Origin of the sequence: Brevundimonas sp. LPMIX5 (assembly GCF_003576505.1) — a bacterium.
In the GTDB taxonomy this organism is placed as follows: Bacteria; Pseudomonadota; Alphaproteobacteria; order Caulobacterales; family Caulobacteraceae; genus Brevundimonas; species Brevundimonas naejangsanensis.
On sequence record NZ_QWTZ01000011.1, the window covers coordinates 56116 to 97157 of the forward strand.

Sequence of the window (41042 nt, forward strand, 5' to 3'; positions counted from 1 at the left end):
GTCGCGGCTGCAGCCGTTCTGGTTCCCGTGGCGGTCTGGCTGCTGGCCCGCTCCGGCGCTCAGGACGCGGCTTCGCCTGCACCCGCTGCGCCAGCGCCGGTGATCGAAACCCCCGCCGCTCCGCTCGAAACGCCCGCGCCCGCGCCGAGCGTCGCCGAGGCGCCCGCCGCCCTTGCGCCCGCGCCCTCGCGCAACGCCAGCCCCGCGCCCGTGCGTCCGGCGCCGGTCCCGGTTCGCCCGACGACAAGAGCGCCTGCGCCCTCTGCTCCGTCGTCCGCCATCCCTGCGCCCACGGCTCAGCCGCCCGCCGCCACGCCTGCGCCGATCGTGGTGACGCCGCCTGCCGCGCCAGCGCCGTCTGCCGCGCCTGCGCCGTCTGCGGTCCAGCCGGACGCTCCGGTGCAGGCCGAGGGCCCGCCCCCGACCCAGGCCCGCCCGGCCCAGACCGACCCCAACGCTCCGATCGTCACCCGGCCCCAGAAGCTGGACTGAAAAAGAAGCTGGACTGATCAGCGCGACAGCGGCGGCGCCGTCTGTTCGGCCAGCGGCGGCACACGAGTGTCGCGGCGGACGCTGTCGGGCATGAAGTCGGGATCAAAGGCGCCGCGCGTCGTCTCGGCGCCCATCTGGATGTACTGAGTTCCGTAAATCTGTGGTCGCCCCGCGCCCTGCAGATAGCGGTCCAGGCTGGCCGCCGCGATCCAGGCGGCGTCCTGGTATCCCTGGGCCAGGGCGGCGGTCGCCAACACATGGGCCTTCAGGATGTCGTCCGTCTCACGGCTGTGGTGGAAAATAAAAGCCGCGTGGAAGTAGTCGGCACCGGATCGGATCTCGCCGCGCTCCAGCATGGCTCGGGTCTCGGCCAGACGTTCGGCGTCGGCCATGCCCTCCAGCAGGTCGAGACGATGGTCCTGACGCGCCTTCTGATCGGCGTTGAACAGGGCGGTCAGCGCCGGATTGTCGGCCTGAGTGGCTGGCGCGGCGTCAGCGCGACCCTGAGAACCGCAACCGGACAGAAGCAGCGCCGCCGCTGCCAGGGGGATCAGACGTTTCATACCCCTCGATAAGGGGAACGGTCACGCTTGGCGCAAGAGAAGATACCCGCGTTCCACCATCCGGCGCAGGCCGTCATAGGCCTCGCTCAGTTCGTCATAGGCGGTGCGGGCGGCGGTCAGGCGGGCGACCTGATCGGGCGTCGCCGGGGCGCCGGATTCGGCCAGACGCACGGCCTCGGCGCCCCATCGCGCCCGCGCCTGCGCCGTCAGCACGGCCAGCTTCTGGAAGGCGGCGACGTCGACCTGGCTCAGCGCATGACCGATCAGTTCGCGGTTGGCGACATAGGCGGCGTAGTCGATCTGATCCAGCAGGCCGCGCAGGCGGCGTTGCTCCTGCGGCTCCATGTCCTCGGGCATGAAGTGGTCGCTGGAGCGGCGGCGGGACTGGGTCAGCATGGTCGACATGACGGCCTCGGACGAAACAGCGATCCGCAGCCTGACCCTGTTCTGGTTAACCGGTCGTTTGCACGCCCCGTTGCGCGTCCTGCTGAACGCCCTTCGGCGCCAGCTTCAGCCGCTCGCGATCCGGCGCGCCCAGACCGCGCGGGCAGCGCATCGGCCGATAGTCCTTGGAGTAGCAGAGCCGCGCCTCGCGGAACCAGCCGTCGGTGGTGGCGATGAACACGCCCTCGCGCGGGAAGCCCGGATTGGCCGCGACGAAGGCGTCGCGGATGGCCCCGGCGGTCAGGCGCTGGGCCGGAATGGCCTCCAGGTCCGGCTTGTTCAGACCGTCCCACATCTTCGCGGCCTGCGCGAAATAGGCCTCGGGACTGTCCCAGCCGCAGGTGCCATGCGCCGCCCATTCGTGCTGTTGCAGGCTAGGCGAGGGGATCATGCAGAAATGCTGGCGCACCGTTTCGACCGGAATGGCCGGGCCGGGCGCGGCGCAATAGCGCGGGTGTCTGTTGTCCGCGCCGTTGGGCCACAGCCCGTGCAGGGTTAGGCCGAACTGATTGGCCGCGCACTGATAGCGGGCGTCGGGATAGTCCTTGCCGCTGCGGCACGCCTGCGGCGACCAACTGACCGCCAGCATGTTGAAGGCCACGGCCACGTCGGCGGCGACCTCGTCCTGCGGGATGCGATAGGGGCGGGCCGGGCGCAAATCGTCCGGCACGTCGCAGACGGCGCCCGCGACCTGGGTCGGCCCAGGCTCGGCGCCGGTCGAGACGGTGCACGCGCCCAGCAGGAGCGTCAGGGCGGCGAGGGCGAAGGGAATGCGCATGGCCTACCCGTAAACCCTGCGTGATCACCGGCCAAGGCGGAACCCGCGCACGGCCCCGGCCATTGATAAGCGTAAGCATAAGAGGATGAGGCCCATGCCCGATCAAGACGCCTTTGAAGCCGCTCTGGAAGAGGCCATCGCCCTGTTTGAACAAGGCGAAAACATGAATCAGGCGCGGTTCGACGAACTGATCGCCGAACTGGAATCGCGCCGCCCGGCCCTTCACGCCGTGGCCGAGAGCGACCCGCGCGCCGAACGCGCCCGCGAGTTGGAGCGCCGCGCCGCAGAGCTCGAGCATCGCGCCGCCCAGGGCCACGGCCAGATGGACGAGGTCAACAGCCTGCTGTCGCCCCTGATGGGCAAGAAGTCGGAGACCTGATCCCTATCGACAGGCGACGACGCAGGCCTGCGCCAGCACCTCGGCGGAATCGATCAGGGGAGCTTTGATGTCCGCCTGATCCAGCAGCAGCGGCACCTCGGTGCAACCGCCGATCACCGCCTCGGCGCCTGCCGCGATCAGGGCCTGCGCCAGATCGCGCATGGCCGCCCGCTGTCTGGGGCCGACGTCGCCCGCCTTTACCGCGAACACGACCTGCATGAACCGCTCCTGTTCGGCGGGGGAGGGGGCGACCATCGCCAGCCCCTCGGCGCCCAGTCCTTCGGCGTCCAGAGCCCCGGCGTAAAGCCGCATCCCGCCCGGCGTGGCCAGCACCCCGACCCGCCGCGCCCCGGTCCCGGCCGCCGCCCTGGCCGTTTCCGCCACCATGTCGATGAAGGGCAGGCCCGCCGCGCGGATGGCGTCGGCATGGGCGTGGGCCGTATTGCACGGCATGGCCAGCACCTGCGCCCCTGCCGTCTTCAGCGCCTGCGCCATCTGTCCCAGCGCCTGTCCCGCCGCCTCGGGCTGGGTATGGCGATTGGGCACCTGAGGATTGATGTCGGCGATGACCCGCACATGGTCCTCGTCGCCCGCTGCCGGGGTCAGGGCCTGCACCCGCGCCAGAAAGGCCACGCTCGCCGCCGGTCCCATCCCGCCCAGAACGCCCAGAATACGGCTCATCTCGATCTCCCGGCGGCGCGTCCGCTTCAGGCGGCTCTCATGCGGCCGGAAGGCGTTGGAGGTAAAGCCCGCCTGCGCAAACTAAAGCTTCAAAACCTATGGTTCGCAGTTTTACTCATCTTTGATTTTAGTGTTCCACCCCGTCAGCTTAACGGCAGTATCAGCGGGCGGCGCTGTGCTGCACCTGCAGCGCCGTCGTCGCATCGCCTGATCCGCAGGGGCGCAGGTCGAAAAAGACGCCTGTTCGATAAAGATGGCTAACGCCGTGCGCTGGACGGAACCAACCAGCGGCTTGTTGGTTCTCACAGTCGGACCCGTCGGACGCCCCCCCAATCCCGACGAAGTCTGCGGCGGCCCGGCCTTAACGCCCCCCGACTGAGAAGCCGGGCCGCCCCCTCTCCCTCCTGAAGCCGTCGCGCTTGACCTGCCGCACAGACGGGCTAGGGTCGCGCCGTTCTCCGGGGGGTCGCAATCGAGCGGCTGAGATTGAGGTTTCTCCTCTGACCCGTCGAACCTGATCCGGGTCATGCCGGCGAAGGGACGAGTTCACTGCTTTCGACGCCCGAAGTCCGGCGCTTGAGGGCTCTCAAACCGCGCCGGCGGACCTCTTCTCGCAGGAGGCCGCCAAATGAATATCCACGTTTCCAACGAACAGCCGCACGAGCCGCAGGTCGACGTCGCCCTGGCCGACGCCCGCAAGCAGGTCGCCGTCGAGCACGGCACGATTCCTACCGGCCCCCGCACCGGCAGCGAGAAGGTCTATGTGGCGGGCGAGCTCTTCCCCGACATCCGCGTCCCCTTCCGCGAGGTCGCCGTCCACCCGTCCGCCAATGAGCCGCCGGTGACGATGTACGACTCCTCCGGTCCCTACACCGACCCGTCCGTCACCATCGACATCAAGAAGGGCCTGCCGCGCGTCAAATCCAGCTGGCAGCTGGACCGCGGCGACATCGCCCCCGTCCTGAACCCGCGCGAGGTCAAGCCCGAGGACAACGGCCACGCCAGCGGCAAGCACCTGGCCCCCCGCTTCGACGTCTCCAACCACCGCGTGTTCAAGGGCGTCGAGGGCCGCCCCGTCACCCAGTACGAATACGCCAAGGCCGGCATCATCACGCCCGAGATGGAATACGTCGCCATCCGCGAGAATCTGCGCCGCGAACAGACCGCGCCCTGCATCCGCGACGGCGAGGACTTCGGCGCCGCGATCCCCGACTTCGTCACGCCCGAGTTCGTGCGTCAGGAGATCGCCCGCGGCCGCGCCATCATCCCGCACAACATCAACCACCCCGAAGTCGAGCCGATGATCATCGGCCGCAACTTCCTGGTGAAGATCAACGCCAACATCGGCAACTCGGCCGTCCTCTCCAGCGTCGACGACGAGGTCGACAAGCTGGTCTGGGCCACCCGCTGGGGCGCCGACAACGTCATGGACCTGTCGACCGGCCGCAACATCCACAACATCCGCGACTGGATCATCCGCAACTCGTCCGTGCCCATCGGCACCGTGCCCATCTATCAGGCGCTGGAGAAGGTGAACGGCATAGCCGAGGACCTGACCTGGGAAGTCTTCCGCGACACCCTGATCGAGCAGGCGGAACAGGGCGTGGACTACTTCACCATCCACGCGGGCGTGCGCCTGCCCTTCGTGCCGCTGACGGCCAAGCGGGTGACGGGCATCGTCTCGCGCGGCGGCTCCATCATGGCCAAGTGGTGCCTGTCCCACCACAAGGAGAGCTTCCTCTACGAGCATTTCGAGGACATCTGCGACATCATGCGCGCCTATGATGTCTCATTCAGCCTCGGAGACGGCCTGCGCCCCGGTTCCATCGCCGACGCCAATGACGAGGCCCAGTTCGCCGAGCTGCGCACCCTCGGCGAACTGACCAGGATCGCCTGGGCCAAGGGCTGCCAGGTCATGATCGAAGGCCCCGGCCACGTGCCGATGCACAAGATCAAGGCCAACATGGACGAGCAGCTCAAGCACTGCCACGAGGCGCCCTTCTATACGCTCGGGCCCCTGACCACCGACATCGCCCCCGGCTATGACCACATCACGTCCGCAATCGGCGCGGCCATGATCGGCTGGTTCGGCACGGCCATGCTCTGCTACGTCACGCCCAAGGAGCATCTGGGCCTGCCCGACCGTCAGGACGTCAAGGACGGCGTCATCACCTACAAGATCGCCGCCCACGCCGCCGACCTGGCCAAGGGCCACCCCGCCGCCCGCGCCCACGACGACGCCCTCTCCAGAGCCCGCTTCGAGTTCCGCTGGGAGGACCAGTTCAACCTCTCCCTGGACCCCGAGACCGCCCGCAAATTCCACGACGAGACCCTGCCGAAGGAGGCGCACAAGACCGCCCACTTCTGCTCCATGTGCGGCCCCAAGTTCTGCAGCATGAAGATCAGCCAGGACATCCGGGATGCGGCCAAGGCGCAGAACGACGCGGGCGCCAGCCTCACGGACGCCGAGGCGGGCATGGCCGAAATGAGCGCGAAGTTCAGGGCCGGGGGCGGGGAGATCGAGGTGAAGGTTTAAGCGCAGACGCCGGGATCAGGGCTATGGACGCGAGGCGGATTCAGACTGGCCTCGCGGCCAATCCCCAGCGCGGAGCGCTACATCGAGGCAGGCGAAAACTTACCCGGGCTCGTCCCCTTCGGGAAACAGGTCAAAGCTCTCGCCCCTCTTGGGCGGAGACTTCTTTTCACTTCTTTTTTCGTCTTTCGGCCGACGAGAGCGAATCTCCGCCGCCAATTTTTGAGCTTCGACATACGTCAGCAAAAATGACGTAAGTTCATCCTCGCTCACCGAAGGAATATCAGCCTCTCCGAATACCTTAGCGATAACCGTGCCGTCGGAATCCTTTTCGGATAAATCCACGATTTCGATCAGCGCATCGACCCAGTCGCCATGGCAGAATGCTCGCCGTGCAAGGGCGTTGTAGAAACCTAGTTTCTTCGGAACCAGTGAGGAAAGACGCGGTTGAAGAACCGGGATGATTGGCTGATCGCCTCTCATGTACCAACATGAGGCCTTCGCCAAAATTGTGACATCGGGCCCCAAGCGCAGCCCCTGCACCTCCTTAAGACCCGCGTCGGGATGGTCCTTAAACTTGAACGTTTCGACCGGTCTACGCTCACCAAGCTCACAGAGAGCGGAGATCGACGCTGCTACCCGAGGATGGGCGCTTCCAAGTTGGCGGAGTACAGCTTCAGCGCTGAACTTGCCCTGTAGCGCAAAAGGCATAGACGCCCAGGTTCGCTCGTGGCTGAACCCAACGCGTATACCGTCGAATTTGGTTATCTCCGCAGCCGTTAGCGGAACATCTCCTTGATGCGTCACTGCAACGACAGAGAGTGCTTGCGGGTAGTTCGATCTCGACATTTCACCGATCGCTTGAATCACGCGCTAGCACATAACGTGAACGCTGACGCTTCGGTTGTCCAGCCTACGCAGATGCAAGCTTGTGGGCAGATCGAATGAGTTCGTTGGAGATGCTGCGATTAATATTCTGATGCGCGTTGAATTTCTTGAGCGCTTGGTCCCATGGCCCATCCGGGCGATGCGACAGCGCCGATAAAAGCCCAGCATCAACACCGATGTACAACCCAAATATGCCTCTTAAAATACTCTCATCTTCAGGGCATAAAAGTAAAACTGGAATCGTCTTCGATCGCGTTTTAGGGTTAAATATCGAAGCTTTTGAAGTTATTTTTTCTCGAGAGAAAATCTTAAACTCTTCATATATGCTAGGTATTACAGGGCCATAAGACCACGCCTCAAAGGTTTCTTTAACCAATGGCAATTTGGTGCGTATTAGGTAGTCGGCATGCACAAAATATAACAGTTTTTGCATTTTAAGAGGCGTAATGTCCGTGCGCATTTGCTCCGCCCAATCCAATAGAAGATTGGCCACAGCTTTTGCCGGATAGGGAGGCGCGGATGGGTGCGATGCCTCCATTTTTATCCCTCCCTCATATCAATGTTCACTATATGTTCCAATCAAGACATACGCAAATTGGTACACCTCACCCCGCTCTCTTGCTCCTAGATTGAGACGAAATCCAGATTCATGAGGTCTCTTACCTCGTTCCGCATAACATGCGCCCGCGTCCGATCTTGACGCACCCGTCCTCCATCCTCCGCCTTTCAGGCAGGAGGCGGCGCGATGGACGATCAGGCTTCGGGCGGGCGGGAGCAGGACTGGCCCGAGAAAGACTGGCATGAGGAGGCGCCGCGCATCGTCGCCTCCGGCCGGTGGGAGCAGGACGAGTACGGCGACACGACCTACATCCCCGACCATGTGCGGCCCTCGACCGCCGAGCGGGCCGAGGCGCCCCCTCCAAACCATGATGACGCCCCGCGCGGCTGTTATTACGAAGACCCGGCGCCGCCGGACGGCTATCGGGTCCGCTCCGAGGCGGTCTGGGCGGCGGCGCGGCGCGACTATCTGGCCGGGGATACGGCCGAGGCCGTCTGCGACCGCTATGGGCTGAAGCTGGGGACGCTGCGGTCCCGCGCCGCGCGCGAGGGCTGGCGCCGCTGCGACGCGGGCGACCCGGACCCCTGGCCTGACGAGGACGATCCGGTCGAGGATGCGGCGGCGGACGCCCCCGATCTGGCGGCGATGGCGGCTCAGGCCCTGATGCGGCTGAACCGGGCTGTGCGGCGCGGCCGGGCGGCCGAGGCGGCGTCGTGGCTGCGCACCTGGCGGGCGCTGACTGATCCGGCCCTGCTGGCCGCCGCCGAGCCTGAAAGCCCGCCGCCTGCGCCTGAACCTGACCCGCTCGACACGCTGGAAGCCGACATGAAGGCGGTCGCCGCCGTCGCCCGCGACGCCGCCCGTCTGGCCCCCGACGACCTGCTGGGCCGCCGCGCCGTCGAGGCCCGCATCGCCGTCCTCAGCGCCCGCCTCGCGCCGGAAGCAGAGGTGGCGATTTCAGACGATTCAGACGAATTGGACTCTGTTTTTTCCGCCGAGGCCGCGCCGCCCTGATCTTCTTCCGTCATCCCACGCTTTGGCGAGTGTCGCCGGAGGATGACGGAAGGGGTCAGCGTTTGCCCGCGATCTCGCGCAGGGCGTTGACGAACACCTGCGTCGGCTGGCCGCCGGAGATCAGATATTTGTCCTCCACCACCACGGCGGGGACGGAGGTGATGCCCCGCGCGCGCCACAGGGCCTGGGCTGTGCGCACCTCCTGCATATAGCGGCCGGAGGCCAACACCTCGGCCGCCTCGGCGCGGTCCAGCCCGGCGGCTTCGGCGGCCTCGGTCAGGACGCCCGCGTCCGAGACGTCGCGGCCGTTCGTGAAGTGGGCGCCCAGCAGGGCGTGCTTCAGCGCCGCCTGTTTGTCCGGCGCTGTCTCGCCGGCCCAGTGCAGCAGGCGGTGGGCGTCGAAGGTGTTCCACATGCGGCTGTCGTCGCGGAAGTTGATCTCGAACCCGACCTCGGCGGCGCGGGCGGTGATGGCGGCGCGGTTGGCGGCCGACTGTTCGGGGGTGGAGCCGTATTTGCGGGCCAGGTGCTCGCCCATGTTCTCGCCGTCCGGCGCCATGTCGGGGTTCAACTCGAACGGCTGAAACGTGATGTCAGCGGCGATCCCTTCGCCCTGCAGCCGCTCCAGCGCCTGCTCCAGCCCGCCCAGCCCCACGGCGCACCACGGGCACATGACGTCGGAGACGAAGTCGATCTTCAGCGGCTTGGGGGCGGGCGCGGTCATGGCGGCGGCTTTCGGAAACAGAAGGTATCGCCGGGGATATGGGCGCGGCGAAGAAGGAGGCAAGCGCGCTTCTCGCGCCGGGGCAGAAGGATTACACAGCGCCCATGAGCGAACTCACCCCTCCCGTCGTCGTCCTCGACAAGTCCCAGATGGCCGACAATATCGGCGCGGTCGCCCGCGTCATGGCCAACTTCGGCCTGTCCGAGCTGCGGCTGGTCAGCCCGCGCGACGGCTGGCCCCAGGACCGGGCCTGGGCCACGGCCTCCGGCGCCGACTGGGTGCTGGACGCGGTGAAGGTGTTCGACAGCGTGGCCGAGGCCATCGCCGATCTGCACACCGTCTTCGCCACCACCGCCCGCCCGCGCGAGACGCGCCAGCCGGTGCGCACCCCGCGTGAGAGCGCCCGCATCCTGTATGACGACACGGCCTCGGGCCTGAAGACCGGCCTGCTGTTCGGCGGCGAGCGCGCTGGGCTGGAGACGGGCGACATCGCCCTGTGCGCCGGGATCACCACCATCCCGATCGACCCCAAGCACCACTCGCTGAACCTGGCGCAGGCCGTGGCGATCAACGCCTATGAGTGGCGCACCCTGATCCTGGACGCCCCGCCGCCGCGCTTCCGCGAGGGCGAGCCGCCCGCGGCGAACGACCTGCTGCTGGGCATGTACGAACATCTGGAGGCGGAACTGGACAACGGCGGCTTCTTCTATCCGCCCGAGAAGAAGCGTTCGATGAGCCAGAACCTGCGTGTCATGCTGGGCCGGGCCGCCTTCACCGAGCAGGAGGTCGCCACCATGCGCGGCGCCATCCACGCCCTTTCGAAGGGGCGGGGGCGGGTGCTGGCCAAGCTGGCGGCGGAACGAGCCGAGGCGGCGAAGAAGGACAAGTGAAACTCGCCCTCGTCTATTCCCTGGCGGCGCTGGCCGAAATCGGCGGCTGTTTCGCCTTCTGGGCATGGCTGAAGCTGGATCGCTCGCCGTGGTGGCTGGCCCCGGGCGTGCTCAGTTTGATCGCTTTTGCGTGGCTGTTGACCCTGGTTCCGGCCGAGGCGGCGGGGCGGGCCTTCGCCGCCTACGGCGGGGTCTATATCGTGGCGTCGCTGGCGTGGATGGCGCTGGTCGAGAAGACGACGCCGGACCGCTGGGACGTCATCGGCGGCGCGGTCTGCCTGATCGGCGCGGCGATCGTCCTGTTCGGGCCGAGGGGTTAGAGGGCGCCGAAGAAGGCGGGCACGGTCTCGCTGGCGGGGCCATAGACGCCCTCGTCGAACAGGTTCGCGCCCTGCGTCGGTTCCAGATTGATCTCCACCGTCCGTGCTCCAGCCATGCGCGCCAGCTGGACGAAGCCCGCCGCCGGATAGACCGCGCCCGAGGTGCCGATGGAGACGAACAGGTCGCACTGCGCCAGCGCCGCCTCGATCCGCTCCATCTCCAGCGGGATTTCCCCGAACCAGACGATGTGCGGGCGTAGGGTTCCATGCGGGTGGTGGGGCGAAACGTGGGCCGCCTCTAGATCTTCATGCCAGTCGCAGACGACGCCCGAGGCGGTGCAGCGCGCCTTCTTCAGTTCGCCGTGCATGTGGATCAGCTCGAAGCCCGAGGCGGGCGGCGTCTCCACTTGCGCCCGGTCGTGCAGGTCGTCGACGTTCTGGGTGACCAGCAGGAAGTCGCCCGCCCACCGCGCCGCCAGATCGGCCAGGGCCCGGTGCGCGGCGTTGGGGTGCACGCTGGCCAGTTGCCGGCGGCGCTGGTTGTAGAAGTCCTGCACAAGGGCGGGGTCAGCGGCGAAGCCCTCGGGCGTGGCGACGGCTTCGACGCGATGCCCCTCCCACAGGCCGTCGGAGGCGCGGAAGGTGGGAACGCCGCTCTCGGCCGAGACGCCGGCGCCGGTCAGGATGACGAGGTTCATGCAGGGCTCCTTGGCGCGGACAGGCGGTCGTGAAGCCAGTCGATCATGGCGCGGACCTTGGGCGGGACATGGCGGGGATGGGGGTGGACGGCCCAGACGCCTTCATCGGGCGGGCGTTGGTCATCGAGCAAGGAGACGAGGGCGCCCGACGCCAAAGCCTCGGCCACATAGAAGTCAGGCAACTGGCACAGGCCGAGGCCTTGCAACACCGCATCCAGCACCGCCGCGCCGGAGTTGCAGCGCCAGCGGCCGGTGGGGCGAAGGCTGACCTCGCGCCCCGCCTCGGTGAAGCGCCAGTGCTCGGCTGAGCCGATCAGGCCGTCGTGGCTGGCGACCTCGGAAAGGTCGCGCGGGGCGCCGCGACGGGCCAGATAGTCGGGGCTGGCGCACAGGATCAGTCGCCGCGAGGCCAGCCGCCGCGCCATCAGGCGGGAGTCGGTCAAGTGGCCGAAGCGCACCGCCAGATCATAGCCGTCGCCGACCAGGTCGCGCAGGCGGTTGTCGAGGTCCAGTTCGATGCGCAGTTCGGGGTTCAGCTTCGCGAAGGCGTTGACGGCGGGGGCGATGAACCGCTCGCCATAGGAGACGGAGCAGGTCATGCGCAGCAGGCCGCGCGGGGCCTGATCGTCCGGCTGGACGGCGGCCAGGGCCTCGTCGCGTTCGTCGATCAGGCGGCGGCAGCGGGCCAGGAAGTCGCGGCCCGCGTCGGTCAGCTCGACCCGGCGGGTGGTGCGGTGGAGCAGGCGCGTTTGAAGGCGGTCCTCCAGCCGGGCGATCTCGCGACTGACGGCCGAGGTCGACAGGCCCAGACGCCGGGCGGCGGCCGAGAAGCTGGCCTGTTCGGCGACAGCGGTGAATTCGTCGATTCCGTCCCAACGGCTCATGGGGACGTTGGATCAGGATTGTTGCTCAACGGCAATAATGTTTTGCGGTTGTCGCCGTTTCGACCCAGCCGTAACGGGCGTAGTAAGGTCATCAATCATCACCTCTCCCGCCTTAGTCCCTGAAGCAGCGAGCGACCGCGTCGCAAGCGATAGGGACGTCCGAAGGACCAAGACATGAAAACCCGCGCCGCCGTTGCGTTCGAAGCCAAACGTCCGCTCGAGATCGTCGAGGTTGATCTGGAAGGCCCGCGCGCGGGCGAGGTGCTGATCGAGATCAAGGCGACGGGGGTCTGCCACACCGACGCCTATACGCTGGACGGTCTGGACAGCGAGGGTCTCTTCCCCTCCATTCTGGGCCACGAAGGCGCGGGCGTGGTGGTGGAAGTCGGACCGGGCGTGACCAGCCTCGCTGTCGGCGATCACGTCATCCCGCTGTACACGCCGGAATGCCGCCAGTGTAAGTCGTGCCTGAGCCGCAAGACCAACCTGTGCACCTCGATCCGGGGCACGCAGGGCAAGGGCCTGATGCCGGACGGCACCTCGCGCTTTTCCTACAAGGGCCAGACCATTCACCATTACATGGGCTGCTCGACCTTCTCGAACTACACGGTCCTGCCCGAGATCGCGGTGGCCAAGATCCGCAAGGACGCGCCCTTCGACAAGGCCTGCTACGTCGGCTGCGGCGTGACGACGGGCGTCGGCGCGGTGGTCAACACGGCCAAGGTCGAGTCGGGCGCCAACGCCGTGGTCTTCGGCCTCGGCGGCATCGGCCTGAACGTCATTCAGGGGCTGAAGATGGTCGGGGCCGACATGATCATCGGCGTCGACATCAACGGCGACAAGGAGGAGTGGGGCCGTCGCTTCGGCATGACCCACTTCGTCAATCCGAAGGACGTCTCGGACGTGGTGGCCCATCTGGTCGAGCTGACCGGGGGCGGCGCCGACTACACCTTCGACTGCACCGGCAACACCGTGGTCATGCGTCAGGCGCTGGAAGCCTGCCATCGCGGCTGGGGCGAGAGCGTCATCATCGGCGTGGCCGAGGCCGGCAAGGAGATCGCCACCCGTCCGTTCCAGCTGGTTACCGGCCGCGTCTGGAAGGGTTCGGCCTTCGGTGGGGCGCGCGGTCGCACCGACACGCCCAAGATCGTCGACTGGTACATGGACGGCAAGATCGAGATCGATCCGATGATCACCCATACCCTGCCGCTGGAGCGCATCAATGAAGCCTTCGATCTGATGCATGAAGGCAAGAGCATCCGTTCGGTGATCGTGTTCTAAGAGAGGGGTTCAGCCATGGGCGACTGGAAACTGCCGTGGACGGGCGCCTGCCTTTGCGGGCAGGTGCGGATCAAGGTCGCCCAGGCGCCGGTGTTTGCAGCGGCCTGCCATTGCCGCGCCTGTCAGAAGCTGACGGGCGGCGCCTATTCGCTGAGCCTGATGCTGCCCAGCGAAGGGCTGACAATCGAGGGCGAGACGGAGATCGGCGGCCTGCACAATCCCGTGCCGGAGCATCACTTCTGCCCGTCGTGCAAGACGTGGCTGTTCACGCGCGGCATTGCGGGGGGACAGTTCGTCAACCTGAGGCCCAGCCTGCTGGACGACGGGGCGTGGTTCGTTCCCCATGCCGACACCTGGACGACGGAGCGTCTGCCGGGCGTGCAGTCGGGGGCCAGGGTCGGCTATCCTGAGTTTCCGCCGCCCGAAGACTATGGCGAGCTGATGGGCGCCTACGCCCGCGAGGGCGCGCGCCCCGACTGAGGTTGGACTGAGCAGGTGCAGCAAAGTTCGTTGCCAAATGAAACCTGCTCGGTTTAGCTGGCCGCGCCCGGCGAAGGATCGGGCGGATCTGGGAGGATCATCATGTTCACGCACGTCACCGTCGGGGCCAACGACCTCGAAGCCTCGCACAAATTCTATGACGCCGTTATGGGCGCGCTGGGTCATCAGCCGGGCACGCTGAGCGAGGCGCCGATGCCGGGCGTCTGGTATATGACGCCGCGCGGAATGCTGGGCGTGGTCAAACCGCGCGACGGCCAGGCGGCCTGTCACGCCAACGGCGGCACCATCGGCTTTTTCGCCAGAAGCCCCGAGGCGGTGGTCGCCTTCTCCGCAGCCGGGGTTGCGGCGGGCGGCACGGCGATCGAGGATCCGGCCGGGCCGCGTAATTCGCCCTTCGGCGTCATGCATCTGGCCTATCTGCGCGATCCGTCGGGTAACAAGATCTGCGCCGTGCACCGGCCGGGCTGAGGATTGAGACGATGAAGACGAAGGCGGCGATTGCGTCGATCATGGCCGCTGTGGCGGTCGGGGCGCTCGCCGCCTGCACGCCGCGCGGAGCCGATGCGCCCGCGCCCGCCGAGGCGCCTGCAGACGTCTGGGTCCGCAAGAAGGTGGTGCTGTATCTGCCGGATCGGGTGATGAAGGAGCGGGTCGAGATCGCCGATCTGTCGCCCTACCTGACGGCGGTGGATGAGGCGGTCGCCGCCGCCGCCAGGGCGCAGCCGACCCAAGCGGGCGCATCCGGCATGATGCTGCTGATGGTCAAACCGGGCGAGCGGTCCAGGGCCTGGGTCATCACGGGCGAGCCGGCGATGCAGCCGCAGGTCATTGAAGCCCTGACCGGCGCCGCCAAAGCGGTTCCGGCGCCGTCGGTGCGGCAGGGCCCGATTCTGGTCGGCCTGCAGTTCGACGCCTGGGGCGGCGGCGCCCAGCCCGAAGGCGCGGTCGCCCCGATCCCGCGCGACTGGTACGCGCATTTCTCCGAGGACGGCGGCGTCCTCGATGACGACTTCATGGCCAGGGTCTGGCCGGACTGATCTTCAGGAGTTGAGCTTATGGAAACGGTCAAGAGCCACGTCGTTCACGGCGGGACGCTGCGCTATCTGAAGCACGACAGCGCGACGACGGGCACGCCCATGACGCTGTCGGTCTTTGTTCCTGCGGGAGAGGGACCGTTTCCGGTCCTGATCTGGCTGTCAGGCCTGACCTGCACCGAGGACAACTTCACCACCAAGGCCGGAGCCTATAAGGCCGCCGCCGAGCATGGCGTCGTCATCGTCGCGCCCGACACCTCGCCGCGCGGGGAAGGCGTGGCGGACGACGACGCCTATGATCTGGGACAGGGCGCGGGCTTCTACGTCGATGCGACGGAAACGCCGTGGGCGCCGCATTTCCGCATGGAAAGCTATGTCACGGACGAGCTGATCGATCTGATCGACGCCCAGTTCCCGACGACGAAGACGCGCTCCATCTTCGGCCATTCGATGGGCGGGCACGGGGCGCTGACGCTGGCGCTGCGCCATCCGGAGCTGTTCAAATCGGTGTCGGCCTTTGCGCCGATCTCGTCGCCGACGCGGTGCCCCTGGGGCGAGAAGGCCTTCACTGCCTATCTGGGCGAGGATCGTGCGCAATGGGCCAGGCATGACGCGGCCCTGCTGATCGAGGGCGGGGCGGCGAAAGGCGTCTTCGACGACATCCTGGTGGATCAGGGCGATGCCGACACCTTCCTGACCGATCAGCTGAAGCCGGAACTGCTGACGGTGGCGGCGCAAAAGGCCGGTCAGGGGCTGACCCTGCGGATGCAGCCGGGCTATGACCACTCCTACTTCTTCATGGCCAGCTTCGTGGACGACCATGTGGCCTTCCACGCCAAGCGGCTGAAAGCCTGAGTGAAATGACCGACGCCGCCCCCGATTTCGATTCCATGTTCGCCGACCTGTGCAACCAGGTCGGCTTCTGCCTGCATGAAAAAGGACAGAAGAAGGTGATCGCCGCCCTGCCCAAGGGGCTGGACGCCGCAATGCGCGCTGTCTTCGCCGCCGAGGGCGTGGACGAGCCGAACGCGCCGGGCGACCTGAAACGCGCCGTGCGCGACTGCATCAAGGCCCATGTGAAGCGCTGAGGCCTCAAGGCCCGCCCGCCCTCGCGACGTCGAGGGCGGGAAACTACCCATATGTGACGATCATGGCTTGCGGGCTTTCATTGCTGAGCTAGCATCCCGGCCCATCGCTTTTTGGGAGGAAAGCCATGATGGATCGTCGCCGTCTTCTGGCAGGGGCCGCAGCGGGGGGAGCGCTGGCGGCGATCGGGCCGGTGCGCGCCCTGGCCCGCGCGACAGGGGCGCAGGACGCCTCGGCCGCCTTCAACGCCCTGATGGACCGGATCGCGCAGGAACTGCTGCTGAGCGATCCGGAAGCCCTCACCATGCTGGGCATGGACCGGGGGCCGATGGCCGACGCCCGCTTCAAGCTGAGCGACCGCAGCCAGGCCAAGGTCGAGGCGGACAAGGCGAAATTCATCGCCGGAATGAAGGATATGGCGGCGATCGACCGCGACGCCCTGCCGGCCAAGGAACAGATCTATCACGACGCCCTGAGCTTCTTCGGCGAGACGGTGATGGAAGGCTACGCCTTCCCCTACGGCGGCGGAATGTATCCCTCGCCCTATACGGTCAGCCAGTTGGGCGGATCCTATCAGCAGATTCCCGACTTCCTCGACAGCCAGCACCGCATCGAGGCGGCGGACGACGCCGAGGCCTATCTGTCGCGCCTGTCGGACTTCGCCCGCAGTCTGGATGACGAGCGCGAGCGGATGCAGGTCGACTACGCCGCCGGGGCCGTGCCGCCGGACTTCGTCATCGACCGCACTCTGACGCAGATGGAGGCCATCACCGGCACGGCGGCCGCCCAGTCGGTCATGACCCAGTCCATCGCCCGCCGCACGGCCGAGAAGAACATCCCCGGCGACTGGGCCGCGCGCGCCGAGGCGATCCTGACCGACGCCGTCTATCCGGCGATCCAGCGTCAGGCCGAGGCGCTGAAGGCGGTTCGCGCCGGGGCGACCCATGACGCGGGCGTCTGGCGCCTGCCGGACGGCGAGGCCTATTACCGCTTCGGCCTGAAGAACTACACCACCTCCTCGCTCAGCCCGGACGAGGTGCACCAGATGGGGCTGGAGCAGGTGGCCGAGATTTCCGCCCGCGCAGACGCCCTGTTGAAGGCGCAGGGGATGACGCACGGAAGCGTGGGGGAACGCATCGCCGCCATCGGCGCGGACCCGCGCTTCGTCTATCCGAACACGGACGAGGCCAAGGAAGAGCTGCTGCAGGAGTTGAACGTCCAGATGGCCGCCATGCAGGCGCGCCTGCCGGACTATTTCGGCCGCCTGCCCAAGTCGCCGTGCGAAATCCGGCGCGTGCCCAAGGCCATCGAGGCGGGCGCGCCGGGCGGCTATTATCAGGCCCCGGCGCTGGATGGGTCGCGGCCGGGCGCCTACTACATCAACCTGCGCGACACGGCCGAGTGGCCCAAATGGATGCTGCCGACGCTGACCTATCACGAGGCGACGCCGGGCCATCACCATCAGATCGCCCTGCAGATGGAGCAGCCGGACACGCCGCTGCTGATGAAGGTGATGGGCTTCTCGGCCTATTCGGAAGGCTGGGGCCTGTATTCCGAGCAACTGGCGGACGAGATGGGCGTCTATGAAAACGATCCCTTCGGCCAGGTGGGCTATCTGCAGTCGCTGATGTTCCGCGCGGCGCGGCTGGTGGCGGACTCCGGCCTGCACCACAAGCGCTGGAGCCGCGAGCAGGGCATCCGCTACATGGTCGATGCGCTGGGGGACAAGGAAAGCACCATCGCCACCGAGATCGAACGCTACTGCGTCTGGCCGGGGCAGGCGTCCAGCTACAAGGTCGGCCACACCACCTGGGTCAGACTGCGCGAAGACGCCAAGAAGCGTCTGGGCAGTCGCTTCGACATCAAGGGCTTCCATGACACGGGTCTGGCTCTGGGCGGCGTGCCGCTGACGGTGCTGGAGCGGACCATGAACGCCTGGACGCCGGTCTGACGGCGACCTGATTTCCCGGACGCGCCGGTCCTTCATTAAGCGTGAGTGTGGAGCAACGCCCGGCGCGGCGCGGCTTCTTTGGGGGGAGTACCTGAATGATCAATCGCCGCCATCTTCTGCTGAGCGCCGCTGCGACCGCCGCCGCCGCGCCCATGCTGGCCCAGTGCGCCGCCGCCGCCAGCGACGCCGACGCGCGCCTGAACACCCTGCTGGACGGGTGGTTCGAGGCCGACATCGACGAGGCGCCCGAGCGCGCCACCAACCTGGGTCTGGACAAGGACGCCCGCGCGGGCCTGTCGTCCAAACTCAGCGAGGCCGGGCCGGACGCCATCCGCAAGGACAGGGAAAAGGCGATCAAACGCTGGGACGAGCTGAAGGCCTTCGACCAGAAGGGCCTGTCCGAGGCCGGGGCGCTGAACTACGCCATCGCCGCCTTCGGGCGCGACACGGCGGCCCAGACGGCGCGCTTCGACTATGGTTCGGGGCCGGGGCGTCCGTCGCCCTATGTGGTGACCCAGCTGTCGGGCGCCTATTTCTCCACGCCCGACTTCATGGACAACCAGCACCGCATCGAGGACGCCGCGGGCGCCGACGCCTTCCTTTCGCGTCTGGAGGCTTTCGCGGGCGTGCTGGACGGCGAGACGGACAAAATCAGGGAAGACGCCGGTCTGGGCGTGATCGCCCCGGACTTCATCATCGACCGGATGCTGCCGCAGATACGCACCCTGCGCGACACGCCCGCCGCCGACATGGCCATGATCCAGTCGCTGGTCCGCAAGACCGGGGCGCTGAATCTGTCGGGTTATGACGCGCGCGCCGCCGCCCTGGTGGACGAGAAGGTCAAGCCGGCCCTGACCCGTCAGATCGAGGCGCTGGAAGCCATCCGCCCGAAGGCCGTGCACGACGCGGGCGTGTGGCGTCTGCCGGACGGCGAGGCCTTCTACGCCGCCGGACTGAAGTCCAACACCACGACCACGCTGTCGGCCAAGGAAATTCATGCCATGGGCGTCGAGCAGGTGGCCGAGATCACCGCCGAGATCGACGCCATCCTGAAGTCGCAGGGCTATACTCAGGGCGCGGTCGGCGAGCGGGTTCAGGCCCTGAACAAGGATCCGGCCCAGCTGTTCCCGAACACCGACGCGGGCAAGGAAGAGCTGCTGAAGTGGCTGAACGAACAGGTCGCTGCGCTGGAGCCCAAGCTGCCGACCGTGTTCGGCCGACTGCCCAAGACCCACGTCGAAATCCGCCGCGTGCCGGTGTCGATCCAGTCGGGTGCGCCGGGCGGCTACTATCAGGGGCCGCCGCTGGATGGCTCGCGTCCGGGCGCCTATTACATCAACCTGCGCGACAGCGGGAACTGGCCGAAGTTCGCCCTGCCGACCCTGACCTATCACGAGGCCTCGCCGGGCCACCACCTGCAGGTCGCGCTGCAACGCGAGTCGGGCGAGTTGCCGCAGTGGCGCCGCGCGGGCGGCTTCTCGGCCTTCAACGAAGGCTGGGCCCTGTACGCCGAGGCGGTGGCGGCCAATGATCTGGACGCCTATGCGGCCGATCCGCTCGGCCGCGTCGGCTTCCTGATGTCCTATCTGTTCCGGGCGGTGCGGCTGGTGGTCGACACCGGCATCCACTCCGAACGCTGGAGCCGTGAGCGGGCGGTCGACTACATGGCGGCCTCGGGCGCCAAGCCGCTGGACGCTTCGAACAGCGAGATCAACCGCTATTCGGTCTGGCCGGGCCAGGCCTGCGCCTACAAGGTCGGCCACACGGTCATCGCCCGCCTGCGCGAGGAGGCTCAGGCCCAGGACGGCTTCGACCTGCGCGCCTTCCACGACAAGGTGTTGGGCAGCGGCTCCCTGCCTCTGGCGGTGCTGGAAGGGCGGATGCGCGCCTGACGCGCGGCTGAGGCCTGAAACGAAAAACGGCCCGGACGTTTGCGCGTCCGGGCCGTTTCATATGCGCCGACGAACGGGCGTCAGGTCACGGCGCGCCAGGTGCTCGGCCACAGGTCCTGCGGAATGGCGGTGCAACTCGGCATTTCCTTTTCCTCCAGAAGGGCGAAGCGTTCGCCGGTCCAGGCCCAGACGCCCATGCGGCCGCAGTCGCCGATGCCGCGCCCTTTGCCGAAGGCGAACAGGGTCCGAGTTTTCGGATCGTAACGGCTGTTCACCAGTTCGTCGTGGCGGCTCATGGCCGTGGGGAAGTCAATCAGTTGAGGTGCGGTCCCGTCTGCAGGCGTGATGAAATAGACCTGCGTGAAATTATAGGCGCCCTCGCCGCACGGCACGCTCCACAGCAGTTTGTCGGACGCCAGACGGGCGACCTCGACATTCGGCTCGAACCGTTCGCCGATGCGGGTGGCGGCCAGGCATTCCTTGACCTTGGGGTGGGCCAGCAGCGCAGGCGACAGGTCATCCTGAGGCAGGCCGTTCTGGGGAACGGCGGCGGCCAGCGTCACGCGCGGCGCGGCGGGGGCGGCGGGCACGCTGGACGCGGGCTGTTCGCCGCGTCGGATCAGCGCCGTGGTCGTGCCCAGTCGTCCCTGACGCTCGTCGATCCACAGGAAGGCGGCGGCCGCCCCACCCAGGCTGACCTTCATCTTCTCGTCGCCGCGCCTCAGCGCCATGAAGGAGCCGGCGCCCAGATCACGCAACAGCTCGGCCGAGGGCGTGCGGAAGGCGATGACGTCGCCTTCCTCGTCCATCTTGGAGTTCTTGCCGGCATAGCGGCGGCCGTCGATCTCGGCGTAGACGTCGCCCTGTCCGGCCTCCAGCCCCCAGCCCCCCATGTGGACGACCGGCCGCGCCTGAGGGCCCGGCGCCAGGGAGACCATGACGAAGCCCATGTTTTCCTCAGCCGAGCCGAAGGCGACGCAGTGGTTGGTGTTGTCGCAGGTCGCCGTCCAGTCGCGGAACTCGCGCGTCACGCTGGGCGGATGGGCGTCGTTCTGAGCGGCGGGCACTACGGCGGAGGCGGCTGCGGCGGGCGGCTGAACCGCCGGGGCCTCAGGCGGGGCGGCGGCCTCCTGTCCCTTGCAGGCGGCCATAGCGAGTGGAAGCAGGGCGAGGGCGACGAACCGGAGGCGGCGAGGCGACATCAGGGATTCCATGCGTTGTGACCGACCGACGGCCTTCAAGCGTAGCCGTGAAGAAGCCAAGCGGCCAAGCCGCCGTTTCGTTCCGGCGCGGGTGTTCGAGCGTTGCGGCTTTCGTCCCCTTTGCGCCCGCGCGCGGGGGTCGCTATATCCCCTGCACTGAATTCCTTCCCTGATTTGAGAGACAGAGGCGTAAGCATGGCCAAGATCAAGGTCGCCAACCCCATCGTGGACATCGACGGCGACGAAATGACCCGGATCATCTGGCAGATGATCAAGGACAAGCTGGTCTTCCCGTACCTGGACCTCGAACTCGACTATTACGACCTCGGCATGGAAAGCCGTGACGCCACCGACGATCAGATCACGATCGACGCGGCCCACGCCATCCAGAAGCACGGCGTCGGCGTGAAGTGCGCCACCATCACCCCGGACGAGGCGCGCGTCGCCGAATTCGGCCTGAAGAAGATGTGGAAGTCGCCGAACGGCACTATCCGCAACATCCTGGGCGGCGTGGTCTTCCGCGAGCCGATCATCTGCTCGAACGTGCCGCGTCTGGTGCCGGGCTGGACCCAGCCGATCGTCGTCGGCCGCCACGCCTTCGGCGACCAGTACAAGGCCACCGACTTCCTGATGCCGGGCGCCGGCACCCTGTCGATCAAGTTCGTCGGCGACGACGGCCAGGTGATCGAGCACGAGGTCTACAAGTCGCCGGGCGCTGGCGTCGCCATGGGCATGTACAACCTGGACTCCTCGATCCGCGAGTTCGCCCATGCCTCGTTCGCCTATGGCCTGCAGCGCAACTACCCGGTCTATCTGTCGACCAAGAACACCATCCTCAAAGCCTATGACGGCCGCTTCAAGGACATCTTCCAGGAAGTCTTCGACGCCGAATACGCCGAGGAATTCAAGAAGCGCGGCCTGACCTATGAGCACCGCCTGATCGACGACATGGTCGCAGCCGCGATCAAGTGGTCGGGCGGCTTCGTCTGGGCGTGCAAGAACTACGACGGCGACGTGCAGTCGGACATTGTGGCTCAGGGCTTCGGCTCGCTGGGCCTGATGACCTCGGTGCTGATGACGCCGGACGGCAAGGTCATGGAAACGGAAGCCGCCCACGGCACCGTGACCCGCCACTACCGCCAGCATCAGAAGGGCGAGGCCACCTCGACCAACTCGATCGCCTCGATCTTCGCCTGGACCCGCGGCTTCAAGCACCGCGCCAAGCTGGACGACAACGCCCAGCTGGCCGAGTTCGCCGATACGCTGGAGCGCGTGGTCGTCGACACCGTCGAGTCGGGCTTCATGACCAAGGATCTGGCCCTGCTGGTCGGCGATCAGCAGTCCTGGCTGACGACCGAAGGCTTCCTGGACAAGGTGTCCGAGAACCTGAAGAAGGCCCTGCCGGGTATCGGCTGAGGCTTTTTTAGTCGGCCGCGGTCAGAAGGCTCCGCCTTGGCTGCTTCGCGCCGCCCTTCGGGTCTCGACCCGACGCGGCCTGGAGCCGCCAAGACATCAAGGCCCGCTGGAGCGATCCGGCGGGCTTTTTTGTTGGGCGGTATCGCTTACCTATTCCGCTCATCCCGGCGTCCGCCGGGATGAGCGGTGATCAATGTTTGCCTCACCCCATCGTCAGGTTCGCTTGGAAACGAGAGCCGGTGAAAACACGCATTGAACCGGCCTGTGATCCATGTCCCTAATCGCGTTGGGGATTTGGGGGACTTTGACGCCGTTTCGTCGTCGTCCCGTCGCGTTCGTAAGGCAGGGGAGGCCGATGAACCGCAAACTGATCATTCGTCTGGGACTAGCGGCGGGGGCCGCCTTCCTGATCGCCTATGCGGCTTCGCCCCTGCTGGCGGCGCGGTCGCTGGTTCAGGCGGCCAGGATCGGCGATGAAAAGGCGTTGGAGCGCCAGGTCGATTTCCCGGCTTTCCGCGCCAGCCTGAAGGACGAACTGAACGCCCGCATGATGGTCGAGATGCGCAAGGACAAACGCCTCGGCGACAGCGGCCTGTCGGGCTTGGGCATGCTGCTGGCGCCCGCCCTCGTGGGCGGGGCGGTCGACGCCTTCGTCACCCCTCAGGCCATCGCCCTGATGGTGCAGGAGGGGCGCGCGCCCAAGCCGGAGATCAAGCGCCCGGAGCGCACGGAACCTAAGTCTGAGGACAAGCGCGTGCGCCAGTCGTGGGGCTATCGCGACCTGGACACCTTCGCGGTCACCCTGACCCGCGACGACCAGCCGGACGAGCAGGTCTCCTTGCTGATGAAGCGCCGCAACCTGTTCCGCTGGAAACTGGCGGCGATCGATCTGGGGGCGTCGGAGTAAAAATATCCGCTCATCTCCGCGGGGATGAGCGGGTGGAGGGTTCAGCCCAAGAAAAAGGGCGGCGCATCCGGTGCGCCGCCCTTTCTCGTTTCAGCTTGTCGGGGTGATCAGCCCTTCAGCGCGGCCCGGATGGCGTTCAGGCCGTCCTCGGCTTTCGATCCATCCGGCGCGCCGCCCTGGGCGAAGTCGGGCTTGCCGCCGGCGCCCTTGCCGCCCATGGCGATGACGGCGTCGCGGGCCAGATCGGCCGCATTCACCTTGCCCGCTATGTCCGGGGTCGCGGCGACAGTGATGGCCGCCTTGCCGTCGGTGACGCCGACCAGGGCGACGACGCCCGAGCCGAGCTGCTTCTTGAAGTCCTCGGCCACGCCGCGCAGGCCCTTGCCGTCGACGCCGTCCAGAACGCGGGCGATCAGCTTGATCCCGCCGATCTCTTCCGGCGCGGCGTTGGCGCCCGCGCCGCCGCCCAGCGCCAGCTGCTTCTTGAGGTCGGCGACCTGCTTCTCCAGCGTCTTGACTGAGGCCTGCAGGCCCTCGACGCGGGCCGGAACCTCGGCGGGCTGGATCTTGAAGCCCTGGGCCAGGTGGCGGGCGACATTGGCCTGATCCAGCAGGAAGCGGCGGGCCGCCTCGCCGGTCAGGGCCTCGACGCGGCGCACGCCGGCGGCCACGCCGCCTTCGGACACGATCTTGAACAGGGCGATGTCGCCGGTGCGGAAGACGTGAGTGCCGCCGCACAGTTCGACCGAATAGGCGCCCGGACCCGACAGCGCGCGGCCGATGGTCAGGACGCGGACCTCATCGCCGTATTTCTCGCCGAACAGGGCCACGGCGCCCGCCGCGATGGCGGCGTCGGGCGTCATCAACTCGGTCGTGACCGGGACGTTCTGGCGGATGACCGCGTTCACCTCGTCCTCGACGCGGGCGATCTCCTCGTCCGTCATCGGGGCGTTGTGGCTGAAGTCGAAGCGCATCCGCTCGGCGTCGACCATCTGGCCCTTCTGGGCGACGTGGGCGCCCAGGACGTTCTTGACGGCGGCGTGGAACAGGTGGGCGGCCGAGTGGTTGGCGCGGGTGGTCGGGCGCGAGCCTTCCGCGACCGTGGCGGTCACGACGGCGCCGGTGGCCAGCGACCCTTGCGTCACCTCCAGCGTGTGAACGTGCAGGTCGCCGCCGTGCTTTTTGGTGTCCAGAACGCGGCCTTCGCCGCCGCTCCAGACCAAGGCGCCCTTGTCGCCCGCCTGACCGCCGCCCTCGCCGTAGAAGGGGGTCCTGTCCAGCAGGACCTCGACCGTTTCGCCGGTCGTTGCGGACGGGGCTTCGGCGCCGTCCTTGACGATGGCCAGCACCTTGCCCTCGCCGGTCTCGGACTCATAGCCGGTGAACTCGGTCGCGCCGTGCTGGTCGCGCAGGGCCAGCCAGGCGCCGGCCGAGGCCGTCTGGCCCGAGCCCTTCCAATGTTCGCGCGAGCGGTCGCGCTGCTCGGCCATGGCGGCCTCGAAGCCGTCGACGTTGACGGCGAAGCCGCGACGACGCGCCTCGTCCTGCGTCAGGTCCAGCGGGAAGCCGTAGGTGTCGTACAGGGTGAAGGCGGTCTGGCCGTCCAGCATGTCGCCGGCCTTGAAGCCGGTCGTAGCCTGGTCGAACAGGTTCATGCCGCGGCCCAGCGTGGTGCGGAAGCGGATCTCTTCCTGCTTCAGCGTGTCTTCGATGAAGGCCTGGGCGCGGCCGAGTTCCGGATAGGCCTCGCCCATCTCCTCGACCAGGGTCGGCACCAGACGGTGCATCAGCGGGTCCTGGGCGCCCAGCAGGTGGGCGTGGCGCATGGCCCGGCGCATGATGCGGCGCAGGACATAACCCCGGCCCTCGTTCGACGGGGTCACGCCGTCGGCGATCAGGAAGGCGGTCGAGCGCAGGTGGTCGGCGATGACCCGGTGCGACGGGGCGCGCTCGCCCTCGGCCTTGGTCGAGGTCAGCTCTTCCGAGGCGTGGATCAGGGTCTTGAACAGGTCCACGTCATAGTTGGAGTGGACGCCCTGAAGCACGGCGGCGATGCGCTCCAGACCCATGCCGGTGTCGACCGACTTCTTGGGCAGTTCGCGAACGATCTCGTCGTTCTCCTTCTCGAACTGCATGAAGACGTTGTTCCAGATCTCGACGAAGCGGTCGCCGTCCTCGTCCGGCGAACCGGGAGGGCCGCCGAAGATGTGGTCGCCGTGGTCGTAGAAGATTTCCGTGCACGGGCCGCACGGACCGCTGTCGCCCATGGCCCAGAAGTTGTCGTTGGTGGGGATGCGGATGATCTTCTCATCGGCGAACCCCGTGACCTTCTTCCAGATGTCGAAGGCTTCGTCGTCCGTGTGATAGACCGTGACCAGCAGGCGGGCGGGGTCAAGGCCGAACTCCTTGGTCAGCAGGGTCCAGGCGCGCTCGATGGCGTGGTCCTTGAAGTAGTCGCCGAACGAGAAATTGCCCAGCATTTCAAAGAAGGTGTGGTGACGGGCGGTATAGCCGACGTTATCCAGATCGTTGTGCTTGCCCCCGGCGCGGACGCATTTCTGCGAGCTGGTCGCGCGGTTGTAGGGGGCGGTCGCGGCGCCGGTGAAATAGTCCTTGAACGGCACCATGCCCGCATTGACGAACAGCAGGGTAGGGTCGTTCTGCGGCACGAGCGGAGCCGACTGCACCTTCTCGTGGCCGTCGGCGGCGAAGTAGTCGAGGAAGGTGGAACGGATCTGCTTCAGGCTGGTCATGGGCGTATCGCTCTGGAACTCGGGCGCGCGGAGGAAATATCGGAACCGGCGTCATATAGGGATTTTGCGCCGAACGCATCACTGACGCGTGATCATGGACGAGGGCCGCGTTTTTGCGTGGCCGGAGCTTTAATCGTGCAGGCGATGCGGCGAGACGATCAGGCCGTCCTCGTCGGCATAGAGCCAGTCGCCGGGGGTGAAGATGACGCCGCCGAAGGCGGTGGGGATGTCGATCTCGCCGATGGCGTCGCGCTCGGCGCGCAGGGGGATGGTCCCCAGGGCTTTGACGCCGACGTCCATGGTGTTGATGACGGCCGTGTCGCGCACGGCGCCGTGGACGATGACGCCCGCCCAGCCGTTATCGATCGCTAGTTTGGCCAGGTTGTCGCCGACCAACGCCCGCTTCAGCGAGCCGCCGCCATTGACGACCAGCACGGCGGCCTGTCCGGGGCGTTCCAGCGTCTGACGGACCAGGGCGTTGTCGTCCAGCACGCTGAGCGTGCGGACGGGGCCGTGGAAAGCCGTGACCTTGCCGTAGCTGCGGAAGGGAGTCTGGCAGACCTTCACCGCGTCAGAGTGGTCGTCGCACAGATCGGCGGTGGCGAAGGTCATGGGCAGGCTCCGGTTCTTTGCGCGAAACTTGCCCGTTAACGGTCATGGGAAACAAGGCCCTTGCGCGGAGAGGCGGGTTGGCGGCGTGCCTCAATCCCCGCTCATCCCGGCGGACGCCGGGATCCAGCAAGAGCACCGCGCGCCTCGCCATCTGTTGACCGCTGCGTCTTGAAGCCAAAGCACTGGGTCCCGGCGTCCGCCGGGATGAGCGGGAGAGAGGGTGGCGTAAAAAAAGGCCCGCCCGAAGCAGGTCGGGCGGGCCGATCTCCGTCCGACCGGCCACGCGGGGTCGGTAGGCGGGTCGCGCGGCGGCGAACGGAGAAGCTGTGTCGGAAGGCGCCTGTCCCGCCGTCATCCTCAGGCTTGCCCGAGGACTGGATCGTCCGCGCGATCCCGGCTGGAACGGAAGGGGGCGCTTCCTGGCGTCATCCTCGGGTCAGGCCCGAGGGTGACGGCGTTCAAATGATGGGACGGATCAGCCTTCCATGTCCTGGCCCTCGTCGGGTTCGGGCGCGCCCAGCATGTCGTCGGCGATCTTGGCTGTGGACTGGCGCACCGCCTTTTCGATCGAGGCGGCCATGTCGGGATTGTTCTTGAGGAACTCCTTGGCGTTCTCGCGGCCCTGGCCGATGCGGGTCGAGTCATGAGAGAACCAGGAGCCGGACTTCTCGACGATGCCCGCCTTGACGCCCAGGTCGATGATCTCGCCGATCTTGGAGATGCCTTCGCCGTACATGATGTCGAAGACGACTTCGCGGAACGGCGGGGCGACCTTGTTCTTGACCACCTTGACGCGGGTGGTGTTGCCGACCACCTCGTCGCGGTTCTTGATCGCGCCGATGCGGCGGATGTCCAGGCGCACCGAGGCGTAGAACTTCAGCGCATTGCCGCCCGTCGTCGTTTCCGGCGAGCCGTACATGACGCCGATCTTGTGACGAATCTGGTTGATGAACAGGACGATGCACTTCGACTTGGAGATCGAGGCCGTCAGCTTGCGCAGGGCCTGCGACATCAGACGCGCCTGAAGGCCGGGGAGGCTGTCGCCCATCTCGCCCTCGATTTCGGCGCGCGGCGTCAGGGCGGCGACGGAGTCGACCACCACGATATCCACGGCGCCCGAACGCACCAGGGTGTCGACGATCTCCAGCGCCTGTTCGCCCGTGTCGGGCTGCGACACCAGCAGGTCGTCCAGATTGACGCCCAGCTTTTGCGCATAGACGGGGTCCAGCGCGTGTTCGGCGTCGACGAACGCGGCCACGCCGCCCTTCTTCTGGACCTCGGCCACGGTGTGAAGGGCCAGGGTGGTCTTGCCCGAGGATTCGGGACCGAACACCTCGATCACTCGCCCGACCGGCAGGCCGCCGATGCCGAGCGCCATGTCGAGACCGAGCGAGCCGGTCGAGACGCTTTCGATCTCGGCCACCTGTCCGGCCTTGCCCAGTTTCATGACCGAGCCCTTGCCGAAGGCGCGATCGATCTGCGCGATCGCCGCCTCTAGAGCGCGTTGTTTGTCGCTGTCTTCTTTACCCACGAGCTTCAGTGCCGCCTGTGACATTGGTTTTCTCTCCCTTGCCATGATTCCCATCTGACTTCGGGAGAGACCCGCCACGGACCCGCTCCCTTGGTGAAGCCGACTATGGACATGGTTTGTTCTTGTTCGCAAGATGTTCTCGTGAACTTAACAGGAACATCCTTGGGTGACGCGACCGGAATTGACGCATGGTCTCTTTTGTCGGCCGGATTGATCCAACAGCCAAGCTCGCGCGTTAGGGCGGCATGACTGACATTGAGACCTCCCTTCCTGCCGAGCCGGCCAAGCCCGCCGTCCTGACCATCCGCAACGCCCGCATGGGCGACGTCGCCGGGATCAACGCCCTGGTGGCGCGGGTGTATAAGGATATGCCGCCCTATACGGCCGGGATGCTGCGCGGCCAGATCGCCACCTATCCGGACGGCCAGTTCGTGGTCGAGTTCGAGGGCGAGATCGTCGGCTACGCGGCCAGTTTCCGCATCGACGAAAAGTCGGCGATGGGGCCGCACACCTGGGACCAGATCACCGGCGGCGGCTATGGCGCGCGCCACGATCCGGCGGGCGAGTGGCTGTATGGGATGGAGGTCTGCGTCGACCCCGCCCGGCGCCGCCTGCGCATCGGCCAGCGCCTGTATGACGCGCGCCGCGACCTGTGCGAGGCGCAGAACCTGAAGGGCGTCGTCTTCGGCGGCCGGATGCCCGGCCTCGCGCGCCGCCGCTCGGCCTATCCCGACCCGAACGCCTATGTCGAGGCGGTGCGCGACCGCAAGGTGAAGGACCCGATCATGGCCTTTCACCAGCGTTCAGGGTTCGAGCCGGCGGGGGTGCTGCTGAACTATCTGCCGTCAGACAAGGCGTCGCTGGGTCACGCGGCGCGCTGGGTCTGGCGCAACCCCTACTATGTCGAGGCGACGGGCAAGGGGGCGGCCTTTGCCGTCAAGGAAACGGTGCGCGTGGCCACCGTCCAGCTGCAAATGCGCAAGGTCGGCAGTTTTCAGGAGTTCATGGACAACGTCGAATATTTTGTCGACGTGGTGTCGGACTATCGCGCCGACTTCGTCGTCTTCCCCGAGCTGTTCACGCTTCAGCTGCTGTCGCTGGAGACGAAGAAGCTGACGCCTGCGGAATCGATCGAGGCCCTGACCCGCTATACGCCGCGCTTCGTCGAGGCGATGCGCGAGCTGGCGGTCGGCTACAACGTCAACATCATCGGCGGCTCGCACCCGACGCGGACCGAGGACGGCGACATCCAGAACGTCGCCTATGTCTTCCTGCGCGACGGCTCGGTGCATGAGCAGGAGAAGATCCACCCGACGCCGAACGAACGCCACTGGTGGAACATCAAGGGCGGCGACCGCGTCCACGCCATCCCCACCGACTGCGGGCCGATCGGGGTGATGATCTGCTACGATTCCGAGTTCCCCGAACTGGCGCGGCGCCTAGCGGACGAGGGGGCGCGCATCCTGTTCACCCCCTTCTGCACCGACAACCGGCAGGGGTATCTGCGCGTGCGCTACTGTTCGCAGGCGCGGGCGATCGAGAACCAGTGCTACGTCGTCATGTCGGGCAATGTCGGCAACCTGCCGAACGTCGAGAACATGGACATTCAGTACGCCCAGTCCTGCATACTGACGCCGTGCGACTTTCCCTTCGCGCGTGACGGGGTGGCGGCCGAGGCGAGCGAGAACGTCGAGACAGTGACGGTGGCGGACCTGGACCTGTCCGACCTGGCCTGGGCCAAGGCGCAGGGGACGGTGCGGAACCTGAGGGACCGCCGGTTCGATCTGTACAAGACGGTGTGGACGGACGGGGGGTGATCATACCCCCGCTCATGCCGGCGGACGCCGGGATCCAGTAAGAGCAGCGCGCACGAGGCTTGGTTATCCATGCCCGCGCGTTTGGGGCCAAAGCACTGGGCCCCGGCGTCCGCCGGGGTGAGCGGGATTATGTGACCTGCCTTCTATTTCGGCCGCTTCGCCGGGCTGTCTCGGAAGCGTGGCGCAGGGGCGGGCTGCACCACCCCTTGCGCGGTGACGAAGGCGTCGCGGGCGCGGTTGTGCGGGTGGTCGGGCGCCTCGGTCATGGACAGGACCGGGGCGACGCAGGCGGCTTGGGCGTCCGGATCGCTGCACCAGTCGTCGCGGGTGCGGGTGCGGAAGACGGCGGCCAGCCTGTCCTTCAGCCTCGGCCACTGTGCCGGGTCGAAGGGCATGGCGAAGTCGGGATCGCTGGCCAGTCCGGTCAGCCGCATAAGCGCGATATAGAAGGCCGGTTCGATGGCGCCGACGGCGACGTATTTGCCGTCCTGCGTCTCATAGACCTCGTAGAATGGCGCGCCGGTGTCGAGCAGGTTGACGCCGCGCTCGTCGCGCCACGCAAGGCTGGGCGGCAGGGGCGCGGGCAGGTTCTGGCGGAAGCCCCAGATCATGCTCATCAGCAGGGAGGAGCCGTCGGTCATGGCGCAGTCGATGACGTCGCCGCGCCCGGTGCGCTGGGCCTTCAGCAGGCCCGCCACCATGCCGAAGGCCAGCAGCATGCCGCCGCCGCCGAAGTCGCCGACCATGTTGATCGGCGGGGTCGGCTTCTCGCCCGCACGGCCGAAGGCGTGCAGCGCGCCCGAGACGGCGATGTAGTCGATGTCGTGGCCGGGCGCCGGAGCCAGCGGTCCGTCCTGACCCCAGCCGGTCATGCGGCCGTAGACCAGGCGAGGATTGTCGGCCAGCAGCGCGTCGGGGCCGAGGCCGAGGCGCTCCATCACGCCGGGACGGAAGCCCTCGATCAGGCCGTCGGCGTTGCGGGCCAGATCGCGGATCAGGGCGGCGCCTTCGGGCGTCTTCAGGTCGGCCTCGACCAGGCGGGCGCGGCTGCGGTTCAGGGGATCGCGCGGATCGGGCGCGGCGCCGGGTCGGTGGACCAGCACCACCTCCGCTCCGTGATCGGCCAGCATCATGCCGCAGAAGGGGGCGGGACCGATGCCGGCGATTTCAATGATGGTCAGGCCGTCGAGAGTTCCGCTCATGCCCGCCACTGAAGCCGAGGCGGGCGGCCCCGTCCAGCTTGCGCCGTTCGGGACCGCCTCTTCGGGGAAGCTGAATGATGTACCCGCTCACCCCGGCGGACGCCGGGGTCCAGTGCTTTGGCCGAGGGCGCGACCGTGCTGGTTGGCGAAGCGCGCGTCGCTCTTACTGGGTCCCGGCGTCCGCCGGGATGAGCGGGTATTGAAGTTACGCCGCGCGGTTCTTCACCAGATCGTCCACGACCGAGGGATCGGCTAGCGTCGAGGTGTCGCCCAGCGCGCCGAGTTCGTTCTCGGCGATCTTGCGCAGGATGCGCCGCATGATCTTGCCCGAGCGCGTCTTGGGCAGGCCCGGCGCCCACTGGATGACGTCGGGCGCGGCGATGGGGCCGATCTCCTCGCGGACCTGGGCGATCAGGGCCTTGCGCAGGGCGTCGCTCGGCTCGACCCCCTTGTTCAGCGTGACATAGGCGTAGATGCCCTGACCCTTGATGTCGTGGGGAAAGCCGACGACGGCGGCCTCGGCCACGTCGTCGTGCAGGACCAGGGCGCTCTCGACCTCGGCGGTGCCCATGCGGTGGCCCGAGACGTTGATGACGTCATCGACCCGGCCGGTGATCCAGTAGTAGCCGTCCTCGTCGCGGCGGCAGCCGTCGCCGGTGAAATACCGGCCTGGATAGGTCGAAAAATAGGTCTCGAAGAAGCGCTGGTCGTCGCCATAGACCGTCCGCATCTGGCCCGGCCAGCTGTCGGTGATGCACAGATTGCCCTCGGTCGCGCCGTCCAGAACGCCGCCCTCGGCGTCGACGATTTCAAGCTCGACGCCGGGCAGGGGCTTGGTCGCCGAGCCGGGCTTCAGATCGGTCGCGCCGGGCAGGGGCGAAATCAGGGCTCCGCCCGTCTCCGTCTGCCACCAGGTGTCGACGATGGGCAGGCGGCCTTCGCCGACGACCTCATGATACCAGCGCCAGGCCTCGGGGTTGATCGGCTCGCCGACCGTGCCCAGCAGACGCAGGGATTTGCGGCTGGACGTCTTCACCGGCGCGTCGCCGTCGCGCATCAGGGCGCGCAGGGCCGTGGGGGCGGTGTAGAAGATGTTGACCTGATGCTTGTCGACCACCTCCCAGAAGCGGCTGACGGTGGGATAGTTGGGCACGCCCTCGAACATCAGGCTGGTCGCCGCATTGGCCAGGGCGCCGTAGACGACATAGGTGTGGCCCGTGACCCAGCCCACGTCGGCGGTGCACCAGAAGACCTCGCCGGGACGGTAGTCGAACACCAGCTCATGCGTATAGCTGGCCCAGAACAGATAGCCGCCGGTGGTGTGCAGCACGCCCTTGGGCTTTCCGGTCGAGCCGGAGGTGTAGAGGATGAACAGCGGGTCTTCGGCGTTCATCGGCTCGGGCGCGCAGTCGGGCGAGGCCTTGTCCGTCTCGACGCCCCAGTCCAGATCGCGGCCCGCGACGAAGGGCACGTCGGCGCCGGTGTGGCGCAGGACCACGACGGTCTTCACGCCCGCGACCTTTTCCAGCGCCTTGTCGACATTGGCCTTCAGCGGCACGCGTTTGCCGGCGCGGCAACCTTCGTCGGCGGTGATGACGAAGGTCGATTCGCAGTCCTCGATCCGCCCGGCGATGCTGTCGGGCGAGAAGCCGCCGAAGATGACCGAATGCACCGCGCCGATGCGGGCGCAGGCCAGCATGGCGTAGGCGGCTTCCGGGATCATCGGCAGATAGATGGTGACGCGGTCGCCCTTCTTGACGCCGTTGGCCTTCAGCACGTTCGCCAGACGGCAGACGCGGTCATGAAGCTGGCCGAAGGTGACGGCTTCGCTGTCGGTCGGCTCGTCGCCTTCCCAGATGATGGCGACCTCGTCCTTGCGGGCGGGCAGGTGGCGGTCGATGCAGTTGACCGAGGCGTTCAGCACCCCGTCCTCGAACCAGCGGATGCGGAAGTCCTCCTTCTTGAAGGAGACGTCCTTGATCTTCGTCGGGAAGGTCATCCAGTCCAGCCGCTCGGCCTGGGTGGCCCAGAAGGCGTCAGGGGTCTCACGCGCCTGAATCCGGGCCGCTTCATAGCCGGCGCGGTCCATGTGGGCGCGGGCGGCCAGTTCAGCGGGGACAGGGTAGATTTCCGGATCAGACACGCGATTTTCCTCCAAAGTCTTTTTCTTCTTCGGCTTCAGAAGCCGTATTTCACGAACAGGATCAGACGGGTCATGTCGCCGTCCAGTCCTGACTCGAGTTTGCGGTCAGCGAACATCACCTCGGCGCCGACATCAAAGGCCGCAACGGGCGACCAGATCAGATTGGCGTGAAGGCTCTGGGCCGAGCGGTTGGCGCTCAGGCCGGTCAGGGCGATGTCGTTGTCGACCTTCTGCGTGGACCAGATCAGGCTGGAGCGCCAGCCCGGCGCCCAGACGTGGCGATAGGCGGCGAAGCCTGCGACCACGCCGATGGCCTCCAACTCGCCCGAGGCGTCCAGCACCGCGTCATTGGAGAAGTTCAGCCCGACATAGCGGCCGATGCCTTCGCCGCCCGTCAGCATCAGGCGGATGTCGTCCTGCGCCCCGACCTTGAAAAGCGCCGAGGCCGACAGGCCCCAGCCCGTGGCGGTGGAATCCACGTTGGTCGCCGGGTTCTGGTACTTCAGCTGACGCAGCAGGCCGGACAGTTGCACGGCGCCCCACGGACGGCTGAGGCCATAGCGGGCGGTCAGGTCGGGCAGGCTGTTGTCGTCGGCGATGATGCGCGCGCCGCCGCCGAAGGGAGTGACGGTGGTCTCGGGGTTCTCCAGCGCGATGGAGAAGGGGCCGCGCGTATAGCGGACCTGGGCCTGACGGGCGAAGACCGTGCCCTCGGCCGAGCCGACGAAGTCCGCCGATTCCGGCAGGACGGCGGTGTTCTGGAAGTTGGTCCACTCCTGACCGATCAGCCACTCATCGATGGTGACGAAGGCGCGGCGCAGGGCGGGGTTCGAGCCGCTGGTCGTGCGCTGGTCGCCCGAGCCGGGCAGGGTCTGGAAGTCCATCTCCAGCCGCGTGCCGATCTTGCGGCCGCCGACCACGCCGTCGGTGGTCAGCCAGAAGCGGGTCTGGCGGGCGTTGAAGTCGGCGGCGACGTCCTCGCTGTCGCCGCCGACGGGGATGGCGCCGGGCAGATGATAGTCGCGCAGGGCGTCGCCATTGGCCGGGTCGCCGCCGGAATATTTCGAGGCCATGAAGTCGGTCTTGATGAAGCCGCCGAACTTCACCGTGTGGTCGCCGATGCGGAAGCCTTCCTCGCGCGGGGCGGCGGAAACGGGCGTCGGCGCCGGGACGGGCGCAGGGCGCGCTTCGAGGCGGACGATGTCCTGCGCCATGACCTGATTTTGCGAGGCCTGCTGCGTTCGGGCGACGGCGACTTCGGATTTCAGGCTGTTCAGCTCGGCTTCGAGCTGGGCGATACGGGCTTCCAGTGCGGCGCTGGCGTCCTGAGCCAGTGCGGCGCCGGGCGCGAGCAGCAACGCGGCCGCAGCCGCGCCGCCGAACAGACGGCAGCTTCCCATGCGTGGTCCTCCCAGACCGTTGTTCCGAGCCTGTCTGTCGCAGGCCTCAGGACGCCAGCATTCCGCGCGGTCCGGGTTTGCGGCCATTAGCCATTCGTCTAGTTTCGACCAAAGTCGAGGCGCGGCATGGTGTCGTCGCGACGCGGCCCGATGAACAAGAACCGCGCGTGGGAAGGACCTTCATGGATCGCATCGTCGTCGCCGACGACCATCCCCTGTTTCGCGCGGCCTTGAGGTCGGCCGTCGAAAAGGCGTCCGAGGGCGCGCAGATCGTCGAATGCGCCAGTCTGGCAGAGGCGCAGGCCGCCCTGTCCGAGGGGCCGGTCGATCTGTTGCTGCTGGACCTGAAGCTGTCGGATGTGGACGGCATGACGGGCCTGACCCTGATCCGCGCCGATCATCCGGCCGTCCCGGTCGCCGTCGTCTCGGCCAGCGAAGAGGCGCCGACCATCCGTCGCGTCCTGTCGCTGGGGGCGGCGGGCTTCATTCCCAAATCGGCGGTCCTGCCCGAAATGGTCGAGGCCATACAGGCCATCCTCGAGGGAGAGACCTGGGCGCCCGAAGTCGAGGCGGCGGGCGAGGAGGAGGCCGACCTTCAGGCTCGTATCGCCAGCCTGACGCCGTCGCAGCTGCGGATTCTGGAGGGGCTGAAGGTCGGGCGGCTGAACAAGCAGATCGCCTTCGACCTTGGCGTCACCGAGGCCACCATCAAGGCGCACCTGACCAGCGTCTTCCGCAAGCTGGGCGTGCAGAACCGGACCCAGGCGGTGATATTGGCGCAGTCGCTGGATATTTAGCGCCCTTCTCCCCTTGTGGGAGAAGGTGGGCGCCGGAGGCGCTCGGATGAGGGGTGTCAGCGCGACGCTCAAAAGTCATTCAGGCCATGCTGCCCTTACGCGGACGCCGGGACGTTCACACCCCTCATCCGTCAGGCTCCGCCTGCCACCTTCTCCCACAAGGGGAGAAGGGTCAGCTTCTCAGGAACGCTTTCAGCGCCGCTGGCTTGACCGGTTTCGGCAACAGCACGGCCCCGGCCGCCGCCGCCTTCTCCTTCAGCCCGTCGCGGGTGTCGGCGGTGACGAGGGCGATGCGTCTGACTCCCTGCGCGCGCAGGCGGTCGACGGCGGTCAGACCGTCCGGCTCGTCGTCGCCCAGATGCAGATCGACCAGGGCCGCGTCGAACGGGCCGACCGCCGCACGGGCTTCGGCGACCGAACGCGCGGTCACGGCCTGCGCGCCCCAGCGGTCCAGCAGGGCGGTCAGGGCGTCGAGGATGGCGGGTTCATTGTCCACGCACAGCACCCGCAGACCGATCAAGGGCAGGCGCAGGTCGTCGGGCGTGAGTTCCGGTTCGGGCGCCGCAGGGACGCGGGGAACGATGACGCGGAAGGTCGTGCCCCGCCCGACGTGCGAGGCCAGCGACAGCGGGTGGCCCAGCAGGTCCGACAGCTTCTGCACGATGGCCAGGCCCAGGCCCGCGCCGGGCTCGTCCACCGGGGCGCCAGGCAGGCGCACGAACTCGCCGAAGACCGCCTGCCGGTCGGCTTCGGCGATTCCGCGCCCGGTGTCGCTGACCAGAATCTGCACCCGTTCGCCGTCGCGTCGCGCGCCGATCAGCACATGCCCCCGGTCGGTGTAGCGGATGGCGTTAGCGATCAGGTTCTGCAGCATGGAGCGCAGCAGGTCGCGGTCCGAGGCGATCCACAGGCTGGACGGCGCCGCCGTCAGGGTCAGCCCCTTGGCGCGGGCGACCGGGGCGAACTCGCGCGCCAGTTCGTCGAACAGGCCGCCCAGGGCCAACGGCGCCACGGCGGGCCGGACTCCGCCCGCCTCCAGCTTGGACAGGTTCAGCAGGGCGGTCAGCAGGCGGTGGGCGCTGTCGATGGCGCGGTCGGCGTTGGTCGCCAGGCCGCGCGCGGGCGATCCGGCCAGATCCGCATCCTCCCTCAGGGCGGCGATGAACAGGCGCGCGGCGTGCAGCGGCTGCAGCAGGTCATGGCTGGCGGCGGCCAGAAAGCGGGTCTTGGAGGCGGTGGCGTCCTCGGCCAGGCGGCGGGCCTCCTCCAGCCGCTCGGTGCGGTCGGCGACGCGGGCCTCCAGCCGCTCGTTCGCCTCCTCCAGCTCGCGCGCGGCGCGGCGCAGGGCGGTGATGTCGGTATAGCTGGTGGCGTAGCCGCCGCCGGGAATGGGCGCGCCGGACGAGCGCAGGATGCGGCCGTCGGGCTGTTCGCGCTCGTGGTCGTGGGGGATGCGACGGGCCAGCGCCTCCAGCCGCCGTTCGACCCAGGCGTCGATCTCATGATCGGGCACGCCCGCCTCGCCGCGCTCGGCGTTCAGGCGATAGACGGCGGCGATAGGCAGGCCGACGTGGACGAAGCCCGCGGGCAGGTCGAACATCTCGACATAGCGGCGGTTCCAGGCGGTCAGGCGCAGGTCTTCGTCGACGACGCTGACGCCCTGATCGATGTTGTCCAGCGTGGTCTGCAACAGGTCGCGGTTGAACTGGACGGCCTGCGACGCCTCGTCGAGCATCCGCACCACGTCCTCGGGCGCGCGGCCTCCGGCGGCCAGCGCCGCAGCAAGGACCCGGCGGGCGGCGGCGGCGCCGACGGCCCCCGCCAGCATCCGCTCGGCCGCGCGGGCCAGGGCGGCGTCGGCGGGGTCGGCGTCCTTGAGGCGGGTGTCTGTCTCGCGCGCCCAGGCGGCGAAGGCGCGCTCGGCCCGTTCGTCGCCGATGAAGCGGGCGACCAGGGCGCGCAGGTCGCCGACCGAGGCCCCTGCCGAGCCGCCGCGTCCCTCCATCCAGTCCGGGCCGAGCCGGTCGACGAAGGCGCGGGCCTGGACCCGGTCGATCAGGCGCGGCGGCCGCGCCCGCGACACCAGAACGAAGACGCCCAGGTTCAGCGCCAGGCTGAGGAAGACCCCGGCCGCGAACGGGTCTTCCAGCCCAAGCATGGCGGGCACGTTCAGGCCGAAGCCGGGGGCCAGCTGCGGCGCGGCCAGCATGACGGCCCAGACGGCCATCCCCGCCGCCAGCCCCGCCAGCGCCCCGCTGGCCCGTCCGCCGCGCCACAGCACCGCTCCGAACAGCGACGGCGCCAACTGGGCCAGGGCGGCGAAGGACACCAGGCCGATGGCCGCCAGTCCGCTGGTCCGGTCCATCGCCAGATAATAGAGCCAGGCCAGCAGCAGCAGGCCGACGATGGCCAGGCGTCGGATATTCAGCAGGGTCCGCGCCATATCCGGCGGCGCCGCGCCGCGCCGCCGTCCGGCGCCCATCAGCGGCAGGACCAGATTGTTGGACACCATGGCCGACAGGGCCACCGCCTCGACGATGACCATGGCGGTGGCGGCCGAGAAGCCGCCGACGAAGACCACGGCGGTCAGCAGGCTCTGGCGCTCGCCCAGCGGCAGGGCCAGCACCAGCAGGTCGGGATTGGTCTGCGGGGTGAACAACCCCCCCGCCGCCACCAGCGGCAGGACGGCCAGGGTGGTCAGGATCAGATACAGCGGGAAGATCCAGCGCGCGCGGCGCACCTGGGCCGGATCGCCGCCCTCTACGAAGGCGACGTGGAACTGACGCGGCAGGCAGAAGATGGCCAGGGTCGCCACCAGGGTGATGGCCATGAAGCGGGCGTCGATGTGCGGCCACGTTCCCAATTGGCCCAGGCTGTCGGTCACGGCCTGCCGCGACGGCGAGGCGGCCAGCAGGAAGACGGCGAAGACGGCGACGGCCAGCAGGGCGGCCAGCTTGACGATGGACTCGATGCCGATGGCCTGGATCAGGCCGCGGTTATGCTCGGTCAGGTCGGGCCTTCGTGCGCCGAACAGGATGGCGAACCCGGCCAGAACCGCCGCCATGACCAGGACGGTCAGGCTCTCGGACCCGGCGACGGGGGTGCCGACCGTGATCATCTCGCCCGCCATCGACAGCGACTTGAGCTGCAGCGCGATGTAGGGGACCGAGCCCAGGATGGCGACGCCCGCCACCGCCGCGCCCAGCGCCGGGCTCTTGCCGTAGCGGGACGAGATGAAGTCAGCCATCGAGCCGACGTTCTCGCGCCGGGCGGCCGAGGCGATGCGCCGCCACAGCGGCAGCAGCAGGGTCAGCCCCAGGATCGGCCCGGCGTAGATGGGCAGATACTCCCACCCGTCGCGCGCCGCCGTGCCCACCGCGCCGTAATAGGTCCACGACGTGCAGTATATGGCCAGCGACAGCGCATAGAGCGACGGCCCCAGCATCCCGCGCCGCGCCTTGATCTGCGGCCGCTCGTACCACCAGGCGATGCCGAACAGGGCGGCCATGTAGAAGGCCGTCAGGGCCAGGGTGGCGAGGCTGAACATGGGCGTCATCTGGGCCGGGCGCGATCACGCGGGCAAGTGAAAAAGAGGGCGGCCAGGCCGAAGCCGGACCGCCCGCAGGTTGGCGAAAAGTTCGCGACCTTCTCCCTCCCCTTCATGGGGAGGGTGGTCGAAGCGAAGCGGAGACCGGGTGGGGAGGGCGTGGTGATCCTGGTCTCGACGCGAACCTGGCCTCGGCGCTTGGATAGCCTGGCCGCCCCCACCCGGCTTCGCCCTGTCGGGCTCAGCCACCCTCCCCATAAAGGGGAGGGAGAGCATCAGGAGCCTTAGTCGTGGATGTTCACGTCCTTGCCTTCCTTCACGAAGAGGACGCCGATGATCAGGGTCAGAACGGCGATGGCGATGGGGTACCACAGGCCGTAGTAGATGTTGCCCGTGGCCGCGACCATGGCGAACGCCGTGGTCGGCAGGAAGCCGCCGAACCAGCCGTTGCCGATGTGATAGGGCAGGGACATGGAGGTGTAGCGCACCTTGGTCGGGAACATCTCGACCAGGGCGGCGGCGATCGGGCCGTAGACCATGGTCACATACAGCACCAGCAGGAACAGGATGCCGATCACCAGCGGCTTGTTGACCAGTTCGCTGTCGGCCTTGGCCGGATAGCCGGCTTCGGTCAGGGCGGCGGTCAGGCTGGCGTCCCAGGTCTTCTTCTGCGCGTCGAAGTCCGCCTTGGGCATGATCTTGCCGTTGAAGCTGTCGACCACGCGATCGCCGATGCGCACCTGGGCCACGGTCCCGGCGGGGGCGGCCTCATTGACGTAGGTGACGCCCGCCTTGGCCAGATGGGTTTTGGCGACGTCGCAAGAGCTGTTGAAGACGGTCTTGCCGACGGGGTCGAACTGGAAGTGGCAGTCGGCCGGGTCGGCGACCACGGTCACCGGCGACGAGGCCGCCGCAGCGGCCAGGCGCGGGTTGGCCGCCTCCGTCAGGGCGCCGAACAGCGGGAAGTAGGTCACGGCGGCCAGCAGGCAGCCCGCCATGATGATGGGCTTGCGGCCGATCTTGTCCGACAGCCAGCCGAAGATGATGAAGAAGGGCGTCGCCAGCGCCAGGGCGGCGGCGATCATGATGTTGGCCAGGGTCGGATCGACCCTCAGCGTCTTCTCCAGGAAGAACAGGGCGTAGAACTGACCCGTGTACCAGACCACGGCCTGACCGGCCGCCAGGCCGAACAGGGCGATCAGCACCAGCTTCAGGTTCGGCCACTTCATGAAGCTGTCCTTCAGCGGGGTGGTCGAGCCCTTGCCCTCGGCCTTCATGCGCTTGAACGCCGGGCTTTCCGACAGCTTCAGGCGAATCCACAAGGATACGCCCAGCAGCAGGATCGAGACCAGGAAGGGGATGCGCCAACCCCATGCGACGAAGGCTTCCTCGCCGATGGTGAAGCGGACGCCCAGGATCACGGCCAGGCTGAGCAGCAGGCCCACGGTGGCGGTGATCTGGATGAAGGAGGTGTAGAAGCCGCGCTTGCCCTCCGGGGCGTGCTCGGCGACGTAGGTGGCGGCGCCGCCGTATTCCCCGCCCAGCGCCAGGCCCTGGATCAGGCGCATCAGCACCAGGATGATCGGGGCGGCGATGCCGATGGCGGCATAGGGCGGCAACAGGCCGACCACGAAGGTCGAGACGCCCATCAGCAGCATGGTCACCAGGAAGGTGTTCTTGCGCCCCCACAGATCGCCCATGCGGCCGAAGACGATGGCCCCGAACGGGCGCACGGCGAAACCGGCGGCGAAGGCCATCAGGGCGAAGATGAAGCCGGTGGTCTCGTTCACGCCCGAGAAGAACTGGGCGGAAATGATCGCGGCCAGCGAGCCGTAGAGATAGAAGTCGTACCATTCGATAACGGTGCCGACGGAGGAGGCGAGAATCACCAGCCGGTCGTTCTTGTCGACCGTGTGCTCGCCGCCGTCCGCCGCACCTATGGCGCGGTCGGTCATGGGCAGTCCCTTCCTGTGCGGCCGCGAAGCGCGGCGCGTTTCCCTCGCGCTCGGCGTGCTTTGCGCCGAGCGTCGGAAGGGAGAGTGACAGCAGGAACGACGGTTTGCGCAGACCGACCTTGGTCGAATGATCCGGCTTGGGAACCCTCTCCCGGCGGGAGAGGGCTT

General features: G+C 67.6%; 36 protein-coding genes and 1 riboswitch (1 of these 37 running past the window's edge). Of the genes, 18 read left to right on the plus strand and 18 right to left on the minus strand.

Annotation, left to right across the window (positions count from 1 at the left end):
- Positions 1–492: the 3' portion of a hypothetical protein gene (locus D1604_RS11200; protein ID WP_119413343.1), read on the plus strand. Its footprint begins 564 nt before the window's first position; 492 of the gene's 1056 nt are visible here — the last part of the coding sequence; its start codon lies beyond the left edge, outside the window; its stop codon occupies positions 490–492.
- Positions 493–509: 17 nt separating this feature from the next.
- On the opposite strand, the gene D1604_RS11205 is transcribed toward D1604_RS11200, so the two are convergent.
- Genes D1604_RS11205 through D1604_RS11215 form a run of 3 tightly spaced genes read right to left on the minus strand, consistent with a single transcriptional unit; the run spans position 510 to position 2277 of the window.
- Positions 510–1055 (minus strand): hypothetical protein, encoded by a 546-nt coding sequence (locus tag D1604_RS11205; RefSeq protein WP_119413344.1) that lies wholly within the window; start codon positions 1053–1055, stop codon positions 510–512.
- 21 nt (positions 1056–1076) lie between these two features.
- Positions 1077–1460 carry a hypothetical protein gene (locus tag D1604_RS11210; protein ID WP_119413345.1) on the minus strand — a complete coding sequence of 128 codons (384 nt, stop codon included), beginning with the start codon at positions 1458–1460 and terminating at the stop codon, positions 1077–1079.
- A 46-nt stretch (positions 1461–1506) separates the two neighbouring features.
- Positions 1507–2277, minus strand: coding sequence for a ribonuclease T2 family protein (locus tag D1604_RS11215; RefSeq protein WP_119413346.1), 771 nt, complete (start codon positions 2275–2277; stop codon positions 1507–1509).
- Between the two features lie 94 nt (positions 2278–2371).
- Between D1604_RS11215 and D1604_RS11220 the strand changes: the two genes are divergently transcribed.
- Positions 2372–2656: a hypothetical protein gene (locus tag D1604_RS11220; RefSeq protein ID WP_024354543.1), complete on the plus strand. Its 285-nt coding sequence runs from the start codon at positions 2372–2374 to the stop codon at positions 2654–2656.
- A gap of 3 nt (positions 2657–2659) precedes the next feature.
- Here D1604_RS11220 and D1604_RS11225 read toward each other — a convergent pair whose 3' ends face one another.
- Complete coding sequence (locus tag D1604_RS11225; RefSeq protein ID WP_119413347.1) at positions 2660–3337, minus strand: aspartate/glutamate racemase family protein; 678 nt, start codon at positions 3335–3337, stop codon at positions 2660–2662.
- A gap of 449 nt (positions 3338–3786) precedes the next feature.
- Positions 3787–3896, plus strand: a riboswitch (TPP riboswitch).
- A gap of 69 nt (positions 3897–3965) precedes the next feature.
- Between D1604_RS11225 and thiC the strand changes: the two genes are divergently transcribed.
- Positions 3966–5873, plus strand: a complete 1908-nt coding sequence (thiC, locus tag D1604_RS11230) for a phosphomethylpyrimidine synthase ThiC (protein WP_233552056.1) — start codon at positions 3966–3968, stop codon at positions 5871–5873.
- A 99-nt stretch (positions 5874–5972) separates the two neighbouring features.
- Here the strand turns inward: thiC and D1604_RS15650 are convergent, their stop codons facing one another.
- Both D1604_RS15650 and D1604_RS11235 read right to left on the minus strand, forming a co-directional pair.
- Positions 5973–6740, minus strand: coding sequence for a hypothetical protein (locus tag D1604_RS15650; RefSeq protein WP_147399910.1), 768 nt, complete (start codon positions 6738–6740; stop codon positions 5973–5975).
- 43 nt (positions 6741–6783) lie between these two features.
- Positions 6784–7296 (minus strand): Panacea domain-containing protein, encoded by a 513-nt coding sequence (locus D1604_RS11235; RefSeq protein WP_119413348.1) that lies wholly within the window; start codon positions 7294–7296, stop codon positions 6784–6786.
- A 207-nt stretch (positions 7297–7503) separates the two neighbouring features.
- Between D1604_RS11235 and D1604_RS11240 the strand changes: the two genes are divergently transcribed.
- Entirely contained in the window at positions 7504–8331 is an 828-nt protein-coding gene (locus D1604_RS11240; protein WP_119413349.1) for a hypothetical protein, read from the plus strand.
- Positions 8332–8386: 55 nt separating this feature from the next.
- Here D1604_RS11240 and D1604_RS11245 read toward each other — a convergent pair whose 3' ends face one another.
- Positions 8387–9055: a DsbA family oxidoreductase gene (locus D1604_RS11245; protein WP_119413350.1), complete on the minus strand. Its 669-nt coding sequence runs from the start codon at positions 9053–9055 to the stop codon at positions 8387–8389.
- Positions 9056–9159: 104 nt separating this feature from the next.
- Between D1604_RS11245 and D1604_RS11250 the strand changes: the two genes are divergently transcribed.
- Both D1604_RS11250 and D1604_RS11255 read left to right on the plus strand, forming a co-directional pair.
- Complete coding sequence (locus tag D1604_RS11250) at positions 9160–9945, plus strand: RNA methyltransferase (RefSeq protein ID WP_119413375.1); 786 nt, start codon at positions 9160–9162, stop codon at positions 9943–9945.
- Positions 9942–10265: a YnfA family protein gene (locus tag D1604_RS11255; protein ID WP_119413351.1), complete on the plus strand. Its 324-nt coding sequence runs from the start codon at positions 9942–9944 to the stop codon at positions 10263–10265. Before D1604_RS11250 ends, D1604_RS11255 begins: the two co-directional genes overlap by 4 nt.
- On the opposite strand, the gene D1604_RS11260 is transcribed toward D1604_RS11255, so the two are convergent.
- Together D1604_RS11260 and D1604_RS11265 are read right to left on the minus strand one after the other, a co-directional pair.
- Entirely contained in the window at positions 10262–10963 is a 702-nt protein-coding gene (locus D1604_RS11260) for an NAD-dependent deacylase (protein ID WP_119413352.1), read from the minus strand. The two genes, D1604_RS11255 and D1604_RS11260, sit on opposite strands and share 4 nt — an antisense overlap.
- Positions 10960–11847: a LysR family transcriptional regulator gene (locus D1604_RS11265; protein WP_119413353.1), complete on the minus strand. Its 888-nt coding sequence runs from the start codon at positions 11845–11847 to the stop codon at positions 10960–10962. Before D1604_RS11265 ends, D1604_RS11260 begins: the two co-directional genes overlap by 4 nt.
- A 174-nt stretch (positions 11848–12021) precedes the next feature.
- Between D1604_RS11265 and D1604_RS11270 the strand changes: the two genes are divergently transcribed.
- The 8 genes from D1604_RS11270 to D1604_RS11305 all read left to right on the plus strand — a co-directional run bounded on the left by D1604_RS11270 (position 12022) and on the right by D1604_RS11305 (position 19592).
- Positions 12022–13128 (plus strand): S-(hydroxymethyl)glutathione dehydrogenase/class III alcohol dehydrogenase, encoded by a 1107-nt coding sequence (locus D1604_RS11270; RefSeq protein WP_119413354.1) that lies wholly within the window; start codon positions 12022–12024, stop codon positions 13126–13128.
- Between the two features lie 15 nt (positions 13129–13143).
- Entirely contained in the window at positions 13144–13608 is a 465-nt protein-coding gene (locus D1604_RS11275; RefSeq protein ID WP_024354554.1) for a GFA family protein, read from the plus strand.
- Between the two features lie 102 nt (positions 13609–13710).
- On the plus strand, positions 13711–14097 hold the full coding sequence (locus D1604_RS11280) for a VOC family protein (protein WP_119413355.1): 387 nt from the start codon (positions 13711–13713) through the stop codon (positions 14095–14097).
- Between the two features lie 11 nt (positions 14098–14108).
- Positions 14109–14666, plus strand: coding sequence for a hypothetical protein (locus D1604_RS11285; protein WP_119413356.1), 558 nt, complete (start codon positions 14109–14111; stop codon positions 14664–14666).
- An 18-nt stretch (positions 14667–14684) separates the two neighbouring features.
- On the plus strand, positions 14685–15518 hold the full coding sequence (fghA, locus tag D1604_RS11290; protein WP_119413357.1) for an S-formylglutathione hydrolase: 834 nt from the start codon (positions 14685–14687) through the stop codon (positions 15516–15518).
- 5 nt (positions 15519–15523) lie between these two features.
- On the plus strand, positions 15524–15751 hold the full coding sequence (locus tag D1604_RS11295) for a hypothetical protein (protein WP_024354558.1): 228 nt from the start codon (positions 15524–15526) through the stop codon (positions 15749–15751).
- Between the two features lie 125 nt (positions 15752–15876).
- Positions 15877–17700 (plus strand): DUF885 domain-containing protein, encoded by a 1824-nt coding sequence (locus D1604_RS11300; RefSeq protein ID WP_119413358.1) that lies wholly within the window; start codon positions 15877–15879, stop codon positions 17698–17700.
- A 95-nt stretch (positions 17701–17795) separates the two neighbouring features.
- Positions 17796–19592, plus strand: coding sequence for a DUF885 domain-containing protein (locus tag D1604_RS11305; protein ID WP_119413359.1), 1797 nt, complete (start codon positions 17796–17798; stop codon positions 19590–19592).
- Positions 19593–19672: 80 nt separating this feature from the next.
- On the opposite strand, the gene D1604_RS11310 is transcribed toward D1604_RS11305, so the two are convergent.
- Positions 19673–20794: a DUF1176 domain-containing protein gene (locus D1604_RS11310; RefSeq protein WP_158584925.1), complete on the minus strand. Its 1122-nt coding sequence runs from the start codon at positions 20792–20794 to the stop codon at positions 19673–19675.
- Between the two features lie 195 nt (positions 20795–20989).
- Between D1604_RS11310 and D1604_RS11315 the strand changes: the two genes are divergently transcribed.
- Together D1604_RS11315 and D1604_RS11320 are read left to right on the plus strand one after the other, a co-directional pair.
- Complete coding sequence (locus D1604_RS11315; protein ID WP_024354562.1) at positions 20990–22210, plus strand: NADP-dependent isocitrate dehydrogenase; 1221 nt, start codon at positions 20990–20992, stop codon at positions 22208–22210.
- A 355-nt stretch (positions 22211–22565) separates the two neighbouring features.
- Entirely contained in the window at positions 22566–23117 is a 552-nt protein-coding gene (locus D1604_RS11320) for a DUF2939 domain-containing protein (RefSeq protein ID WP_119413361.1), read from the plus strand.
- Positions 23118–23224: 107 nt separating this feature from the next.
- Here the strand turns inward: D1604_RS11320 and alaS are convergent, their stop codons facing one another.
- From alaS to recA, 3 genes are all read right to left on the minus strand, one after another.
- On the minus strand, positions 23225–25870 hold the full coding sequence (gene alaS / locus D1604_RS11325) for an alanine--tRNA ligase (RefSeq protein WP_119413362.1): 2646 nt from the start codon (positions 25868–25870) through the stop codon (positions 23225–23227).
- Between the two features lie 129 nt (positions 25871–25999).
- On the minus strand, positions 26000–26482 hold the full coding sequence (gene rraA, locus D1604_RS11330; protein ID WP_119413363.1) for a ribonuclease E activity regulator RraA: 483 nt from the start codon (positions 26480–26482) through the stop codon (positions 26000–26002).
- Positions 26483–26957: 475 nt separating this feature from the next.
- Positions 26958–28037, minus strand: a complete 1080-nt coding sequence (gene recA / locus D1604_RS11335; RefSeq protein WP_024354566.1) for a recombinase RecA — start codon at positions 28035–28037, stop codon at positions 26958–26960.
- 221 nt (positions 28038–28258) lie between these two features.
- Between recA and D1604_RS11340 the strand changes: the two genes are divergently transcribed.
- Positions 28259–29830 (plus strand): bifunctional GNAT family N-acetyltransferase/carbon-nitrogen hydrolase family protein, encoded by a 1572-nt coding sequence (locus D1604_RS11340; RefSeq protein ID WP_119413364.1) that lies wholly within the window; start codon positions 28259–28261, stop codon positions 29828–29830.
- A gap of 143 nt (positions 29831–29973) precedes the next feature.
- Here the strand turns inward: D1604_RS11340 and D1604_RS11345 are convergent, their stop codons facing one another.
- From D1604_RS11345 to D1604_RS11355, 3 genes are all read right to left on the minus strand, one after another.
- On the minus strand, positions 29974–31032 hold the full coding sequence (locus D1604_RS11345; protein ID WP_119413365.1) for a CaiB/BaiF CoA transferase family protein: 1059 nt from the start codon (positions 31030–31032) through the stop codon (positions 29974–29976).
- 205 nt (positions 31033–31237) lie between these two features.
- Positions 31238–33175, minus strand: coding sequence for an acetate--CoA ligase (acs, locus tag D1604_RS11350; protein ID WP_119413376.1), 1938 nt, complete (start codon positions 33173–33175; stop codon positions 31238–31240).
- Positions 33176–33210: 35 nt separating this feature from the next.
- Positions 33211–34575, minus strand: a complete 1365-nt coding sequence (locus D1604_RS11355) for a DcaP family trimeric outer membrane transporter (RefSeq protein WP_119413366.1) — start codon at positions 34573–34575, stop codon at positions 33211–33213.
- Positions 34576–34757: 182 nt separating this feature from the next.
- Here D1604_RS11355 and D1604_RS11360 point away from each other — a divergent pair, with 182 nt between their 5' ends.
- On the plus strand, positions 34758–35372 hold the full coding sequence (locus D1604_RS11360) for a response regulator transcription factor (RefSeq protein ID WP_119413367.1): 615 nt from the start codon (positions 34758–34760) through the stop codon (positions 35370–35372).
- A gap of 172 nt (positions 35373–35544) precedes the next feature.
- Here the strand turns inward: D1604_RS11360 and D1604_RS11365 are convergent, their stop codons facing one another.
- Both D1604_RS11365 and D1604_RS11370 read right to left on the minus strand, forming a co-directional pair.
- Positions 35545–38919 (minus strand): hybrid sensor histidine kinase/response regulator, encoded by a 3375-nt coding sequence (locus tag D1604_RS11365; protein ID WP_119413368.1) that lies wholly within the window; start codon positions 38917–38919, stop codon positions 35545–35547.
- Between the two features lie 284 nt (positions 38920–39203).
- Positions 39204–40874 (minus strand): MFS transporter, encoded by a 1671-nt coding sequence (locus tag D1604_RS11370; protein ID WP_119413369.1) that lies wholly within the window; start codon positions 40872–40874, stop codon positions 39204–39206.
- Positions 40875–41042 lie beyond the last annotated feature (168 nt).

Bases quoted from the DNA above. Each gene is read 5' to 3' on its own strand.
- D1604_RS11220 (WP_024354543.1), top strand. From the start codon at position 2,372: ATGCCCGATCAAGACGCCTTTGAAGCCGCTCTGGAAGAGGCCATCGCC.
- D1604_RS11295 (WP_024354558.1), top strand. From the start codon at position 15,524: ATGACCGACGCCGCCCCCGATTTCGATTCCATGTTCGCCGACCTGTGC.
- D1604_RS11245 (WP_119413350.1), bottom strand. From the start codon at position 9,055: ATGACCGCGCCCGCCCCCAAGCCGCTGAAGATCGACTTCGTCTCCGAC.
- D1604_RS11285 (WP_119413356.1), top strand. From the start codon at position 14,109: ATGAAGACGAAGGCGGCGATTGCGTCGATCATGGCCGCTGTGGCGGTC.
- D1604_RS11315 (WP_024354562.1), top strand. From the start codon at position 20,990: ATGGCCAAGATCAAGGTCGCCAACCCCATCGTGGACATCGACGGCGAC.
- D1604_RS11205 (WP_119413344.1), bottom strand. From the start codon at position 1,055: ATGAAACGTCTGATCCCCCTGGCAGCGGCGGCGCTGCTTCTGTCCGGT.
- D1604_RS11345 (WP_119413365.1), bottom strand. From the start codon at position 31,032: ATGAGCGGAACTCTCGACGGCCTGACCATCATTGAAATCGCCGGCATC.
- D1604_RS11365 (WP_119413368.1), bottom strand. From the start codon at position 38,919: ATGTTCAGCCTCGCCACCCTGGCCCTGACGGCCTTCTACATGGCCGCC.
- thiC (WP_233552056.1), top strand. From the start codon at position 3,966: ATGAATATCCACGTTTCCAACGAACAGCCGCACGAGCCGCAGGTCGAC.
- D1604_RS11250 (WP_119413375.1), top strand. From the start codon at position 9,160: ATGAGCGAACTCACCCCTCCCGTCGTCGTCCTCGACAAGTCCCAGATG.
- fghA (WP_119413357.1), top strand. From the start codon at position 14,685: ATGGAAACGGTCAAGAGCCACGTCGTTCACGGCGGGACGCTGCGCTAT.
- D1604_RS11340 (WP_119413364.1), top strand. From the start codon at position 28,259: ATGACTGACATTGAGACCTCCCTTCCTGCCGAGCCGGCCAAGCCCGCC.
- D1604_RS11370 (WP_119413369.1), bottom strand. From the start codon at position 40,874: ATGACCGACCGCGCCATAGGTGCGGCGGACGGCGGCGAGCACACGGTC.
- D1604_RS11215 (WP_119413346.1), bottom strand. From the start codon at position 2,277: ATGCGCATTCCCTTCGCCCTCGCCGCCCTGACGCTCCTGCTGGGCGCG.
- alaS (WP_119413362.1), bottom strand. From the start codon at position 25,870: ATGACCAGCCTGAAGCAGATCCGTTCCACCTTCCTCGACTACTTCGCC.
- D1604_RS11210 (WP_119413345.1), bottom strand. From the start codon at position 1,460: ATGTCGACCATGCTGACCCAGTCCCGCCGCCGCTCCAGCGACCACTTC.
- rraA (WP_119413363.1), bottom strand. From the start codon at position 26,482: ATGACCTTCGCCACCGCCGATCTGTGCGACGACCACTCTGACGCGGTG.
- D1604_RS11355 (WP_119413366.1), bottom strand. From the start codon at position 34,575: ATGGGAAGCTGCCGTCTGTTCGGCGGCGCGGCTGCGGCCGCGTTGCTG.
- D1604_RS11270 (WP_119413354.1), top strand. From the start codon at position 12,022: ATGAAAACCCGCGCCGCCGTTGCGTTCGAAGCCAAACGTCCGCTCGAG.
- D1604_RS11235 (WP_119413348.1), bottom strand. From the start codon at position 7,296: ATGGAGGCATCGCACCCATCCGCGCCTCCCTATCCGGCAAAAGCTGTG.
- D1604_RS11280 (WP_119413355.1), top strand. From the start codon at position 13,711: ATGTTCACGCACGTCACCGTCGGGGCCAACGACCTCGAAGCCTCGCAC.
- D1604_RS11305 (WP_119413359.1), top strand. From the start codon at position 17,796: ATGATCAATCGCCGCCATCTTCTGCTGAGCGCCGCTGCGACCGCCGCC.
- D1604_RS11360 (WP_119413367.1), top strand. From the start codon at position 34,758: ATGGATCGCATCGTCGTCGCCGACGACCATCCCCTGTTTCGCGCGGCC.
- D1604_RS11265 (WP_119413353.1), bottom strand. From the start codon at position 11,847: ATGAGCCGTTGGGACGGAATCGACGAATTCACCGCTGTCGCCGAACAG.
- D1604_RS11240 (WP_119413349.1), top strand. From the start codon at position 7,504: ATGGACGATCAGGCTTCGGGCGGGCGGGAGCAGGACTGGCCCGAGAAA.
- D1604_RS11310 (WP_158584925.1), bottom strand. From the start codon at position 20,794: ATGTCGCCTCGCCGCCTCCGGTTCGTCGCCCTCGCCCTGCTTCCACTC.
- D1604_RS11275 (WP_024354554.1), top strand. From the start codon at position 13,144: ATGGGCGACTGGAAACTGCCGTGGACGGGCGCCTGCCTTTGCGGGCAG.
- D1604_RS11320 (WP_119413361.1), top strand. From the start codon at position 22,566: ATGAACCGCAAACTGATCATTCGTCTGGGACTAGCGGCGGGGGCCGCC.
- D1604_RS11260 (WP_119413352.1), bottom strand. From the start codon at position 10,963: ATGAACCTCGTCATCCTGACCGGCGCCGGCGTCTCGGCCGAGAGCGGC.
- D1604_RS11300 (WP_119413358.1), top strand. From the start codon at position 15,877: ATGATGGATCGTCGCCGTCTTCTGGCAGGGGCCGCAGCGGGGGGAGCG.
- D1604_RS11225 (WP_119413347.1), bottom strand. From the start codon at position 3,337: ATGAGCCGTATTCTGGGCGTTCTGGGCGGGATGGGACCGGCGGCGAGC.
- recA (WP_024354566.1), bottom strand. From the start codon at position 28,037: ATGTCACAGGCGGCACTGAAGCTCGTGGGTAAAGAAGACAGCGACAAA.